The sequence below is a fragment of the Microcoleus sp. Pol14D4 genome, from assembly GCF_036701245.1.
GTDB lineage: Bacteria > Cyanobacteriota > Cyanobacteriia > Cyanobacteriales > Microcoleaceae > Microcoleus.
Genome location: NZ_JAUBQM010000002.1, coordinates 239835 through 281051, shown reverse-complemented (window position 1 = coordinate 281051; position 41217 = coordinate 239835). Strand labels below are relative to the sequence as shown.

General features: G+C 46.9%; 37 protein-coding genes (1 of these 37 cut by a window edge). 15 read left to right on the top strand and 22 right to left on the bottom strand.

Translation table 11 applies throughout. The features are described from left to right. Positions 1–528: 528 nt before the first annotated feature. Positions 529–2466 carry a serine/threonine-protein kinase gene (locus QUA33_RS02360; RefSeq protein ID WP_333146133.1) on the bottom strand — a complete coding sequence of 646 codons (1938 nt, stop codon included), beginning with the start codon at positions 2464–2466 and terminating at the stop codon, positions 529–531. Between the two features lie 502 nt (positions 2467–2968). On the opposite strand from QUA33_RS02360, the gene QUA33_RS02355 reads away from it, so the two are divergent. Together QUA33_RS02355 and QUA33_RS02350 are read left to right on the top strand one after the other, a co-directional pair. Continuing rightward, entirely contained in the window at positions 2969–3451 is a 483-nt protein-coding gene (locus QUA33_RS02355; RefSeq protein WP_333042379.1) for a 2Fe-2S iron-sulfur cluster-binding protein, read from the top strand. 38 nt (positions 3452–3489) lie between these two features. After that, on the top strand, positions 3490–3960 hold the full coding sequence (locus tag QUA33_RS02350; RefSeq protein WP_333101006.1) for a phycobilisome protein: 471 nt from the start codon (positions 3490–3492) through the stop codon (positions 3958–3960). A 17-nt stretch (positions 3961–3977) separates the two neighbouring features. On the opposite strand, the gene QUA33_RS02345 is transcribed toward QUA33_RS02350, so the two are convergent. From QUA33_RS02345 to QUA33_RS02325, 5 genes are all read right to left on the bottom strand, one after another. After that, positions 3978–5144, bottom strand: coding sequence for a pentapeptide repeat-containing protein (locus QUA33_RS02345; RefSeq protein WP_333101007.1), 1167 nt, complete (start codon positions 5142–5144; stop codon positions 3978–3980). A gap of 242 nt (positions 5145–5386) precedes the next feature. Further along, complete coding sequence (locus tag QUA33_RS02340; protein ID WP_333146132.1) at positions 5387–6049, bottom strand: V4R domain-containing protein; 663 nt, start codon at positions 6047–6049, stop codon at positions 5387–5389. A 64-nt stretch (positions 6050–6113) separates the two neighbouring features. Then, positions 6114–6584 (bottom strand): phycobilisome protein, encoded by a 471-nt coding sequence (locus QUA33_RS02335; protein ID WP_333146130.1) that lies wholly within the window; start codon positions 6582–6584, stop codon positions 6114–6116. 169 nt (positions 6585–6753) lie between these two features. Continuing rightward, positions 6754–7020, bottom strand: a complete 267-nt coding sequence (locus QUA33_RS02330; protein WP_333101011.1) for a hypothetical protein — start codon at positions 7018–7020, stop codon at positions 6754–6756. A 95-nt stretch (positions 7021–7115) separates the two neighbouring features. Continuing rightward, positions 7116–7817 (bottom strand): V4R domain-containing protein, encoded by a 702-nt coding sequence (locus QUA33_RS02325; protein WP_333101012.1) that lies wholly within the window; start codon positions 7815–7817, stop codon positions 7116–7118. A gap of 280 nt (positions 7818–8097) precedes the next feature. Here QUA33_RS02325 and QUA33_RS02320 point away from each other — a divergent pair, with 280 nt between their 5' ends. From QUA33_RS02320 to QUA33_RS02310, 3 genes are all read left to right on the top strand, one after another. Further along, positions 8098–9930, top strand: coding sequence for a caspase family protein (locus tag QUA33_RS02320; RefSeq protein WP_333146128.1), 1833 nt, complete (start codon positions 8098–8100; stop codon positions 9928–9930). 1488 nt (positions 9931–11418) lie between these two features. Beyond that, entirely contained in the window at positions 11419–11643 is a 225-nt protein-coding gene (locus QUA33_RS02315; RefSeq protein WP_006635912.1) for a hypothetical protein, read from the top strand. A 628-nt stretch (positions 11644–12271) separates the two neighbouring features. Next, complete coding sequence (locus QUA33_RS02310; protein ID WP_242725377.1) at positions 12272–12523, top strand: TIGR02450 family Trp-rich protein; 252 nt, start codon at positions 12272–12274, stop codon at positions 12521–12523. 476 nt (positions 12524–12999) lie between these two features. Here QUA33_RS02310 and QUA33_RS02305 read toward each other — a convergent pair whose 3' ends face one another. From QUA33_RS02305 to QUA33_RS02285, 5 genes are all read right to left on the bottom strand, one after another. Further along, a complete protein-coding gene (locus QUA33_RS02305; RefSeq protein WP_333146126.1) occupies positions 13000–14112 on the bottom strand; it encodes a M24 family metallopeptidase in 1113 nt (370 codons plus the stop codon). 94 nt (positions 14113–14206) lie between these two features. Further along, positions 14207–15292, bottom strand: coding sequence for a galactose-1-phosphate uridylyltransferase (galT, locus tag QUA33_RS02300; RefSeq protein ID WP_333146124.1), 1086 nt, complete (start codon positions 15290–15292; stop codon positions 14207–14209). 224 nt (positions 15293–15516) lie between these two features. After that, positions 15517–17196 (bottom strand): AarF/ABC1/UbiB kinase family protein, encoded by a 1680-nt coding sequence (locus QUA33_RS02295; RefSeq protein ID WP_333146122.1) that lies wholly within the window; start codon positions 17194–17196, stop codon positions 15517–15519. A gap of 442 nt (positions 17197–17638) precedes the next feature. Next, positions 17639–19864 (bottom strand): ATP-binding protein, encoded by a 2226-nt coding sequence (locus QUA33_RS02290; protein WP_333146144.1) that lies wholly within the window; start codon positions 19862–19864, stop codon positions 17639–17641. Between the two features lie 529 nt (positions 19865–20393). Continuing rightward, positions 20394–21269 carry a hypothetical protein gene (locus QUA33_RS02285; RefSeq protein ID WP_333146120.1) on the bottom strand — a complete coding sequence of 292 codons (876 nt, stop codon included), beginning with the start codon at positions 21267–21269 and terminating at the stop codon, positions 20394–20396. A gap of 178 nt (positions 21270–21447) precedes the next feature. Between QUA33_RS02285 and QUA33_RS02280 the strand changes: the two genes are divergently transcribed. Continuing rightward, a complete protein-coding gene (locus QUA33_RS02280) occupies positions 21448–21996 on the top strand; it encodes a LeuD/DmdB family oxidoreductase small subunit (RefSeq protein ID WP_333099268.1) in 549 nt (182 codons plus the stop codon). 97 nt (positions 21997–22093) lie between these two features. Here the strand turns inward: QUA33_RS02280 and QUA33_RS02275 are convergent, their stop codons facing one another. Then, a complete protein-coding gene (locus QUA33_RS02275) occupies positions 22094–22516 on the bottom strand; it encodes an NUDIX hydrolase (protein ID WP_333099267.1) in 423 nt (140 codons plus the stop codon). Between the two features lie 309 nt (positions 22517–22825). Then, entirely contained in the window at positions 22826–23251 is a 426-nt protein-coding gene (locus QUA33_RS02270; protein WP_333146118.1) for a DNA-binding protein, read from the bottom strand. Positions 23252–23395: 144 nt separating this feature from the next. On the opposite strand from QUA33_RS02270, the gene folD reads away from it, so the two are divergent. Beyond that, positions 23396–24274, top strand: coding sequence for a bifunctional methylenetetrahydrofolate dehydrogenase/methenyltetrahydrofolate cyclohydrolase FolD (gene folD, locus QUA33_RS02265; RefSeq protein ID WP_333146117.1), 879 nt, complete (start codon positions 23396–23398; stop codon positions 24272–24274). A gap of 73 nt (positions 24275–24347) precedes the next feature. Next, the gene (locus tag QUA33_RS02260) at positions 24348–25148 is read left to right on the top strand and encodes a calcium-binding protein (protein WP_333099263.1); all 801 of its coding nucleotides are present in this window, start codon (positions 24348–24350) and stop codon (positions 25146–25148) included. 170 nt (positions 25149–25318) lie between these two features. Here QUA33_RS02260 and QUA33_RS02255 read toward each other — a convergent pair whose 3' ends face one another. The 4 genes from QUA33_RS02255 to ndhC all read right to left on the bottom strand — a co-directional run bounded on the left by QUA33_RS02255 (position 25319) and on the right by ndhC (position 27186). Next, on the bottom strand, positions 25319–25489 hold the full coding sequence (locus QUA33_RS02255; RefSeq protein ID WP_333099262.1) for a hypothetical protein: 171 nt from the start codon (positions 25487–25489) through the stop codon (positions 25319–25321). Between the two features lie 125 nt (positions 25490–25614). Beyond that, complete coding sequence (locus QUA33_RS02250) at positions 25615–26118, bottom strand: NAD(P)H-quinone oxidoreductase subunit J (protein WP_172190238.1); 504 nt, start codon at positions 26116–26118, stop codon at positions 25615–25617. Then, positions 26111–26833, bottom strand: a complete 723-nt coding sequence (gene ndhK, locus QUA33_RS02245) for a photosynthetic/respiratory NAD(P)H-quinone oxidoreductase subunit K (protein WP_333070728.1) — start codon at positions 26831–26833, stop codon at positions 26111–26113. Before ndhK ends, QUA33_RS02250 begins: the two co-directional genes overlap by 8 nt. Next, positions 26824–27186, bottom strand: a complete 363-nt coding sequence (gene ndhC / locus QUA33_RS02240) for a photosynthetic/respiratory NAD(P)H-quinone oxidoreductase subunit C (RefSeq protein ID WP_006635500.1) — start codon at positions 27184–27186, stop codon at positions 26824–26826. The genes ndhK and ndhC overlap by 10 nt, the downstream gene beginning before the upstream one ends. Before the next feature lie 161 nt (positions 27187–27347). On the opposite strand from ndhC, the gene QUA33_RS02235 reads away from it, so the two are divergent. The 7 genes from QUA33_RS02235 to QUA33_RS02205 all read left to right on the top strand — a co-directional run bounded on the left by QUA33_RS02235 (position 27348) and on the right by QUA33_RS02205 (position 32060). After that, positions 27348–27683 carry a rubredoxin gene (locus tag QUA33_RS02235; RefSeq protein ID WP_333099261.1) on the top strand — a complete coding sequence of 112 codons (336 nt, stop codon included), beginning with the start codon at positions 27348–27350 and terminating at the stop codon, positions 27681–27683. Beyond that, positions 27670–28683, top strand: a complete 1014-nt coding sequence (locus tag QUA33_RS02230; protein ID WP_333070732.1) for a photosynthesis system II assembly factor Ycf48 — start codon at positions 27670–27672, stop codon at positions 28681–28683. The genes QUA33_RS02235 and QUA33_RS02230 overlap by 14 nt, the downstream gene beginning before the upstream one ends. Positions 28684–28739: 56 nt before the next feature. Further along, entirely contained in the window at positions 28740–28988 is a 249-nt protein-coding gene (gene psbE / locus QUA33_RS02225; RefSeq protein ID WP_333146115.1) for a cytochrome b559 subunit alpha, read from the top strand. A 20-nt stretch (positions 28989–29008) separates the two neighbouring features. Next, positions 29009–29146 carry a cytochrome b559 subunit beta gene (psbF, locus tag QUA33_RS02220; protein ID WP_006635504.1) on the top strand — a complete coding sequence of 46 codons (138 nt, stop codon included), beginning with the start codon at positions 29009–29011 and terminating at the stop codon, positions 29144–29146. A 9-nt stretch (positions 29147–29155) separates the two neighbouring features. Further along, positions 29156–29278, top strand: a complete 123-nt coding sequence (locus tag QUA33_RS02215; RefSeq protein ID WP_015176850.1) for a photosystem II reaction center protein L — start codon at positions 29156–29158, stop codon at positions 29276–29278. Between the two features lie 69 nt (positions 29279–29347). After that, positions 29348–29470, top strand: coding sequence for a photosystem II reaction center protein J (locus QUA33_RS02210; RefSeq protein ID WP_015176851.1), 123 nt, complete (start codon positions 29348–29350; stop codon positions 29468–29470). 337 nt (positions 29471–29807) lie between these two features. Then, positions 29808–32060 carry a transglycosylase domain-containing protein gene (locus QUA33_RS02205; RefSeq protein ID WP_333146113.1) on the top strand — a complete coding sequence of 751 codons (2253 nt, stop codon included), beginning with the start codon at positions 29808–29810 and terminating at the stop codon, positions 32058–32060. 301 nt (positions 32061–32361) lie between these two features. Here the strand turns inward: QUA33_RS02205 and cruG are convergent, their stop codons facing one another. The 5 genes from cruG to QUA33_RS02180 form a co-directional block, all read right to left on the bottom strand. Continuing rightward, entirely contained in the window at positions 32362–33573 is a 1212-nt protein-coding gene (gene cruG / locus QUA33_RS02200) for a 2'-O-glycosyltransferase CruG (protein WP_333146111.1), read from the bottom strand. Between the two features lie 244 nt (positions 33574–33817). Next, positions 33818–34759 (bottom strand): gamma-carotene 1'-hydroxylase CruF, encoded by a 942-nt coding sequence (gene cruF, locus QUA33_RS02195; RefSeq protein WP_333146109.1) that lies wholly within the window; start codon positions 34757–34759, stop codon positions 33818–33820. A 150-nt stretch (positions 34760–34909) separates the two neighbouring features. Then, on the bottom strand, positions 34910–37525 hold the full coding sequence (locus QUA33_RS02190; RefSeq protein WP_333146107.1) for a CHAT domain-containing protein: 2616 nt from the start codon (positions 37523–37525) through the stop codon (positions 34910–34912). Positions 37526–37633: 108 nt separating this feature from the next. Further along, complete coding sequence (locus tag QUA33_RS02185) at positions 37634–40543, bottom strand: two-partner secretion domain-containing protein (protein WP_333146141.1); 2910 nt, start codon at positions 40541–40543, stop codon at positions 37634–37636. Between the two features lie 65 nt (positions 40544–40608). Then, on the bottom strand, positions 40609–41217 hold the end of the coding sequence (locus QUA33_RS02180; protein WP_333146105.1) for an S-layer family protein. It continues 2283 nt past the right edge of the window; the window shows 609 of its 2892 coding nt (coding positions 2284–2892); its start codon lies off the right edge, out of view — the gene reads right to left on this strand; its stop codon occupies positions 40609–40611.

Sequence of the window (41217 nt, the reverse complement as noted above, 5' to 3'; positions counted from 1 at the left end):
CAACTCTCCCCAGAGTTGTCAAGCGTTTTGCGAAAATATTTTTGACTTTGTTTTGAACCTATACGCACCAAGGGTTTGAGCTGTTTATTCCCGAACCTGCCTCCGCTGGCTGACTCCTCTTTTAACTATGGGGTCTTTTTTTCGACCAAAATACGGCTTTTGCCCTGACAATCTCCCGCCCATGGGTAGAAGAACTCTGTGGTTCAAAATGATTATGGGCCTTACTTCGAGTATAGGTAAGGCAAGGTTAGAGTGTAAGCTGTGAGGCTGCATCATGGGGTTAGGATGACAGAAGCAGGCTGGTGCATGAGTCATATATAGGTAAGGTATGTCTGCATTTCTTGGACTTTACTGAGGGACTTTTGGGTCTCAGATTGAGCCGATCGCTCTTAACAATTCCTTTGATTCAAAATCCAGAAGCTGACACGACACGGTACTTTAACCCGGATCAAACTCCCAGGAATCGATCGTCGGCAAAAATACACTCTCCTGAATTACACCCCGAAGCTCCTTCAGTTACCCCAGTTATCAGCCTTTGATGAGCGAGCGCGAGTTGGTCTCCTCAACATCTACATCTAAAAAGTGCAAGTGACTCTCTTCCTCAGTATTGACCGCAATGACCAAACCTCTATTCCCCCAAGGAGCTATCGCCCGGGGTGAGGCAGGGCTGCTAAAATTCCCTACTTGAATCCCTTGACTGTTTAACACTTCTATCTGCCCCCCAACATCTGCCAACACCCATCCCCAATTAGCCACACAAGCAGATACGGGCAAACTTTCAAGGGGAATTCGCGCCACCTTGAGCGGCCACAATTTCATCAACAGCACCGCCGCTTTACCACCTTGGGGAATTCCCAGCAAAGTATAAGGCTCAGGTGTCAACAGCATCTGTCCGACGCTGGCAGACAACCGCACAGAACCCACCGGCGTGCCGCGGCGAGTGTAAACTCTAAAAATAGTTTGGGGATTTTTTGGTTCGTTGTCCGGCCAAACTGCTAAGACGTGTCGCCGATCCAAAAAAATTAATTCTGGTAAATAATGTTCCGGTAACGGCACAGTAGCGATCGGCTTCAAGGCTTTTTCCCGATCGCCCGCACTGCTGTTTCGAGCTAAAGAATAAAAACGCAGTTCTCCCGGAACCGCTACTGTCAACCAGTGACCGCGAGGGTCAACAGCAGCTTTAAAAGCATCTGGACCTTGCCTCAAACCCATATCGAGCAGGCACTGAGGCTCCCAAGAGTCTTCGTTGAGCCAGTAAAGTTTTTGCGGAGTGAGAACGCAGCAGCCGTGGGAAACAGGTAAAATGCCCCGCACGATTTCCGGCATTAATGAAATAGAAGTAGACATTTCTCCTGTAACTAGCTGTTTTCCCGGCTGAGACCAAACCTTCACCTCTGTACCTACAGCAGCATAGAGATACGTTTCAGTGGCAATTAAAGCGGTCAACGGTGCTGGAAGTATCAGTGGCTTGGGCTGCGAAAGCGCATAGCGCACAGTCCCAAGTAAATTAATCGCCGACAGTGATGCTTTTTCCTGTTCAACTTCTAGCAAAGACTCAGTTTCAGACTTCAAGCTTTTATCACCGCTGGTTGTGGGGGTTTCCCAGGGAATTATGCAGTCGCCCAATTGCCTGACAGCGGGGTCGTACATGATCAGCCGCAGAGCTTGAGCCATTTGGGAAGCACTGGCAAAACGGCGGGCTGGCAGCTTTTCTAAAGATTTTTTGACTATTGCTTGCAAAGGTTCGGGGATGGCGTCGGGAAATTGCAAGCGCTGATTCAGGTGCGCCCACCTCAAGTCTCCGGGGGTTCCCCCGAAAGGGCGGTAGCCCATTAGCAATTCAAACAGCAGAATTCCTACTGCATATATATCTGACATCGGGGAAAAAAGACCGTAAAATCGCTCAGGGGCCATGTAAGCGGGGGAACCTACGGTAGCGTCGGGAGAAATTTCTTGGTGGAGGCGAGTGGTACCAATTTCTGGCAGCCGACGCGCGATACCAAAGTCAGAAAGGCGGGGCGACCAACCTTTTGCTCCTAAAGTTAGGAGGATATTTTCGGGTTTGATGTCGCAGTGAACTACGCCTCGGCGGTGGGCGTAGTCTAAGCCTGCTAAAACTTCCATAACTAGCTGTAAACCTTCGAGCAGACGCAAGGGGCGGTCTTGTTTGAGCAGGTTGCGGAGGGTTCCTCCCTCGCAGTAGTCCATAACCAAGTACCTGCCTGTAGCTGTGTGTTCTAGAGCTCGGCAGGTAACAATGTTCGGGTGCTGCAAGGTGATCAGAAACCACAATTCTCGTAAGAATTCGCTAGTTGGGGCTTTTTGATGACTAAGTTCTTTGAGAGCAACCAGTTGGCTGGTGAGGCGGGAGTCCTGTGCGGGAGCTTCTCGAACGCTGGCACAAAAGACTCGACCAAATTGTCCTTGTCCGACTAGCCCTAAAATGCGGTACTTAGAATGTTGCATCGGTCTAATTATAGAAAAAGCTTGAGCTAGTATTAAAATATGTAAATAATTCTGACAAAAATTCAAATTTTTGAATCGCTCGCCAGGTACAGCCTATGTTATCTCAGGTTCATTCTCAGCCTCCTTGAGAGCGATCGCACACTCGCACCTACTAAAATCGTTGAGCTTCGGAATCACTATCAATCTTGCCGGATGTCGGTACCCGCTCGGGAACTACCTGTGGCTGCTATTTTAGTCGATCGCGACTATTACAGTTTTTTCAATGCCATGCAGAAAGTATCTAAGGTTTTAGCTTTTCAAGGCTAAGCTGGAGAATCGGGGCGAGGGTACAGTGATATGACCAAAACAGAAGTGCGGTTATCCCCTAGGGGTTAGAGAGCCAGAAGCCAATGCTGTCGTCAAGGCATCTTAACCTTTTTGAGTGTTAGCCAAATTTTTTTGCGCTTTAAATAAGTTGATCGTAACTTGCTAAATACTGAACTTGACAGGAGCAAACATCAATATGGTTAAAATTATTAAACTAGATCCAATTGCGGAGGAAATAGCAGTCGAAACCCGATCGAATATCCTGTCTGCCTTACTTTCCAAAGACTTAGACGTTCTCAAGGAATGCGGGGGGCGGGGAATGTGCGCTACCTGCCATGTTTACATTAAAGAAGGCATGGAAGGCTTGTCGGACATGAACCGCCGCGAGAGAAGGACGTTGGAAGTCATTACTACGGCTAGAGCCAATTCGCGACTTGCTTGTCAGGCTCAAATTATGGGCGAGGGTGTGGTTGTACAGTTGCCTGCGGGGATGTACATTAATGCTATTGAAAATGTCGAAGCTCTGATAGGCCGCCGGGCCCAGCAAGATTTACTACACCCAATTACGGGTCAAGTAGTTGTAGAATCGGGAAAGTTAATTACTCGTTCTATCGTTACACAGCTTAATGAAACCCGCTTTCAAGTAGGACAGTATTTAGTTCGGACTAAAGAAGCTTAAAACTGATATGTTTGTATTTTAGTAGTAGAGAAAAATCTATGTTGAGCCAACTTGCGCGTTTGAGCATGGAAGCAGACGGACGCTACGCCAGTGCAGAAGAACTCCAATTTTTGAAAGACTACTTTCAGTCTTTGAATCACCGGATGAGTGCTTATAAAAAACTTCAAGCCTCTGAAACAGAAATTATGCGGCAGGTGGAAGCACAAATGCTGTCTCTAGACCCTAGTTTATTTCGGCGGGGGGCTAACGATGTCACTGAAAAGTGCCGTGGAGATATTGTGCGGGTGTTGAGGCATTCGGCGGCAGCACTATTGATTAATGATACGGAACGGTTGCGCGATCGGCTACTACTTTGGTTGCAAACTATCTTAGGCGCTGTTCAAGTTAGAAATAGTGCAACCGTGACCTACGATGTGATGAAAAAGGTTCTCAAGCAATATCTCACGGTGGAAGAAAGGAACCTATTTTTTCCGATTCTGGACATCAACCGCACATTACTCGGCAAATAATCAAGGGGGTTGATAAGTTAACACCGATAAACTGTACCGTTAGGAAGAGTGGCTCCAATCAACTTCGCTCCCGTCAAATCCGCCTCAGTGAGAATGGCTCCCCGGAGGTTGGCTCCTGTCAAGTCAGCTTTCTGCAAGTTGGCTTTACTCAGGTTAGCTTTGCTCAAGTTAATTTCATGCAGACAAGAATTAGACAGGTCGGCATTGATCAGGTAGGCTAGACTCAAGTTGGCTTTGCTGAGGTTTGCCCCGCTCAAGTTAGCTTCCATCAAATAAGCACCGCTTAAGTTGGCTTCGTTCAACAATGCCTCTGCCATATTAATTCCCGTTAAAAGTTTGCGGCTCAAGTCTACACCGCTGAGGTCGGCCCCGCTGAGGTTGATACCGCTTAAGTGGCTGCCATTCAAAGTAATGTTTCTCAGGTAGGTTTTGCTGAGGTCTGCTTTGCACAAATTGGCTCTATCCAAGCAAGCTTCGCTAAGGTCTGATCCAATCAAGCACGCGCCGTTTAAATAGGCTTGAGTGAGGTTAGCTCGCCTGAGATTAGCTTTCAAAAGGTTGGCTTTGCTGAGGTTTGCACGGGTTAAGTTGGCTCCGGCTAGGTTGGCTTTGGATAATTCGGCTCCGGTGAGCTGTGCTTCAGTCAAGTCTGCCTCTTTCAAACTCGCTAGACTTAAGTAAGCATCTTTGAAGTTTGCCCCGTTGAGATTAGCTTTAATCAGATATGCTTTACTGAGATTGGCCTCGGTGAGAACGGCTTTGGTGATGTTAGCGGCGCTCATATCTGCACCTATGAGATTAGCATTGGGAAGGTTTGCTCCGGTCAGGTTTGCCCAATTCAGGTGAGAGCCAGCTAGGTTAGCGCCGGTGAGATTGGCTCCGATGAGATTGGCGCCGCTGAGACTGGCTGCCATGAGGTTGGCGCCGGTGAGATTGGCTCCGCTGAGGTCAGCTTTGCTGAGATTGGCTCGGCTCAGATGGGCTTTGGTGAGGTCTGCCCCGCTGAGGTTAGCACCGATTAAGTAGGGTCGTTGCTGGTGTTGGTTGAGGTTTGCCAAAATTAGAGTTGGGGCATCGCTGGAACGGTATAAATCGATCGGACTCAACACAATGCCGCGCAGATTTGCCAGTCTAAAATCTCTTTCGCCGGCTGCATATCGAGTTAGAAGTTCATTGGCGTCCATTAAGTTCTAGCAAAATGTTTGAGGTTTTGATGGCTTTTAAATTTTAAGAGTTTCTAGAGTAAGTTATGAAGTTTCTAGCTGCTAGTTCTCATCAGGTTTTATTTGAATTGCTAAAACCTTATTTTTAAACTCACGAGCTTTTTTATAATTTAACTCACAGTTTTGATGATACGGTCGATAATATGGCTGCCCAAAAATCGATTTGATAGCTATTAGCAACAAAGTAATAGCTATCAAATAAGTCAGTTTTTTTGAAAAAGTTGACTGAGAATAGCTTCATGGTCTTTTCCTTCTTCGACCATAGAATCTGCTGGTTGGAGGCGATCGCGCAGCCCTAAAATAAAGCGGTTGCAGTCCGAACCTAATGATTCGCAGGAGGTTTGCAGGCAGTGGAGTTCTCGACCTGTGAGCTGACTAAAGAACGAACTTAAAATACCTGCTTCTAGAAAACAGGCTGGTCGCTTAGACTTGGGGGCTGTTTTAGCAAAAAGAGAGTTAGCAATTTTTACTATTAAAAATCCCTGTTCGGAATAGCTGGGGTCAAGCTCAAATGTTCCCCATCCATGAGTTTTCCAACACTGCTGCAATGACTGAATAAATTCTACCATTTCCATTTCAGAAAGTGGCTGACCGTAGTATTCGCTGACTTCTTCGCAAAAACGCACGTAGAAGTTTTTACCCCACCAGCGACCGCAGTTGAAAAGCACAAGGCGGGAGGCTTGACCTGTTTCTTGTTCTAAGCCAATATAAATAGCTTGAATCAGTGTTTCTGGGAGTGCTAAAAGCCGATCGCCCCGGCGGTTTTCGAGGAGACCGAGTTCGAGGTCGCCTCGGACGTAGGCATCGCTAGCAAAGTAGTTTCCAGGGAGTCGGGGCTGTTTGAGTAAGTCGGCAATATTAATCATCGGAAATTGGGAATGGGGAATGGGGAATTGGAAATTGGAAATTGGAAATTGGGAAGAAAGCAGATTATTTATTATCTTGGTCAATAATAATTGACTGTGCTTGGTCGAAAAATGGTTGCAATATAGCCCGGGCTTGCTCGGAAAGCAATTCTTCTAAACGAGTTTGCAGCAGATTGCAAACAGTTGCTTCGATTTTTTGAGTTTGGTGGGCTTCGACTATGCCGGAAAGCCAGTCTACAAGGCGCTGTTCGAGAAAATTTCGATCGTTCAGCAGCATAGCCATAGCACAGTATCGCAAGACTAAAACCCAGTGTTTGAGCGATCGTTCTAAGGTTTCTTGTTTTTCGTCGGGGAATGTTTCTTGTAGTTTGTTGGCTACTGGTTGGAAGATGCTTGCTTCCTTCTCTCGCAAAAATTCGTAAATTTTTAAGCGCTGGACAAGGGTTACAGCTTGACGCTTAAAAGCCATGAGTTCTTCGCCTTTTAAAAAGCGGTTTTCTGCCTGATCCAGCAGCGCCTCAATCTCAGGGTGCATGATTTTAATTAAGTGGTAATCGGTAATTGATAAAAGGAAGGAAGTTCGGCAACGAGCAATGTACGGGATTTAACGGATTTAACTAAGGGATTTTGAGGGATGAGGAAACAGGGGTGAGGGAAGATGGATGAGGGATTGCCCTATTTTTCATTTCTATTCCTTACACAGATTAAAACAGGTCGAATAGGTCATCAATGGTGACTTCTGCTTGTTCAGAAATAGAAATTGCTGGCAAGGGTGGCGGTAGGGGTAGGGCACCTACTTCCGGAATTCCTTCCCAAGAAATAGCTTGAAAAAAGTCTGCTACTGGCTGGGTTAAACTCAGAAGTTGACCGGGGGTCGAGCCATTTGGGGTTTCTAAAGATTTTCCCAGCCAATTATAGTGACCAAAGAATTCTTGGACAGATTGGTCCAACCATGAAGTTTGACTTTTCATCTTTACTTCCTGCCTGGAGAAATCCACCATCGCACTTTCGATCGCGAAATTGGTGGGAGGAAAGGCAGGGCAGGGGATGTGCCTTTCCAGGTTGTTTACCGCAATATTTCACCGTGTTGCAGTCGATTTTGAATATCGCGGGCGTTGGCACCTTCGTTGAGCCAGAATGCTGCTGCATCAATTTTATCTGGGTTGCCAAGCAGGAACTTGCAATAGGTTTCTCCCATTGAGTAACATTGGAGTTCTATGCAGCTCAGAGGCTTTTTGACTAAAGAGCCAAAGAAACCGGCGAACAAACCGGCATATAGGTGACAAACCGGTTTGCCTACGTCTCCCAATGTGCGAGCAACTGCTGAGTCAAAGAGGTTGATGAAGATGCAGCCGTGTTTGCGATCGCTCATGTCCACTTCCCAGCGACCCCAACCTTGAGCCGTGAAAGGCCACCACCAAGTTTCTAGCAGAAACATGAGATTTGACTGGCGAATGTTCTGGCTGAATTCGGCACTAAACCATTTTTGAAAAAATTCGGAATCTTGAAGTCCCCACTGGCAACCAATAGTATACATGATGACAGAGGACGCGGGGCCGACTTCTTCTTCGAGCCCCTCCACCAAACCGATAATGAAGTCTTCGCTGGTAAAAATGTTGCGCGATTGATTCCAGTCGTCAATTGTACCCATCTGGCGATCGAAGGCAAAAAAATCCTGAAACCTATAGTGGCTGTGAGTTTTAGGATGCTTTTGCTTCAGTAGCGATTCGTTGTGGGGGGAGATTTCTTTTTTGGCAGTAGAGACCATTGGCGGGTTATTCCTTTTTGGTGTAGTTTGGTGAAAATTAGAGTCAAATAGTGTGGCCTGTGTATCCAATTTAACTTTATTTTTCTAAAGGCAGGCACAGGGTATAATTTTTCACTGCTATATAAAAATTAAAAATTCTAGGATGTTAAAATTGGGGGCTTGTTGGGAGTTCTGCCTTCGGACAACTGCTCTCTGAGTGCTGGCGAAAGTGGGTATAACCTTAAACGGCTATGTGTTATCGTTTTGTGCAAGCTGTCCACTATATATAGGGCATATGGGGATGAAAAATCACGCTTGTATTGCAATAGGCATCAATCAATATCAGTTACTCCAGCCTTTGAGTTATGCCCAAGAGGATGCAGAGGCGCTGTACGGTTTTTTGACTGAGGAGGCGGGTTTTGCGCCGGATGGATGTCTGCTGATGACCGATAGCTCGCCGTCGCTGTGGGGTCAATCTACATATCCAAATCGGGAAAATATTCTGAGATTGACCAAAAGCCTCTGCGCGGAACACGTGCAACAGGGAGATTTACTCTGGTGTTTTTTTAGCGGCTACGGTGTCAGCTATGAAGGTAAGGATTATTTGATGCCTGTTGACGGCAATCCGGCTGACATTAAGGGTACGGGGATTCCGGTAGAGTTGCTGTTGAATACTCTGAAAAACGCTCCTACGGAAACGGTATTGGTGCTGGTTGATATGAACCGCAGCCAGATTGTGAAAGCGGGGGAAACGATCGGCTCTCAAACGGTTGAGCTGGCGCGGGAACTGGAAATCCCAACGGTGCTTTCTTGCCGCCCGAATCAAGTTTCGCGGGAAACTTCGGCTTTGCGTCAGGGGTTTTTTACGACGGCGCTTTTGGAGGGGCTACGTTCGGGACAGTGCATGACCATTAAGGGTTTAGACCGTTTTTTGAGCGATCGACTGCCGGAGCTGTGTGACCACCATTTGCGTCCGAAACAAGAACCTTTGATGGTAGTGAATCCTCCAGGAAAGGCTAATTTGGTGATTTTGCCGGATGCTTCAGGGATACCAACTGCTGCGTTGGCCGGACGCAACGGCAATATGACGGTTGGTACGGCTGATGGGTTCGATCGCCCGCAAATGGCGACGGCTACGGCTCGAATGGATCTGCCTCCGGCAGTTCGCAACGCTCAGGATTCCCCAGTTGAGATGCCACCTGTGTCGCAGCCAAATGCTGTGGCTCCTGCCGATCGGGGGGGCGATCGACCGAACTTGCAACAGCCGGAGGATGAGCATAACGGGGGGTCGGATAAGTCATTTTTGCAGCAGCTAGTTTTATGGAGTTCAGCTACGGCTTTGGTGCTGCTGTTGGGTGTTTTTGTGACGAACAAATCAATTTTTATTGGTCAGCAGGAAGGAGATCCTCGATCGCCTGCTGAAAATGGCCAAAACTCTGGATCTCAAAAATTTATTGGTACTGGGGGGTCACAGAACCAACCGCGAGCGGTGCAAGCAGGGACTGGAACCAAGCAGCCACCATCGAGCCAGCAGGTGTGGGCTGAGGCGAAAACTTTCCTCAAGGATGGTTCGGCTTCTAGTTTTAATAGAGCGGTAGTTAAGGCTCGAACGATTCCGGCTAGCGATCCGCTCTACCCCCAGGCTCAGCAGGATATTGAGCGCTGGAGTTTGACAATTTTGGATATAGCTAACGGGCGGGCTGCTCGGGGCGATTTCCAGGGGGCGATCGGCGCGGCTAAATTGATGCCGGATGTCAATAAGCCTGTTTACAATCAGTCGAAACAGGCGATCGCTCAGTGGGAGGAGCTATCCAAAGACCAGGATGTAAATATTGCTTTGCTATCGGCTGCTAAGGGTCAAATTAAGCGGGGGGTTGCATCTTCTTACAGTAAAGGCATCCAGCAAGCTAATAAAATTCAACCCGGTCAGCCGAAGTATGAAGAAGCTCAACAGTTAATTGGAGACTGGAGCGAAAGTATTCTCAAAATTGCTCAGTTGCGCGGCTCCCAAGGAAAGCTGAAAGAGGCAGTTGAAGCTGCTTCGCTGGTGCCATCGGGTACTAAGAGTTATCAGCAGGCTCAGAAGGATATCGCCAATTGGAAAACTAAGCTTCAACGCCAGAAAAAAGGTTGATTTAGTTGATAATTTCTCGGTTTCCCACCGGGAAATTATCTTAGCGACTGGCCAACATGGATCGTTGGCTCGATCGATACCTCTTGATACTGCAAAAAGAGATCTACACAAGGATAATTGAAAACCAATAATTTTATTCACCATTTCCCCTGCCCAGCTTCGGCGCGAGGGGATTTTATATGCTCCCTCCCTGGTCTGCTTCTTTTTGTAGAGTAAAAGAGAGCGTATGAGGTGGTTAATTGGGGCTGCATAATAGTGGATAATTTTGATTTTTTTGTGGATGGACTCATAAGACCGAAGGCGTTTATTTTCAAAGCAGGCGGGACGCCTCACCCTACTCACCACAATAACTCTCAAATTGTGCAACGCCGATCAATTAATATCTTTAACTAACATCCATAGTTCCATAAACCTGCGACTTCACCGTCAAAATTGGGTTTTTTAACTATAAATATTGCTGTAAATATATATTTTAACTATAAACCCTTCCTAAGCTATTAATGATAATAGCAAATTTAAACATTTGATTTTAGTATTTTATCACGTAGACTTATCAGCTTGGTCTAGAGTTAATTTTAACTTAAGTGACAGCAAATAGGGCTACATAGAATCACTATCTAATGCAAATAGCTAAGGCAAAATAGACAAAAAGAATCGGGTATACAGAGTTAATTTATTTATCCTATTTGTGGGTTATTAGGAACAATCGACGGAGGAAAAACTGTTTAAAATTGTGCTATTTTTAAATTATTAGCAGTGACACATATGTTCTGAATTATACAAAATGGGCCGTTATGGGAATTATCGGGGAGAAGCGATCGCCCCCACTGGATTCAGGAAAAAGATTCACTGCCACACAGCACAAAATAGCTGGATTCGCAAGCTGCGAGTCTTCGTTGGCCCGGAGATCGCAAAGCTGCCTCAATTAACACAAATAAGGGCTTTGCAAGAAAAATCAACCAATATTCCTTGAGAAACAAGAATAAGAACTTACTCGCTTATTGTAGCCCCGGTAACAACACGTATGCCTGAAGTTATAGTCAACAGCCAAGTCTAGGGGACGATCAAATGAATAGAGTGATTTGGCAGTGTCCGGGTGTTAAGAGGGGCGATCGAAGAGGAATGTTCCTTGAGCGATAGCTTCCCAATCGGTGAGTCTAAAACCTAGGAAGGGAAGGAGTTGGAGACAATGCTGAACTTTTTGAGTTCAGGAGAGTAGCGTTAGCACTAAACTCTGCCGTATTGTGGAAATTCAGCCAAATTTGTAACAGTTCTTAACTATAAATAATTCTGTCAAAACTGCTAGCATAGTGACACTTTTGCTAGCAAAAACAGATAAAGTAAATAAAGTTGGCTAACTCTAGACGCCCCGATCCCCATCCTGGGGATGTTGAATCAATTTGATTCATACCAAGTGGTTTGAGAGTTACAATCGGAACCAAAGCATCGCTATTTAACTGAGTTCTTTACTTACTTTTACTTTCAGCTATGAACGTGGATTTTATCAAAGCCCAAGTCAGGTTGCTACAGGGTGCAAGTTCATCGGAGCGAGAAACCCTTATTAAAAACATCGGCGTCTGTGCTGGCGTGATCCGCCCCGGAGAGTACGTGACGCCGCAACGGAAGCACGCTATCACTCTCTGGCTGCAAACAAATGCGGTTCGCCTCCGGCTTCCCCAACTTCCTCTGGACTTATCCGGCCAAAAGCCTTAACAGGGAAGTAATCAAGAGCTAGCGACAGAATCAAAGAAATTAGTCAATCTTACCTAAAAGTCCATTTTTATTGAGCTGTACAGGATCAATGAAACACGATTAAGATTGAAAAAATGTTTGTAGGGAAAGTTGGGTTCAAAAACACGCCTGTGGACAAGAAGCGGCTGACCGCCTTGGTAGAAGCAGGAAGTGAGCGTCAAACCTGCTCTGAAAGTAGATTTGACTAAGTTTCACAGAACGGATTATTGTGCACAACTATAACCTGGGTTATTTGCTTTTAGATTTGAGATTCACGATTTAGCTAGTATTGGATAAATAGGCTATTTGTGGATCGCCTGAAAAATTATCCTATTCAATAGGTGTAACTAATTACAGGGGCAGTCATTGAACTGCCCTTACTTTTGATCTCCGAGGGGAAATTCTGCAAGTTACAATAAACGCATCTACTTGCAGATAGAGTTTAGGTTAACTCTCATGTAAGCTGCAGCGCCTCTATATTATCTGTTATGTTCGAGATGGGGAGAGGAGGAGAGGACTTGAGGAGCTTTAAAAGGAAACTAATATCATCAAACAGAACGAGTTATTACAATTCACTTGCTTTCTAATATATTTATTCCACAAAAATACTGTGAGCAAAAAACAAAAATTTCCTTATTTAGTTGGTTCCCGATGGACTTCACACCAAAAAACTTGGGGGTGGCGACACTTTCAAGTGGTCAACCGAAAAAACGAAGGTAAATGGGTATTTGCAGAAATGGTGGCCGCTTGCGATCCAAATGTGCGTTTTTGGCTGAACGCCGCACAGCTTAAAGACCGATCGCTCTGGCAAGCTGGATGGCAGTCTACCCAAGAATTAGAAGAATTAGAAACTGCAGACTAAAAAACAGGGCTGTGGGGTAAAGTGATCGGAACTTCCGCCGCCTGCTCGCTATCGTTCCGATCCAAACCAATACGCAGTGAGACTTTTCCGGTTTTGAAAAATCTTTTACATAACTACAAGTCCTGGAAACCTTTATTGAGAAGCGTTTTTGCTGAAGTAAGTTGGTGGCAAAAATCATCAGTATGTAACAAAACATTAAGTACGGCGATCCGAACTCAATTTAATTCATTTTGTAGCGTAAGCTGTTGTGCATTTAATTTGTATATTCAGGGCGGGCAGGATGCCCACCCCACAGGAAGAAAAATTTATTTTACTATGCAATTTAACTGCAGATTAGCTTAGTGTAATTTTTTTCTCTAAGCTGTCGCGCATTTAAATTGTATATTCAGGGCGAGCGGGACACCCCACAAGACTTTTATTTGTTTTGACAGGCCATTTAAGTGCCGCAACAGCTTAGAGAAAAAAAGTTAAATTGACTAACGTCGATCGTCCCATATTTCCAGCGGCACAGGGCGCAACCTTCCTGCTACTTCTACACTCGGCCAATTCGGATCAAAAGTCAAATTTTCCAACGTTCCATCGCTGTGAATTAAAAACGTATCCTCAATTTTTGCTCCAGACAAACTCGGATTCCAAGCCACAGCCATATTTTCTGCCAAACTATCTGAAGTAGTTGGATTCGCCACAATTTCCCGCGCCAAATATCCGGTAGTTCCGCCTTGATGGTGTTCCGCAATTGCTTGAGGATATCCGTGCTCTTCGTAAGCAGTTTTAAGCGTATCATAAACCGCATTCAGCGTTACTCCCGGCCGACACAAATTTAGCGCCGCTGCTTCAATTTCCCTGACTTGTCGGTGCAACTCTGAATGTTTTTCCCCAAGAAAATCGAAACAGACAAATCGGGTTAAATTTGCATACAAACCCCATCCTCGCGCGCAAAATACTAACATTGCTTGTCGTCCAATTTGTTCGGCGGTTGCTGTGGCGTGGCGGTACAGCGGCAAACGCCTTTCTCCAGCAACTAAGGTAAGTGCTGGATGCAAACCTCTCGCCCACAAAGCCTCTGCACCGGCTCCCGCTAGCTGATATTCTGTCCATGTTGGTTTGGCAGCAGAAAGTACCTCTGTCATCGCTTCGCTGGCTAAACGCCCGACTCGCCGGTATCGCTCTAATTCGCTTGACATCATTGTCTGTTTGCGAGACTGTAAAGATGCGATTATTGGTGTTTCTTGGGCATTTGGCCGATCGCTCATGACGTTACCGCCACCAGTAATTTCTTTAACAAAACCTTCGCGCTGTGCAACATCAGCCCAAGGATAGATGTACATTTGAAAGTTGGCTGGCAATTCCTCGTCTTGCAAGCGTTGAGCTTCGATTTCATCGGTGAGAACCCAAGCGTTTTCGGCAGTAATTAATATTTCTGCAACTCCGGTTTCTGCAGTTAGCAATACTGTATGGGAACCCCCGGCTGTGGCCCAAGCAAACCAGTCAGTGCCTCGCAAGCGAAGGGCGATCGCTTTTGTTTCGGTTAAGGCTTTGCGGATGAATCCGAGTTTTAGATCGACTTCTTGATTTAATGAGTTTATCATTAGCTTTCTTGCATATAAATTGTATTTTTTGGGCGGGCGGGACGCCCACCCCACAATAATTGCATCAAACTTTACTTGAAAATTTAAATGGGTTTCAGCTTATATTGACAGATACGGCTTGCAGTTCTTTAGCTTTTTCTTCGGGTAAAGCGTCGTTGGCAAACATTCCGGCGGCGAGTTCGGTTCCTGCGAGGTATTTTAGCCGATCGCTCGATCGATAGGGCGGATAAAATTGGGCATGCAAATGGGCTTCTGGATGCGGTTTCCCGTCTGTGGGCCCTTGAAACCAAGCCATCAAATAAGGGAACGGGCGATGCCACAAACCGTCGTATTTAAGGGTGACTGTTTTTAAGGCTTTAGCGAGTGATTGGCGCTGTTTTTCCGTCAAATCGATAAATGTAGCAGCGGGGGCGATCGGGGCAATCCACACTTCGTAAGGGTAGCGAGCACAAGCGGGGACAAAGGCGATCGCCTCTTCGTCTAAATAAATAATTCGCTGTTTGTCGAAAATCTCTTTTTGAATCAAATCTTGCAGCAAACCGCTACTGTTTTTTTGATAGTAAACCGATTGACATTCTAACATCCGTGCCGGCACCGGTGGCACGAACGGATAAGCGTAAATTTGCCCGTGGGGATGGTGCAAAGTTACTCCGACTTCGACGCCGCGATTTTCAAAGGGCAAGACGTATTCAATTTCGGGATTGCTGCCAATAACTGAAGTGCGATCTGCCCATACTTCTAACAGCAATTCTAAGTGAGATAACTCCAAAGCGCCCAAGGAAGCCAGCGGATCTTGAGTGAAAACAACGACTTCGCAAATGCCCTTGGCGGGCAAAGTTTCGACAATATTTGCAGGTGCATTTTTTGCTTGCAAAGTCATCGAGGGAAAGCGGTTGTCAAACACTGCTACATCGTAATCTCCCGGCGGCAATTCTGTCGGAAACTTAGGGTTAATTGTAGCTGCCAGCGGGTTGTATTCCGGCGGCGGCATGAAAGTTCTTCCCTGACGGTGGCTGGCGTATGCTACCCATTCCCCCCGCAAAGGATGCCAGCGAAAGTGGGGGTTTGCCTCTACGGGTTCATTGCTGGGACTTACGGCCGCGATACCTTCTGGGATTGGATAGCGGCTGTACAGTGTGAGTGGGCGGCCGTCTGGTTTTAGCAATTTTTGGGCGTACATTTTTTGTAGGGGCGGGCGATCGCGTTTAATATATGTTAGGAGTATAACTTCGTGCTTTGAGAATCCGCCCCTACCTAAAGTCGCAAATTATGTTGACAAGTTTAGTTTGCAGTATCAATGTCAGCCTACCGTCTGCTATTGTGGAACGGGCCGGAGAGCCAGGATCTGGATTCAATTTAAATGCGTAGCAGCTTACGATCGCAGTTCCCAATTATCCAGTATATTTATCGATCGACCATTCGATCGAGCTTTTCCTTAACCAACAAGTCTAATAACGAGCGCAACACAAACAATCCACCGAATCCCGAAACCGCAAAAGCTGCCATCGCCCCCGTTTGATATCCGCCCACTAGCAGCACTGCACCCGACAAAAACACAAAACCAGTCAGACAAGCGAAAATTAAAGTTTTTAGGGCTAAATTAATGCGTTTCAAGGCTCTTTCGCTCTCGATATTGCGGACTCTAATTTGCAGTTCGCCCTCTTCAATTCGCTGCTCCAAACGCTTGAGAAAAACTTGCGATTTGCTGGGTTGCTGTAACTTATATGTAATAAAACTTCGCGCTTGCCTTGCCAATTCTCCGATCGCATTTCCCCGCCCCTTGCTCACCGCAATACTCTTGACAAAAGGCTGAGCGGATGCTATGAAATTGTAGTTAGGGTCGAGAGTTCTAGCTATGCCGTCGAGAGTCGTCACGGACTTGACAATAAACATCATTTCTGCAGGCAAGCGAAACGGTTGCTGCTCGAACATGATGTAAAGTTCGTTTTTAATTTCATTAAAAGCTTGAAAGTCAATCGGCTTATCAATAAACTTATCCAAAAGAAAAGTAATCAGCCGACGTACCGGCATCATATCCGGCATCGGCTCAACTAAGCCGATCGAAATTAAAGTATTGAGTACCTCGTCAGTATCCTTTCTCATCACAGCAAAAAAAGTCTTGACCATTTGGTCTTTAGCCAGAGACTTTATCTCAGCCATCATCCCAAAATCGTAAAAAATCAAGCTACCATCTTCTGTCACCGCCAAATTTCCCGGATGGGGGTCAGCTTGAAAAAAACCGTCTATTAACAACTGTTTTAAATAACAGCAAATTCCGAGTTGATTGAGCTTCACAATATCCACTCCTATCGCCTCTAAACTAATGCGGTCGTCCACCTTAATGCCTGGTGCGTATTCTAGAGTCAGGACTTTTTTAGTCGTGTATTGCCAGTAAACTTTCGGGACAATAACTTGAGGATATTCTCGAAAATTATGGCTAAAGCGATCGGAATTTTTACCTTCTTGCACGTAGTCAATTTCTTGATATAAAATCTTAAAAAACTCGTGATAAATAGATTCCAGGTCATATTTGCGCGTCCCAGGCAAATAACGATCGCAAAAACGCATCACTTGGCGCACCGCCTTCACATCCAAATCAAATAAACTTTCCAAACCCGGACGCTGCACCTTCACAATCACATCTTCCCCGGTGTGCAGCCTCGCTTTGTGCACCTGTCCCAGACTCGCAGCAGCGATGGGTGACGGGTCAAAATCGCGGTACAAAGCATAAATATCCTTGCCTAACTCTGATTCTACAAGAGCGATCGCCTCTTCGGAACTAAACGGAGGAACCCGATCCTGCAACTGTTCGAGTTCCTTCACATACTCAAGCGGCAGCAAATCTGCGCGAGTCGAGAGAGACTGCCCGATTTTAATAAAAGTCGGGCCTAAATTTAGCAAAGTATTGACCAACCAATGAGCGCGAATTCTTCTAGTATGAGGCGAATTATTTTGCAGCAGTGCGTCCCACCACAAAAAAAACATAAACTTTCCCGCCGCTGCAAAAATGTCTATTTGCCGTGCCAGTGGCGAATATTTAGAACGTTGCCAACGCAGGGTTTTAGGTGCAGCTTTTGTGAGCATAATATTGGCGATCGAATTCCATGCACCGTGACAATTTTGAGGGAACAATCCAAGACGCAGAAACCGGCTTGTATGAAAAGACGGGTGGCAGACCTTTGAAACAGTTAAAAAACTCAGTTTCTTTAGTCTATACTGCGTAATATCATCTCCGATTATACAATTATAATTAAGTTCTTAGTAAGTAATGCAAGTCCTGATTAATTCATAAATAGATGACAGTAGGACTCACTACAAACACGCGCTAATTACAGACCAATAACCAGACATAATATAAGTCCTCGGGAAAATCAGCAATTGATAACCGCCAATTGAGACGGCAACCAGACCAACAATTCAAAACAGAGGACTTGGAAGCGTTTACGACATTTCCAAATCTCCCTCTTCTGGCAAGTCTTCTAGTTTCGCTTGTTCGCTGCCAATTCCCAGCAGCTTCTCAACGGAACTATTCTTCTACATTACAGAGTTCCGCTGCAAATTGCGGCAGAGTCAGAGTAAAAGATGTGCGCCATAAATTGTCAGATTCTGAACTTTCTGCCGGACAGCTAGATACATCAATAGTACCATTCAAGTGCTGCACTAAAGACTTTACCAGAGCCAGACCCAAACCCGTACCGGCGATAGCTTGGTCAGTAATGCCAGTGCCGCGGCGGAACTTGTCAAAGATGTGGGGCAAATCAGCCGCCGAAATGCCGCGCCCGAAATTAGAAATGCTCAGGACAATATAGCCGGCTGCCTCAGACGCCTCCAAAACTACCGCCGTTCCAGAAGCAGAGTATTTTCCAGCATTCGTCAGCAGTTCCAAAAGTACCCGATTGAGAATGTCGGGGTCGGTTTCCCAGCAAGGGGTCAACTTGGGCAAATCCACCTTCAGAGTCAATTGCTTATCCGCCCACTGTTTTTCAAAATCCCTAACTAAATCTTGAAATAAACGGTTGAGATCGATTTTGATTAGAGAAATCGGGACTTGCTGAGGCTCAAACTGCTTGAGGGCCAGCAAATCGTTAACCAGATCGGTTTCCTTAGAACACTGCTGTTCTAGAATGTCGAGATACTTAGTCCGATTCGCTGACGGCAGTTCAGCTTGTTTGAGCATCAGAATCGCCAGCTTCATGATTGTTAAAGGGGTACGCAATTCGTGACTCAGAGTGCTGAGAAACTCGTCTTTAATCAGCTTCAATTTCCGCATTTGCTCTAGCTGATTGGCAGATTGTTCGTACAGTTTCCCCTGCACGTCTAGACTTTGCTGCAACTGAGAGGTTCTGTCTAAGACTGCGGTTTGCAATTCCTTAAGCGTTTGAGTTTGGATAATCATCTTGCTCGCTTGAGCGCTGATTGATTCGAGAACTTCTAATTCTTCCGCGTTCCAAGTGCGCGGCTGCGAGTGCTGCAAAACCAAGAAACCCAAAACTGTTCCCTGGCAGCAACCGCCCGTAAGGGGAACCAGCAGCAAGCCGCGAATGCCTTGGAGTTTCAAAATTTCTTTGGCTGCTTCTTGTTCTTTGCCGATTAATGCGCCTGCGTCAGCGAGGGCAAGGGGTTTGGGTGCGGTGTGGAATGCTTGACGGCAAAAATTAGATTCGGACAGCCAAAAAGCGGGAGAGTTATTTGGTTTTGAGTTGGGGATTTTGGATTGGGAATTAGCAGTTTTATCCTTGTTTTTTGTTTTGGAGGTTGAGCTTTTTTTTCCGGCAGCGCTTTGGGCTATTGCCTGTTTGTCGGGATATTTTTTTACAACGGATTCGCAAACTAATTCGACTTTCGCTTTGGGAGTTTGATTGGGGGAGCGAGTTGTAAATAGAGGATCTGTATATTTCAAGAGCAGGATTTGCCCTCTATCTACTTCCAGGGTATCGACGGTATTTTCAACAACTTGCTGCAATATTCGATCGACTTCTGAATTTGTGTCGATCGATACAGCAACTGACACGAGTAGATTTTTGTATTTAGCTTGTCGCTGTAACTGTTCGTTTAAGTTGGCAATTTCTTGAGTTTTTTGAATGTGAGAAATCGCGATGCCGATCGCGTCTGATGCTGCTTCAAGGCGCTGCCGATCGGCTACCGACCACTCGTGAGGTTGCGACTTACCAACAATCACCATGCCATTTACAGCCCCTCCAAATCGCGCAGGCCCTGCCAGAATTGCCCGAAAAGGCAGCGCAGTCACAGGAGAATTGGGCGGTGAAGCTGCCGGACTATCGAGATAATCGGATATAGCCACTATCTCGCCGTCTGCTAGGACGTTTGCCCAAGCGGGATGTTCGAGTGATATGCTAGGCGATTTTAATCTTGTGCTTTGGGGGTGTTCCGGTGTTTCGGTGGAATCGGCAACACCGCCAACATAGGGGAAATCGCTGCTATTTTGCCAGTAAGCATTCGGATCTACTACTTTTTTGTCAACCACAGCAGTAACTAAACAGAAATCTGCCCCCCATGCAACTCCCAAAGTATTGGCTATTTGCGGCAGCAGGATTTCTCGATCAAAGCTGGTCGCGAGGATTTGGCAAATTTGTCGCCCGAGAAGGGCAGGATCGACCTGGAACTGCATAAGACGATCCAGAAATTTTTGGACTGAGACTGGTTCTGCGATTTGCGGTAAATGCAAAGTGCAAGACTCTGACGGCGATCGGTCGATCGAAGTAAAGTCTTGATTTCCCTGGCGATCGATCATGGCAACCAAGCCTTTATTCTAAGATGTTTGAGCCGGCTCCTGCTGCCAATCTAGAACCTTTCCATAACTGTCGGCTTGACCGTTATGAGCCTGCTTTCTGTGTTTGTGCAGCCGGTCGGCGGGTCGCTCGATATGTAAAAATATACCCAGATCTGACCGAGTTCTATTTTCCTGTTTTCTACCCTTCTATCTGTACGGGATGAACTTTACCATCCTTTACCGGATGATTATCAATCGCATTCCCGCTAATTTTGACGGTTATTAATAGTATGAAGCTTTTCTAGAGACCGCTTAGTGACACCCCTCTTCTTACTGTGTGATGTTTCCTATTTAGGTTTGTGATCGTAACAAATTTTTATTGTGATACAAATCCGCCGATCGAATAATGGCGATCGCAAAAACTCAAAATCCCCAAATTATCACTCATAGCATAGCTGAGAGTTTTCGAGTTTTTGCTCAAAAACTCATTTTTCACAACACCTAGAGCAGAGCGACGAACTGTAGGGTTAAATTTATCCGACTTACCTGCTTACTTATTTTGTGCTTCCTGTTGGGCTTTATCGCTATTTTGGCGGTAAAGTGCCGTCCGGTTCTGAGCCGTTGTGTAGCGGGGATGCTTGGAAGGCACGGCGGCCATCAAATCGGAAGCTTGCTGCCACTTAGCAGCTACGACTAACCAATCCTGGCGAGATTGAGCGGTTTTGCCCTGGGTGGCTGCTTGTTCGGCTACTCGCACTGCTTGGGCAAAAGAGTCAACAGCAGAATTAACAGTCTCCTTAGAAATTTTCAAAGCAGGTTTTGCCTCCGAGGAAGGGGCAGTTGCTACTGCTTGGGTGGTGGCTTGTGTGCTGTTTGGCACTTGGGAATTAAGTCCTTTGTGGATGGCGGCCGCTGCTGCAAGCAACAGCACGGTCAAGCTGATACCGCCGACGATACCGCGCTGAAATTGCCGCGGCTGCTGCATCGATCGAGGTATAGCCATTCTCGGCAAAGCCCGCTTGCCGGAGAAAGCTTGGCGTTCGTGATGGGCGGTGGCTAAACGCTTGAACAAATTCGGCTTTCGGAGTTTAATTTCTTGACACCACAACAGTTGATTATCCGGATCGCGACTAATTTCTTCCAGCCACAGCAGTTGGTGTTCTCGAACAAGCCGGCTGTTGATGTTAACTCGGCGAATATTGCGGGGCGAAATGCGTTCCAAAATGTCTCGGACTCGATCGACCAAACTAGACTCTTCGAGGAGTTGGGGGGTTGCAGCTTCGCACAGCAGTTGCAGCACCCCGTCTGCAAACACAGCTCGGGCCCTGACTCCTATCTGTGCCAGTTCGTCATTAAGGATTTGAATAATCGATGCAACCGAGCCCTCGCGAGCTTGTCGAGCAATGTCATCTATTGGATTTGCCATAAAACTATCTTGACGCTTAGCAATCTGTTAATTGTTAACCCAAAGTCTCGGATCTAATTTTTACTCATACAGGTTATCACTGACACTGCCAGGTTAAAATAAACAGATGCAAATCTTGCATACCGATCCACTTAAAATTATCACCACAGCATCGAGCGAGGCTAACAGGAAATAAACTATGGGTAAAGTAATTAGCGGTCAAATTTTTGTTGTAGACGACAACATCGATACAGATCAAATTATCCCGGCCGAATACCTGACCCTGGTTCCCTCGAAGCCGGATGAGTACGAGAAACTAGGCAGTTACGCTATGATTGGGTTGCCCGATCGCTACGGTAAGTTTATCGAATCCGGCGAACAGAAAACCCGGTATCCGATTATCATAGCGGGCGAAAATTTTGGCTGCGGTTCTTCGCGGGAGCACGCTCCCATCGCTCTGGGGGCCGCGGGCGTAACAGCAGTGGTGGCTTTGTCTTACGCACGCATTTTCTTTCGCAATTGCTCGGCTACTGGCGAATTGTACCCGATCGAATCAGTCGAGCGGCTCTGCGACTTGTTTGTAACTGGCCAAGAAGTGACGATCGATTTTACAGAAGAGGTAATTGTCAACCACACTCTCGATCGAACTTTCTCGCTCAAACCTTTAGGAGAAGTAGGGCCTGTAATAGATGCCGGAGGGCTGTTTGACTACGCGCGCCAAACGGGAATGATTGCTGCTCGCTCTTAACTTTTAAAACCCCTGCAATGTAGGGTGTACCACCGGGCGCACCTTACAAATATCTCCCAGCTCAAACCGCTCCCATCTAGGGTACGGGGAATTTTTTTCAAATCGACTCAATAAAATTCAATAAAATACGCTGGTGAGCAATGCCAAAAGGTCGCACATCTCCTGACTGCTCAGAAAAGCATTTTCCCGCCCGAATCTCCTCCGGTGTCAACAACTTCATATCCCACCCCTCAAGCAAAACTAAATCCTTGACATCCGCACTAAGTTGTGAATGAAAAACGTGGCGAACGACATCTTTTTCGACATCACAACAAAAAAAAGAAACACTTGCAGGAGCATAGCCAATTTCCTCTGATAATTCCCGCACTAGAGCAACTTCCGGCGTTTCCCCCGGTTCCAAGTGTCCGCCAAACAAAGCCCACTGTCCGGGATACCTGATGTGAGGAATATCGTCCCGCAACTGACAGAGAAACCTGCCCTCTCGGTACAAAATCGCGATCGCAACGTGAATTTTAGTCATAAGAAATTTTTACAACAAGCAATGTACGGAATTAATGGATTTAACGGATTTAACCTAGGGATATTCAGGAGAGAAGGAAGACGGAAGAAGTTATTTACGAGATAGAGGAGAAGTTGGTGTAGGGGCAGGTTAACCGCAATCTGTAATATAAACAAAAAAGCTGATAAACCAGCCCGGACGAGGCTATTATAGTCGAGCAACTTTTAGCATAAATAAACCTACCCACAGCGTTTGGGCGCAACTACAAACCTTTGATTTTTATGAAATTGAGGTACTTAATTATTGAACGAAATTAGGATCTTCATATTTTTATTTATTTGTCGCTGGAGTGCGCTTTAATTGTTCCATTTCCTCAACATAAACTTCACCTAAATCTTTTCCGGCCAATTCCTTCAGAGTAATACTCTTGTAGCGGACTTCTCCCTTGAGCAACACTTCATCGCCAAGCTGGGGCAAATCTTGCTTGGTTAAAATCCAAATACTGCCAGTACCATCGTCAAGTTGATAAGCCGCATTTCCTACAAAGGGAGCGCGATTTTCCACCTTTCCTCGAAGATAAACTTCAGCATCCACTTGCCGCTTTTGTTGAACGTCGCCAATGCTAGCAACATTAAAACCAAGATTAAGTTGAGACAGGGGTAAATTGCCGCAACTGAAAAAACCGCTGGCGAGGATTAGCGACAAAGAGCCGGTGCAGAATCTTTGAACCCAAACTTGCTTAACTGCAGTAGTCATTGGTCAACTGATTTGAGATGTGAGATACGACTTACTTTAACAGAATCCCCAGAATCGATCGCAAGTAAGAAATTTCTCTAGTGTAGTCCTTGGCGGGGATTAAGCTAAAATCTAAAGTCGTCAGCCCCTAACCCAGAGTCTACAATGGATGCCAAAACTGCTCAAATACTAGATGGCAAAGCTTTAGCGACAAAGATTCAAACCGAGCTGAGCGATCGAGTCCGCGCCCTACAACCCCAAAAGGGGCGTCCTCCCGGACTTGCCGTGCTGATGGTGGGCGAAAACCCAGCTAGCGCAGCCTATGTCCGCAATAAAGAGCGAGCCTGCGCTAAAGTTGGCATAGCTTCCTTCGGCAAGCATTACCCCGCAAATGCTACTCAAGCCGAACTAGAACTTGCAATTCGTGCACTCAACGAGGACGATCGAGTTGATGGCATTTTAGTTCAATTACCGCTACCAGAGCACTTAGACGCAATTTCGCTGCTGTACCAAATTGCCCCCGACAAAGATGCTGACGGACTTCACCCTGTAAATTTAGGCCGTCTCGTGCGCGGGGAGCAAGGTTTGCGGAGTTGTACTCCCGCCGGAGTGATGCGGTTATTGCAGGAATACCAGATTGATTTGAAAGGAAAAAATGCCGTTGTTTTGGGACGGAGTATTTTGGTGGGTAAACCGATGGCACTGATGCTATTAGAAGCCGACTGCACTGTTACTGTAGCTCATTCGCGATCGCAAAACTTAGAATCTATTACCAATCAAGCCGATATTCTAATAACCGCAGTCGGCCGCACAGAAATGATTACAGCTAATATGGTTAAACCCGGATCAGTAGTAATTGATGTCGGTATCAACCGCGTCGTCAACCCAGACGGTACGAGTCGTTTAGCCGGAGATGTAAACTTTGATGCTGTTAAAACAGTAGCCGAATTTATCACGCCGGTACCGGGAGGAATCGGGCCGATGACTGTTGCTATGCTTTTGGAAAATACCGTTTCTAGTTATATTGAATGCGGTTCTAATTGAATTATGACCCACTTGTGAGCCAGTATTGGCTCAAGTAGGGTTAGTAATCTACCAACAGACAAAGATTTTAACTATGGCTTTAAAACCGGATGCGTCAGGAACATTGCGCTTAATTGGCGACAACACCTCGGAATTCATTCAACTTTTTCCTGCAGATCTAACAAATTTTCCTTTAGGAGCTTGGGCGCTCGATGGCGACGATACAGTAAATGGCTCAGAGGCTAGCGAGTTAATCCTCGGAAATGAAGGGGAAGATATTCTCACAGGTTTTGCAGGCAACGATGCTTTATTTGGGGGAAAAGGAAGAGATGCCTTGTTTGGACAGGAGGGGAATAACTCCCTCAATGGTGGTCTAGATGCTGATTTTCTTCTTGGAGAGGCTGGCGATGATATTTTATTTGGAGGGAGAGGCAATGATTTGTTATCCGGCGGAGATGGAAATAATACTCTGGTTGGCGGCTTGGGCAGAGACTTCTTAGAGTGTGGGTTGGGGAATAATTTATGCGTTCTGGGAATAGATGCTGCCACTACAGAGATCAATTCTAGTGATATAATTGAAAGTTTTGATTCTGATTTGGATCGCATTGGATTAGCGAGTGACTTAACGGTCAATGATATAGTGTTGGAGCCGGTACAGAATGTGGCATTAACATATACTTTCGATCTGCCACAAGCTTTACAACCATTACTTCCTCCAGGTCCGGCAGACGCATTTAGCGGATCTGCTTCAGGCACTCAACTCAGAGGTGGAATTAGCGGAGTTTATTCAGGAACTCTAATCAGAGTCAGGAATTCTAATGCGATTTTAGGTTTTGTAGAGAATGTAACCCCAAATGAAGTTCAAAGCAGGATTGTTTCCGTTCAGGCTTTCTAACTAAATTCAGGACAATTACTCCTGGACTGACAAACTTATCATACAGCAGATTCCATGTATATAGGATAGACTCTATAGAAATCCTACATAAGTCGTAATTTTTTTACCCCACCCCAACCCTCCCCAAACTCGCGGGGAGGGAGTAAGAAATTCACAATGATTTAGGATTGCTATATAAATTCATACTGCTGCTTGAGATAGAGTCTAAACTTTTGCTCCAAATATGTCCCCACAGCCTTTCCGTCGGTGATGCCGTAAAGCAGAGGTTCCAGATGTTGAGACTCGGCTGCTGAAAATATTGCCGCCTCAGAACAAAGAATTTCTACGGTCAGAGCCGTCATAGGGAGTTTGCGTGTATCTGCGGTTAAAAAATCAAAATTAGCCAAAAAACAGAGGGCGGGTTTTGCATAAAACTGGACCGCAAAAGTCCAATTTTATGCTCTAAACCCGCCCTCGCCAAACTCCCTTAATAAGCGTCTTGCAATTCGTAGAAATCAGGGGAAATGTAATCTTTCCGCAGTGGCCAGCCTACCCAATCTTCGTTCATCAAAATCCGTTTTAGATTCGGATGTCCTTCATAGACTATGCCGTACATATCGTAGGATTCCCGCTCTTGAAAGTCGGCTGCTTTCCAAATCCAGTAGACTGATGGCACTCTGGGATCTTCGCGCGGTACGAATACTTTGACGCGGACTTCTTCAGGCTTGGAAGCATTGTCTGTCAGTTTAACCAAGTGGTAGACGCTGACTAAATCTTGTCCCGGCCCTTGGTCGTAGGCGCACTGGCACTGCATATAATTAAACCCGTAGGCATACAGTGCTGTTGACATCGGAATTAAGAATTCTCGATCGACCTTTAATATCTCCACGCCCAAATTATCGGCCGCTAAAGCTTCGTGTTCAAACCCATTCTGAGTCAACCACTGGGAAACCTTCCCGGCTTCAACAATTGCAGATTCTGTCTCAGCCACGGTTTACCTCCTGTTTTTGTCCTGCAAGCAGGGCCGGCGGTACTGGCATTCCCATTGCTTCTGTCAATTCCTTCGGCGGCGCTATCCGGCCTGGAACTGACAAGTATTTGCCGTCCAAAATATCGTCTACTACTTTCATTTTGTGGGGTCTGGTGTAGTAGCGGTGGGTTGGCAGCAAATTGGCCCGTTCTTGCATGGAATTGTTGGCGATTTTTTTCCGCAGTTTGATAATTGCGTCAATAATCGCTTCTGGGCGGGGGGGACAGCCGGGGATGTACACGTCTACAGGAATCAGTTTGTCAACGCCTCTGACTGCTGTGGTGGAGTCCATGCTGAACATTCCGCCGGTGATGGTGCAAGCGCCCATCGCGATCACGTATTTTGGTTCCGGCATTTGTTCGTACAGCCGCACCAAGATGGGGGCGTACTTCATGGTAATTGTGCCGGCGGTGATGATCAAGTCGGCTTGCCGGGGGCTCGATCGCGGTACTAGACCGAATCTGTCGAAGTCAAAGCGCGATCCGATCAAAGCTGCAAATTCGATGAAGCAGCAGGCCGTGCCGAAAAGCAGCGGCCACAGGCTCGAAAGTCTCGCCCAATTGTAGAGGTCATCCACTGTTGTCAGGATGACGTTCTCTGAGAGTTGGGAGGTGACTTCGGGGCGCTCGACTGGGTTGATCAGGGCTTTTTGTGATTTGTCAGAACTTAAGACCATTCCAAGGCTCCTTTGCGCCATGCATAGACAAGAGCAATAACGAGGATCGTGATAAAAAACAAGGCTTCGATGAAAGCCAACAGTCCTAGCTGGTTGAAAGCAACCGCCCAAGGATAGAGGAAGACGGTCTCTACGTCGAAGATGACGAAGACCAGGGCGAACATATAATATCGGATGTTGAACTGAATCCAGGCTCCGCCGATCGGCTCGACGCCGGATTCGTAGGTAGTGCGTCGGTCGTAGGGACGACTTTTGGGGCGCAGTACCTTAGACGCCGTGAGGGCGAGGATAGGGACTAGGCTGGAAATTAACAGGAAGCCTAAGAAATACTCGTAGCCGCTGAGTGCAAACACGGTGAATAATTACTGCCTAGGTGAAAGGGTTCTGTAACTTGTCTGTTACATTATATAGATTTTGGGTAGCTAAAATTACGGGTGGTTGAGATTAATCGTCCATCTTCTGCAATAATTTTTAATGTATATTTTAAGATTAGCTTACCTACTCTTTTGGAGCTATGAGCGATCGAGCCACTGAAACTAAAACCCTCGATCGGCACGAGTGCCGCGCCTGCGGCTACGTCTACGATCCGAAAAAGGGGAATCCTAAAAATGACATTGCCCCGGGCACGGCTTTTGAAGATTTGCCCCAAACTTGGGTCTGTCCCGTTTGTGCAGCGCGCAAGTCGATGTTTCAAAATCTCGGTCAGATGGAAGGGGTATCGGGATTTAAGGCAAATCAGCGCTACGGTGTCGGTGTCAACGGCATGACCGAAGGTCAGAAAAGTTTGCTGATTTTTGGCGGCTTGGTCGTTGGTTTCTTGTTGTTACTTAGTATGTATGGTTTGCAGTAAGACGATTGTGAGATTTTGGCAACGAATTGTAATGTTATTGGCCGCTGCCCTCATCTGTACGAGTTGCAGCACCATCGGTTCTGTGAGTTACAACCCCTGGCAAGTGATTTCCTTGCCGACGGAAGCTAATTTGCAGGATATTGCCTTTACGGGCAATCCTCAGCACGGCTGGGTTGTGGGTTCTGAGGCGACTTTGCTCGAAACCCTTGACGGTGGCACTAGCTGGAAGTCTATAGCACTGGATATCGACGACCCGAGGTCGCGTTTTGCATCGGTGAGTTTTTCGGGTTCCGAAGGCTGGATTGTCGGCCAGCCTTCGGTTTTGCTCCACACAAACGATGAGGGCAAGTCTTGGACGCGGATTGCTTTGAGCAGTCAGTTGCCCGGTTCTCCGAGTACGATCGCGGCTTTGGGTCCGAATTCCGCCGAGATGACCACCGATGTGGGGGCGATTTACCGGACTTCTGACGGCGGCAAAAATTGGAAAGCTGTCGTGCAGGATTCTTTTGGGGTAGTTCGCAATATCAACCGTTCTGAAGACGGGCAGTATGTTGCGGTTTCCTCGAAGGGCAATTTCTACTCGGTCTGGAAACCAGGACAAGAAGCTTGGGAACCTCACAACCGCAATAGTTCTCGCCGCCTGCAAAATATGGGCTTTACCAAGGATGGGCGTTTGTGGATGCTTGCCCGCGGCGGTCAGATTCAGTTTAGCGACCCGTCCAATCCTGAAGGTTGGGGAAAACCTTTTTTTCCCGATCGCAAGGCGAGTTGGGGTTTGCTGGACATGGCTTACCGGACTGATAATGAAGTTTGGGTAGCCGGCGGCGGCGGCAATTTGCTGTGCAGTTTGGACGGTGGCAAAACTTGGCTAAAAGACCGCGAAGTAGAAGATGTTCCCGCTAATTTTTACAGGATTGTCTTTATGGGGCCCGATCGCGGATTTGTGATCGGTGCGAGCGGTACTCTACTTAAATATCAAGGTTCAGCGCAAGCGGCTTGATAGTAGAATAGTAATAGAGATTGTCTGTCAATTTGTTGTTGAAAGGAGGATTCTAAATGGCTGGTACAACTGGAGAACGTCCGTTTGGGGACATTATTACAAGTATCCGTTATTGGGTAATTCACAGCATCACCATTCCGGCTTTGTTTATTGCTGGATGGCTGTTTGTGCAAACGGGTTTGGCTTACGATGCTTTCGGAACTCCTCGCCCTAACCAGTATTTCACACAGCAGCGGGAAGAAGTGCCGATTATCTCGGATCGCTTTGAAGCTAAGAAACAAGTAGATCAGTTCATTGCCAAGTAATTTAACAAGGATTTGGAAAAATGACGAGCAGAACCCCAAATAATGAGCCAATTTCGTATCCGATTTTTACGGTGCGCTGGTTGGCCGTTCATACTTTAGGTGTCCCAACAATTTTCTTTTTGGGCGCGATCGCAGCAATGCAATTTATTCAACGATAGGAGTTTACAATGCCTGAGCGCGTTCCTAATCCCAACGAGCAGCCTGTTGAGTTAAACCGGACTTCTTTGTATTTGGGTTTGTTGCTGATTTTTGTTTTGGGTATTTTGTTTTCCAGTTATTTCTTTAATTAACTGGTGTTTGAGTTTGCTTTTGATAGTTCGATCGAATGTGTTTAGCTGTGAATTAGTGAGGTGATGGCTATGTTTAGTGAAAGTGGCAGAATTCCTTTGTGGCTGGTAGCTACTGTCGCAGGCCTCGGTGTTCTGAGCATTGTGGCTCTTTTCTTCTACGGTGCATATGCCGGTTTGGGTTCTTCGATGTAAGGAGAATCAAGCTTATTTTCGGCTTTTAACCCCCCTTGAAAAAGGGGGGTTTTAATTATGAGAATTGTATTGGTAAAGCGGGGATAACTGTTATCGAAAGTGTGGCTTTTTTGGCAAGTTTATGAGAATTTAATTATCGGGTGAGAGGGGGATTTTTGGTGGTTGGGTGGAGATTTGCTCAATCAACTGCTGGCCTTGCGGGTTCACCAAGAACCCCAAAATCGCTCGCCACTAGCCGACGATGGCTAAGAGAGTATGACCCGATCGTGAAATTAGCCAAAAGTTGCGAGTAGAATGGTGCAAGAGCCGATCGCTCGATCGTAGTGCACAGCGAAATATGACCCCACCGCCGCCGCCCCGCAAACCTCAAACCGTCTTGGGTGCGATTACCCAAGCAGTCCAGACTATTGCCAAGGTTAATTTTAACCAGCTAGCCCTGAAACCAAATGCCAAAGTACCCGAACTGTGGGTACAGGATGCCGGTGCAGCTAAAGCTGAGGTTTATCCGCTGTTGGGCGATCGATATTTGTTAGGTCGATCGTCCAAATCTTCAGATATTGTAGTTCGCAATCCCGTGGTCAGTCACGTGCACTTATCCGTGTCGCGCGATAGTCGGCGGCGGACTCCTTTTGTCATCAAAGATGAAGACTCCACAAACGGCATTTACAATGGCAAAAGGCGAGTTAAAACTATGTCCCTGCGTCACGGAGACGTGTTAACTTTAGGGCCACCGGAACTAGCCGCCGCTGTCAGAATTCAGTATGTATATCCGCCACCTTGGTATGTGCAACTGGTGCGTTACAGCTTTTACGGCGTCAGCGGCATCACCGCTTTGATTGCGGTATTGGTAGGGATGGAATCGACAAAGTTTCAAGTGCGGCCTCTGCCCAGAAGTATCAATGGCCCCGTGATTGTTTACGCCCGCGACGGGCAAACTCCGCTGCGTCCTCCTCAGAATAACGCTCACTTAGAATTAAAAAAATTGCAGGATTTTTCGCCTTATTTATCCAAGGCGGTACTTGCTTCGGAAGACAGCCGGTACAATTGGCATTTGGGGGTAGATCCGATCGGAGTTTTGCGCGCGCTGTTGACCAATGTTCGCGGGGGAGGAATTCGGGAAGGCGGCAGCACTGTGACGCAGCAGTTAGCGAGGAGTTTGTTTCGAGATTATGTGGGAACTCAAGATTCGGCTGGACGCAAGTTGCGGGAAGCTGTAGTTGCCCTGAAACTGGAGAATTATTACAGCAAAGATGAGCTGCTACTGACTTATTTAAATCGCGTGTTTTTGGGAATTGACCTTTACGGTTTTGAGGATGCGGCTCGGTTTTATTTTGGGAAATCGGCGAGGGATCTAACTTTGTCAGAGGCGGCAACTTTGGCGGGAATTTTGCCGGCGCCAAACAGTTTTAATCCGATTCAAAATTATCAGTTGGCGGTGCAGTACCGCGATCGAGTAATCGAACGGATGCGGGCTATGGGGACGGTTTCTCAGGAAGAAGCCGATCGCGCGAGGCGATCGCGAATTGAGATCAATCCCAAAGCTCGCGAATTTTTGCAAAGTACGATCGCTCCTTATTTCTACAGTTATGTATTTGATGAGTTAGAGTTTTTGCTGGGGGAGCAGTTAGCCAGAGAAGGCAATTTTATTGTAGAAACAGGTTTGAACCCCAGGCTGCAAAAGTTGGCGGAAAGTTCCCTCAGAAATGCTGTTGAAAATGCGGGAGCAAGTGCAGGTTTTTCTCAAGGAGCAGTGGTAACTCTCAATACTGCAACCGGAGAAGTCTTAGCTTTAGTTGGGGGCGTAGATTATTTGAAAAGTCAGTTTAATCGGGCTACTCAAGCTTTGAGACAGCCCGGTTCTACATTTAAGATTTTCACCTATGCAGCCGCCCTGGAACGGGGAATCTCAGCCGATAAAACTTATTCTTGCGCTCCCCTTTCCTGGGGCGGACAAACTTACAGCGGCTGCGAGAGAACCAGCGGCAGTGCTGATATGTATCGGGGTTTAGCACAGTCGGAAAATGCAGTTGCTTTGAGAGTAGCACAGGATGTCGGTTTAGACAATGTAGTGCAAATGGCTAGACGTTTGGGGATTACTTCTGAACTGCGTTCTAACCCGGGTTTAGTGTTAGGTGAAAGTGAAGTTAATGTGTTGCAATTAACTGGTGCTTTCGGGGTTTTGGCAAATCGGGGTTTGGGAAATCGTCCCCACGTAATTAAGCGAATTATTGACAGTAGCGATTGCAAAGATAGAAATAATTTTAACAGTTGTCGGGTGATTTATGACTATCAAAAAGATGGCATTGCCAATCGGCAGTTAGTATCTGAAGCCGTAGCGGATACGATGACTGATATGCTGCAAGGTGTGGTGCGGGGAGGTACGGGTAGCAGTGCTGCTTTGGGGTTGGGAGAAGCTGGAAAAACAGGCACAACTAATGATAATAGAGATTTGTGGTTTGTCGGTTATATTCCGAGTCAGCAACTGGTAACAGGAGTTTGGTTGGGAAATGATGATAATTCTCCGACTGCCGGAGGTAGTGCAAATGCTGCTCAGTTGTGGGGGGAGTATATGCGGCAGGTGGCGCGTTGAGTGGATGCGGGGATGGGATGAATTTTGATACGGCATTGAAATTATCCAATTTAAATGCGGTACAGCTTGTCAACTCAATCTCCAAATCCTAAACCCATAACCCATGAAAAACAGATGCTGCGATTGTTTTTCTAAGAGGGCGCGCCCGGTAACAATCCCCGCGAGCAATGACATCAATACGTTATTGATTCCCAGGCTGATGAAGCTTAACTGAGCGAGGATGTTTTCAGGGCTTGGGTTGGTCGTTGCCAAAGCGATCGCACATATTTTAATTTTAAAAAAAATAGCCCAAATTTAATCATTATTCATACTTCCGACCGCGCCACTGAGTAGGCTGATTTAAAGCAGAAATGAGAATTCGCAAAAACGCCAGCGGATCGGCCAAAGGTGACAGCCAAAACAGCCATTTACCCGATGCCCCAGTTGTATCGTAGGAAGGTGCGATCGCCAAACACAAAGCCGATCGCACCGCAACTAAAAATACATTCAATCCCAACAGCCAAAAGTGCGGAAATACACCAACCGGCGGCAGCGAACCAAACAGCAAATAGCACAACACAATCGGCACCGGCAAACCTTGAACCGCCAGCAACAGCCACAAATCGCCCCAAATTTGACCGCCAGAAGCAGCATCTTTCAAATCGAGCGATCGACCCCATTCATTCCAAGTCTCGATCGCCCCCTCATACATCCGCACCTTCAACACCTTAGCCCCGTCCAAAAAGCCCACCTTAAAGCCCTTAGCAGCCGCATAGCGAGCCAGAGTCACATCATCGCAAAAAGAACCCCTCGCGACCTCATAGCCCCCTAATGCCACCAAAACCTCGCGCCTGCACAAGAAACACTGACCGTTCGCCATCACCCGTTCCGGCACATCCCCGCCAGTCCCCGTCGGCCCGAACCGATAAACCAAAGTCATTAACAAAGCAGGTTGCAGCCACAACTCCCCCGGATACTTGAGGATAAACTGCGGAGAGAGCGAAATCAGATCGTAATTTCCAGCTTTCGCCGTTTTGAGCAAACTCGCAATCAAACCCGGATGCGGCACAGTATCCGCATCTATCCCCAAAATCCACTCGCACTTGGCGGAACTTGCCAAAAAACCCGCATTCAGCGCCCAGGGACGCCCTACCCAACCCGCCGGCAGCGGATCGTCGTTAATCAAGCGAAACCGGGGGTCTTTTTGTGCGGCTGCTTTGACTAAATCTCCGGTTCCGTCTACAGAATAGCTGTCAACCACAATTACTTCTCGGAGTTCGTAACTTTGGCTGGTTAATCCTTCCAAACAAGGCGAAATGCGATCGGCTTCGTTCAAAGTCGGTACTACCGCAGTACAAGCACCCAACATATCCAGCGTCGGCGAATCCGGTTCCAGGGGCGGGATGCGCGATGGGCCTTTAATTAAGCGCGACATCAGAATGACTGCAGCGGGCAATTGCAGCAGCAGAAGTGCGACAGGGATGATAGTTGTCAGCGGTTGGGAGAACACGTGAGGGGCGATCGCGAAAACCATACTATTGAATAATTGAATAATTGGGAATGACTGACGGGATATGGCTTGGGAGCTTATTTACAGTTCTGGTAACTGAATATTAATTTAAAAATTTATTAACTTTTGACCTCAAACATATTACAGGAATTGGGAATGAAAAAATCGCCACTGAAAAACCCGGTTTCTTGTAGAAACCGGGTTTTTAAACTAGCTCAAAATTTAGTGTAAATTTTTGCTAAATCAGCCGCAGTTACTTGCTAGCAACTCACTTACGCAACACGCCCACGGGCTGAGGTGGAATTTCAGCCGTGATAACAGATGTATCCAAAGACGGCATTGTTTCGGTTACGTCACCTGCTGCGGGTTTAGCGATCCAGCTTAACGCGATCGCCGGAACTACGCCCAGAAGCACCGCTAGCGATGTCGGGAACCAGAACCGAGAATCCAACGAAGTTACAGTGATAATTGCTCCGAAAGCAAAGTTTACCAAATAAACAATTAAGGGCAAACCCAATTCCGATCGCTCTAATTTAATCGGTGTTTTTCTCCACAAGAAAGCTGCTACAGACATAAATAGCGCCCCCGTACCCATCCAGCCGGCCAAATTGCGGTAAGGCATCCCAAAGAAAGCCCCAAGTTCCTCAAACTCCCAAAAAGGCACAGAAGTTTGACTCATCGCCGGATCTAGTACAAAATCCCAAGCTGTTAGCAGCAAAGCACCCAGGGCGATCGCCCCTATTTGGCGCACCCAGTTGAGTTCACTTTTACCGCCAGCTACTCCAGCGCGAGCAATTACATAGGAAACCAGTCCCAGATAAAACCACGAGAGGGGAATTGTAAACGGAACCAGCCCTGCAATTTTGTAACCTAAACCGCTCAAATAGTGGTAGTGGCCGAAGGGAAAACCCGTACTCGTTCCCAACAACTCGCTACTCAAGGACAAAAACACAGAAGGCAGTAAAAAAGCCAGAGTTGCACCCAAACCCAACGTCCGCAAGGCATAGAGAGCAACCGCTGCAGCACCAAAGATGATATAAACTACTCCACCCCCAGCCATCCCCCACTGGAATAGCGTTTGCCCTGCTGGTGGCAAACTCATCACCAATTCGGGACGGGGTAAAATCAGCAGCAACCCTGCCAATCCAAAAGCCATTGACAAGACGTGGGCAATCAGGCAAAAGCGCTCAGCAATCAAAAGTTGCTTCATGGGACTCCTCGAAAAAATATTAGATGCAAAAAGCACTCTTAACAGTTTACAAACTTTAACAAAAAACCAACTGCATTTGAGTCAGTTGTCTGTTGTCTGTTGACTGTTGACTGTTGTCTGCCAGCCCGATGCCCGATGCCCCATCTTAAATTACTGCCAATTGCCCACAAGCACGAAAGGTGCCCAGAAATACGGATTCTGATACTCAGGGTTTTTCAGCAGAGTTAATTGAGCGTTGCGGAGGGCTTCAGCTTTGCTGGTTTTAGAAGAAGCAAGCTGCCGGTAAAACTCAGTCATAAAGATAGCTGTAGATTCGTCGTTGACTTGCCAAAGGGTGGCGGCGGTGCTGCGGGCACCCGATCGAATTGCGGCCCCGGCCAAACCCAAAGCCGCGCGGTTATCGCCCGAAGCAGTTTCGCAAGCACTCAAAACCAAAAGTTCGATCGCCTGTTGTCTCTCACCAGTGCGGGCTCGCAGCAGTCGATCGAACTCCTTAACATTCACTTTCTGATCCCAAGTCACAATAAAAGTATCCGCCGCGTTCGAGCTAAACTGACCGTGAGTTGCCAAATGGACGATCGGGTAAGACACCGCTTTAATTCGATCTTGCAACCGCCCGCTGACAAAATCTTCATTCAGCAGCGAACTCGCCGGCATCTCGGCTGCAATTTGTTCAACTTCCTCCTTCACCCCCGGCAAAGCCGAGAAGCCTTGACGCGCTTCGGAGAGGGCAGCGGTGAGCACTTTTAACTTGACTTTGTTCAGCGGTTTCGGTGCTAGCAGTTGCAATCCCGGCGCCAAAGCAATACTGTATTTTTCTACTAAAAACTTTTCACCGTCGTGGAGCACCGCCATCGGCAGATTTCGCAAATAACCGTCGAGCACAAATACCAGGGTTTTAATCCCAGCAGCGGTCAAATCCGCCTCTGCGGGGCGGATTAACCAGTCATAAACCTGTTCAACGGGTTGCCTCCTGTTGCGCGGGAAAGATGCAGGCCTGATGGTATTTTTGGCTTGTCTGAAGGCAGTTTCCAACTCGGCTTGAGACTTCACAGTAGTGTAGCGGCGCAGGGGTTTGCCGGGAATTGACAAAATTACCTCCAAACGATCGCTCAAAATAATCGGATAAATCACCGCCGCTGTCGGATCGATTTCCTCGATCGACTTTGGTTTAGCATCAGCGCAAGCATCCCGAAAAAAGTTGTCCAATTCCGCCAACTGCAAAGATTCCACCGTTTGGCGCGCTAGTTTCAACTTAGCTTGACTGGGAGATTCCTCTTGCAAAAGCAGCCCGACTAATTCCCGATAAACCGGTTCGGCACTTTCCCGAAACGAAAATTGGACTTCGGGATTGACTGTCACCAAATCGCCCCGCAAAGAAGACAGTACATTCACAGCTTGAGTATATTGAGCGATCGCCCCTTCTGTATTCCCCTGAGCTTTCCGAATCCGTCCCAGTTGCCAAAACAATTGGTAAGCAATATCCGGAGATTGAAACGCCGGTGCTAAACTCAAAGCCTGAATTGTGATATTTTCCGCAGTCTGATACTGCTGTTGGATTTCCGATAGTTTGCCTTTAGCTGCCAGAATATAAGCTTGTATTCGTTTGTCGCCCAAACTGTTTGCTGGTTCGACAGAGCGATCGAGCATTGTGTCAATCTCGCTTAAACTCAAAGTTTTCGCTGGCGATTGAGCTAATTTCATCAAGCTTTGAGCTAGATTAATTTGAGCGTAAAGTCCAGCGCGGTTCGACCCAAATTGAGCGACTTGAGGTTCGAGAGAACGCCACAAAACCTCTGCCTCAGACCAATCTTTGCGATCGACCAACAAACTCAATTGGTTTAACTTTGCTTGAATTTGTAGGAGCGATCGCTCCGGCATCGCCTGGGCAGATCGAGCATAATACTCTAGGGCAAAGCGTTCCCAATCACCGCGCTGTTCTGGTGTCAAACCCGGTTTATTGCTTTTAGCCCGTACCGTATTGCCCAGATTGAGATAAATTGCAGCCTCCTCTGGTCGGGAACCTAATTTTTGGGCTGCTTCGAGTCCAACCGACAGCACATCCTGCGATCGTTCCAGTTGTCCCAAAACCCGCAGTACCCGCCCTAAAGCATGAATTCCCCGGACTTGTTCGAGAGACACAGGCTGATTTTTCAAAGTTTCCAAACCCGCTGCCGAAATTTCGCAAGTTGGGTTTTCCAACTTGAAAGAAGCTAACAGCATTTTGCAAGCTCTAGGGTAAAGTCCGAGAATTTCCCAAGCCCGACTTTGATTAATTTGAACTTGAAAAAGTTGATTCTTTCTATCAATTTGCTCGAAAATTTTAGCAGCTTGCGTCCAAATCTCGATCGCATCTTGAGTCTGACCGCGTTCGAGTTGCAACTGTCCTTGAATGTTGAGAGTTTCAGCCAAAATCCGCTGCTGTTCGGGAGTTTTTGCCTGTGTTCGCACAACAGACAAACTGGAATTTACAGCTTTTTCTGCTTCTTCCCAAAGCGCCAACTGCCCGTAGGTTGCAGCTAAATTGCTCAAAGCTGTGGCGCGATCGAGATTTTCACCTTTTGCCTCAAACTGCGCCGCCGCTTGCTGCAACAAAGGCACAGCTTCCGAAAAACGTTCCTCTCGGTAAAGAGTTCGAGCTTGTCGGACAAGCTGCACCGCTGGTGGTGGATTAACCTGAGCAACTCCGGGAGGAATCGCAACTGCTAGCAGACAGGAAATCACAAATAACAGAATTACTTGCCGGAGCGATCGAGAAAAATTCATATGTAAAAAATAAAATTACAGCCGCAGACACACATACTAACTAACTCAAATCCATCTTATTCTTTATCTGCGTTAATCACCCTACATCTGCAGATAAAAAAAACAATTTCAACGCGGCACACAACCAGAATTCTGCCGATGATTGCGAGAGTCAGCAGCATTACCCGGATTATATCCAACAAGAGTTACCTCCCCTTTCGCATTCAGCACCCAACCTTGCGCCGGAACAACTTCGTCTTGCCGAATGCCTTCTTCCCTCGAACCTCTTCCCCCCTCGATCTCAATCCCTTCTTCTTGATTCCCTCTTCCTGCCTCTTCCACCCACGGCAACGGCGCTGCAGCACTGCTGAGAACATCATTAGGACTTGGTGGCACTCCTCCTTTCCCAGTGACGGTAAATGCGCTATTTGCCCCTTGCGTGCAGGGATTTGCAGCAATTAACGCAGCCGGATCGACAACATTTTGCGGCAGTTCCACTAAACCCTGAGCGGGATTCACTCCAGAAGAACTAAATGTAACACTACCTTGCAAATCCGGGCCGCTACTTTGGGAAATCGCGGCGATGTCGCTGGTAGAAATTAAAGATGTCGGACTTGCTTGCAACGCTGCAAATTCAGCATCTGTTAATCCCAAACTCGCTCGCACCTGTTCGCGAGTGACTGAAGTAAACCCGAAAACATTGGGGACATTAATATTAACGCGACCACCTTGAGCCGATCGCGCATTAGCAGTAATATCGCTATTTTCCTTGGGTAAAGCCACCAGAATATCGCTTTTAAGGTTGATATTGCCACCATCAGAAATACTTGCATCAGTTGTAATCCTGCTCCCTCGGCGCAACTGAATATCCCGTGCTTCGAGGTTAATATTTGCTCCGGCGCCTGATTCCGTTCTCCCGTCAATGCTGCTTTGATTGTCAAGGGAAATTGAATCTGCTTTCACGTTAATATTACCAGCCCGTGCTGAACCCAGAGCTTGCAGATTAAGTGTTCCCCCATTGCGAAGAATCAATTCCCCGACATTGAGATTCAACGAACCTCCGTTAGCCGTAGCATTGGGATTTCTAACGCGAGATGCAATCCCAACGGAAGTCTGAATTTGACTGTTAAATTCACCTTGGCCCCCATTACCAATAATTTCTACACGCCCCGCATCAATCGTGATGCTTCCGGCATCTCCTTTGCCTAAAGATGCAGTAGAAATAAGTCCTCCATCTCGGAGAATTACTAAAGGTGTAGAAATGTTCATACTCCCTCCCCGAGCAGCAGAGTTGGTATCAGCGGAGATGAAACTAGGATTCCGACTGCCATTCGCCAAAACTCCAGAAATACCCTCTAGTCTGACTGACTCAGTAGCTTTAATTGTTAAATTACCTCCGGGCCCCCCAGTTGTATTCAACGGTTGGTTGCCCACAACTGAGCCGCTAGATAAACTAATTCCGCCCCCTTCAGAGATCCTCAACCGCTTCGTATCGATATAAATGTCTCCGGCTTTCCCATTAATGCTGATTGCGGTTGCACCAATCAAGGTTGCGACGGGACTTCGAGGAGGAGTCCGCAGCACTTCTACTGATTCCGAAGCTTTAATGTTGATATTCCCCGATGGTGCTTCACTGCGAGTGGTGCTGACGATCGCACTGCCATCGCGTATGATAAAACGTTCTCCCTCAAAGCTGATATTTCCTCCCTTACCCGTACTCCCCGCGAGTGTGCCGGTGTTGATCCCTGAACCGACCAGATCGAGAACCCTGGCACGGAGGGTCATATTTCCGGCGTTGCCAGCACCTAATGTAGCGCTACCCGATACGGTTCCATTGTCGATCAGCAGTTGTCCCGTATCGATTAAGATGTTTCCCGCATCTCCCATGCCAGCAGTGCTAGTTTCCAGTAGAATCTGTGGGTCAAAAGGGTTGATTCTTCCAGAGATTGTATAATTTTTGACAAAGTTTTGAAAGCTATCAAATCCAATCCCGATCAGTTCTACTGAATCGGTAGCGCGGATATTGATAGCACCTCCCGCGCCACTTCCGGCTGTCAGCGTGGAAATTTGCGCCCCACCTTGGGCCCGTAAATGTTGGGCGTTAATGTCGATGCCCCTACCATCGATATTTCCCAAAGTCAGTGCATAAATCCTGCCATTATTGAAGTTGACATTTCCACCTCGAATATCGACTTTGCCGCCACCAATTCCACTGGTATCGATCAGTGAGCCGTTGGTGATTTCAATATGACCAAATTTGGCAATTTTGTCATAGTTTAAACTTAATCCAAAAGAGGTTGCCCCCAATCCAACCATCCCCGGACTAGCGACGCTACCCAGCAAAATTTGTCCGGTTGATGCAGTGACACTTCCCTGATTTAATTCCAGCTCTCCCCCCACTAGGGCTATAGTTTGTCGGGGAGCAACTGCTAGGCCCATGTTATTGAAAATCGGCGGAATTCCTGGGGGTAATTGTGGTAATTTCAAGGTTGGTGCTACTGAATTGTTAATGATTTTTCCCGGATTTTCTCGAAAATTTAAACCGACAGGTATATTGACATTTAACAGCGGTACTAATTGGGGATTGCTGCTGCTGAATTGATAGCCATTATTAAAAACTACGCTATCTGCTGAACTTGCTAAAAATGAACCGCGCAAATCTAACCTCGCATTGGGGCCGAAAACAATCCCTTTTGGGTTAATTAAGAATAAGTTACTGTTTCCCAAAACTCCCAGAGTTCCTAAAATATTTGAGCAGTTTGAACCTGTAACACGGGTGAATATGTTGTTGATTCCGCTGGGATTGGCAAAATAGGCTCCCCGCCCTTCACGGATGTTAAATTCGCGTAAACTGTGAAAGAGGTTAACGCCGCGAGTTGCACCGCCTTCTATTCTGTCCGAGGGTAAATTATTAATCGTGTCGCCAACTGTGCGCGAACTTTCTGCACCCAAGCTATTATCGGGGATGATTTGAGCGATCGCAGGGAAAGGACACAGCAGTAAAAATGCAAAAAATAGGGCGGAAGATTGGCGGGACATCTTTGAAGTCTGGTTCATTTAATTTTAGGAAAATAGCGAGGGGTTAGCTAAAACCTAAAGAGTATCTATCGAGGTACGCAAACACCCGTAGGTTTCGGACTGCGAAGAGATGCACCACCACCAGAATTATAGGCTACCAGCCTGACTTGTCCTCGATCGTCCATTACCCAACCTTGAGCGGGAATAATTTCTGTTGGCCGAACTTCTATGGATACTCTTTCGCCTTCTACTTGCTGACTTTGACCTACCGCTGGTTCTACCCAAGGGAACGGCGCTGCAGCACTGCTGAGGGCATCATTAGGACTCGGTGGCACTCCTCCTTTCCCAGTAGCGGTAAATTCGCTCTCGGCCCCTCGGATGCAGGGATTTGCAGCAATTAACGCAGCCGGATTCACCACATTTTGCGGCAGTTCCACTAAACCTTGAGCGGGATTTACCCCAGAAGCACTAAATGTTACAGTACCTTGCAAAGCCGGGCCGCTACTTTGGGAAATCGCCGCAATATCGCTGGTAGGAATTAGAGAAGTCGGACTTACTTGCAACGCTGCAAATTCAGCATCTGTTAATCCTAAACTACTCCTGGCTTGTTCGCGGTTAAGGCTTGTAAAGCCAAAGATATTTGGTACATTGACCGTAACTTGTCCGCCCCTAGCTGTGCGAGCATTAGCTGTAAT

Excerpts from the sequence above, each read along its gene's own strand:
- psbF (WP_006635504.1), top strand. The coding sequence starts at position 29,009 with ATGACGAGCAGAACCCCAAATAATGAGCCAATTTCGTATCCGATTTTT.
- QUA33_RS02360 (WP_333146133.1), bottom strand. The coding sequence starts at position 2,466 with ATGCAACATTCTAAGTACCGCATTTTAGGGCTAGTCGGACAAGGACAA.
- QUA33_RS02305 (WP_333146126.1), bottom strand. The coding sequence starts at position 14,112 with ATGATAAACTCATTAAATCAAGAAGTCGATCTAAAACTCGGATTCATC.
- QUA33_RS02235 (WP_333099261.1), top strand. The coding sequence starts at position 27,348 with ATGAGCGATCGAGCCACTGAAACTAAAACCCTCGATCGGCACGAGTGC.
- QUA33_RS02290 (WP_333146144.1), bottom strand. The coding sequence starts at position 19,864 with ATGATCGATCGCCAGGGAAATCAAGACTTTACTTCGATCGACCGATCG.
- QUA33_RS02210 (WP_015176851.1), top strand. The coding sequence starts at position 29,348 with ATGTTTAGTGAAAGTGGCAGAATTCCTTTGTGGCTGGTAGCTACTGTC.
- QUA33_RS02215 (WP_015176850.1), top strand. The coding sequence starts at position 29,156 with ATGCCTGAGCGCGTTCCTAATCCCAACGAGCAGCCTGTTGAGTTAAAC.
- QUA33_RS02255 (WP_333099262.1), bottom strand. The coding sequence starts at position 25,489 with ATGACGGCTCTGACCGTAGAAATTCTTTGTTCTGAGGCGGCAATATTT.
- QUA33_RS02340 (WP_333146132.1), bottom strand. The coding sequence starts at position 6,049 with ATGATTAATATTGCCGACTTACTCAAACAGCCCCGACTCCCTGGAAAC.
- QUA33_RS02205 (WP_333146113.1), top strand. The coding sequence starts at position 29,808 with ATGACCCCACCGCCGCCGCCCCGCAAACCTCAAACCGTCTTGGGTGCG.
- QUA33_RS02260 (WP_333099263.1), top strand. The coding sequence starts at position 24,348 with ATGGCTTTAAAACCGGATGCGTCAGGAACATTGCGCTTAATTGGCGAC.
- QUA33_RS02335 (WP_333146130.1), bottom strand. The coding sequence starts at position 6,584 with ATGCACCCTGAGATTGAGGCGCTGCTGGATCAGGCAGAAAACCGCTTT.
- cruG (WP_333146111.1), bottom strand. The coding sequence starts at position 33,573 with ATGGTTTTCGCGATCGCCCCTCACGTGTTCTCCCAACCGCTGACAACT.
- psbE (WP_333146115.1), top strand. The coding sequence starts at position 28,740 with ATGGCTGGTACAACTGGAGAACGTCCGTTTGGGGACATTATTACAAGT.
- QUA33_RS02270 (WP_333146118.1), bottom strand. The coding sequence starts at position 23,251 with ATGACTACTGCAGTTAAGCAAGTTTGGGTTCAAAGATTCTGCACCGGC.
- QUA33_RS02325 (WP_333101012.1), bottom strand. The coding sequence starts at position 7,817 with ATGGTCTCTACTGCCAAAAAAGAAATCTCCCCCCACAACGAATCGCTA.
- QUA33_RS02185 (WP_333146141.1), bottom strand. The coding sequence starts at position 40,543 with ATGTCCCGCCAATCTTCCGCCCTATTTTTTGCATTTTTACTGCTGTGT.
- QUA33_RS02295 (WP_333146122.1), bottom strand. The coding sequence starts at position 17,196 with ATGCTCACAAAAGCTGCACCTAAAACCCTGCGTTGGCAACGTTCTAAA.
- ndhK (WP_333070728.1), bottom strand. The coding sequence starts at position 26,833 with ATGGTCTTAAGTTCTGACAAATCACAAAAAGCCCTGATCAACCCAGTC.
- QUA33_RS02350 (WP_333101006.1), top strand. The coding sequence starts at position 3,490 with ATGTTGAGCCAACTTGCGCGTTTGAGCATGGAAGCAGACGGACGCTAC.
- QUA33_RS02330 (WP_333101011.1), bottom strand. The coding sequence starts at position 7,020 with ATGAAAAGTCAAACTTCATGGTTGGACCAATCTGTCCAAGAATTCTTT.
- QUA33_RS02315 (WP_006635912.1), top strand. The coding sequence starts at position 11,419 with ATGAACGTGGATTTTATCAAAGCCCAAGTCAGGTTGCTACAGGGTGCA.
- QUA33_RS02280 (WP_333099268.1), top strand. The coding sequence starts at position 21,448 with ATGGGTAAAGTAATTAGCGGTCAAATTTTTGTTGTAGACGACAACATC.
- folD (WP_333146117.1), top strand. The coding sequence starts at position 23,396 with ATGGATGCCAAAACTGCTCAAATACTAGATGGCAAAGCTTTAGCGACA.
- cruF (WP_333146109.1), bottom strand. The coding sequence starts at position 34,759 with ATGAAGCAACTTTTGATTGCTGAGCGCTTTTGCCTGATTGCCCACGTC.
- QUA33_RS02355 (WP_333042379.1), top strand. The coding sequence starts at position 2,969 with ATGGTTAAAATTATTAAACTAGATCCAATTGCGGAGGAAATAGCAGTC.
- QUA33_RS02230 (WP_333070732.1), top strand. The coding sequence starts at position 27,670 with ATGGTTTGCAGTAAGACGATTGTGAGATTTTGGCAACGAATTGTAATG.
- QUA33_RS02285 (WP_333146120.1), bottom strand. The coding sequence starts at position 21,269 with ATGGCAAATCCAATAGATGACATTGCTCGACAAGCTCGCGAGGGCTCG.
- QUA33_RS02275 (WP_333099267.1), bottom strand. The coding sequence starts at position 22,516 with ATGACTAAAATTCACGTTGCGATCGCGATTTTGTACCGAGAGGGCAGG.
- QUA33_RS02345 (WP_333101007.1), bottom strand. The coding sequence starts at position 5,144 with ATGGACGCCAATGAACTTCTAACTCGATATGCAGCCGGCGAAAGAGAT.
- galT (WP_333146124.1), bottom strand. The coding sequence starts at position 15,292 with ATGTACGCCCAAAAATTGCTAAAACCAGACGGCCGCCCACTCACACTG.
- QUA33_RS02190 (WP_333146107.1), bottom strand. The coding sequence starts at position 37,525 with ATGAATTTTTCTCGATCGCTCCGGCAAGTAATTCTGTTATTTGTGATT.
- QUA33_RS02320 (WP_333146128.1), top strand. The coding sequence starts at position 8,098 with ATGAAAAATCACGCTTGTATTGCAATAGGCATCAATCAATATCAGTTA.